Annotated in this window: 55 protein-coding genes, 1 tRNA gene and 1 pseudogene (1 of these 57 only partly in view); 37 read left to right on the top strand and 20 right to left on the bottom strand. The window is 59.9% G+C overall.

The features are described from left to right. From B8991_RS05740 to B8991_RS05710, 7 genes are all read left to right on the top strand, one after another. Window positions 1-1,709 carry the 3' portion of a type I secretion system permease/ATPase gene (locus tag B8991_RS05740; RefSeq protein WP_084351274.1) on the top strand. The gene continues 25 nt to the left of window position 1, outside the view, so the window shows 1,709 of its 1,734 coding nt (coding positions 26-1,734); its start codon lies off the left edge, out of view; the stop codon is at window positions 1,707-1,709. Between the two features lie 39 nt (window positions 1,710-1,748). Continuing rightward, on the top strand, window positions 1,749-3,017 hold the full coding sequence (locus tag B8991_RS05735; protein ID WP_328588471.1) for an HlyD family type I secretion periplasmic adaptor subunit: 1,269 nt from the start codon (window positions 1,749-1,751) through the stop codon (window positions 3,015-3,017). Between the two features lie 240 nt (window positions 3,018-3,257). After that, the gene (locus B8991_RS05730; protein ID WP_084352148.1) at window positions 3,258-3,722 is read left to right on the top strand and encodes a RidA family protein; all 465 of its coding nucleotides are present in this window, start codon (window positions 3,258-3,260) and stop codon (window positions 3,720-3,722) included. After that, window positions 3,719-4,480: a glycerophosphodiester phosphodiesterase family protein gene (locus tag B8991_RS05725; protein ID WP_179141443.1), complete on the top strand. Its 762-nt coding sequence runs from the start codon at window positions 3,719-3,721 to the stop codon at window positions 4,478-4,480. Before B8991_RS05730 ends, B8991_RS05725 begins: the two co-directional genes overlap by 4 nt. Before the next feature lie 45 nt (window positions 4,481-4,525). After that, the gene (locus tag B8991_RS05720; RefSeq protein ID WP_084351267.1) at window positions 4,526-5,710 is read left to right on the top strand and encodes a GNAT family N-acetyltransferase; all 1,185 of its coding nucleotides are present in this window, start codon (window positions 4,526-4,528) and stop codon (window positions 5,708-5,710) included. Then, window positions 5,707-6,003 carry a 4a-hydroxytetrahydrobiopterin dehydratase gene (locus tag B8991_RS05715; RefSeq protein ID WP_084351265.1) on the top strand — a complete coding sequence of 99 codons (297 nt, stop codon included), beginning with the start codon at window positions 5,707-5,709 and terminating at the stop codon, window positions 6,001-6,003. The genes B8991_RS05720 and B8991_RS05715 overlap by 4 nt, the downstream gene beginning before the upstream one ends. Before the next feature lie 3 nt (window positions 6,004-6,006). After that, window positions 6,007-6,861, top strand: a complete 855-nt coding sequence (locus B8991_RS05710; protein ID WP_084351262.1) for a mechanosensitive ion channel family protein — start codon at window positions 6,007-6,009, stop codon at window positions 6,859-6,861. A 140-nt stretch (window positions 6,862-7,001) separates the two neighbouring features. On the opposite strand, the gene B8991_RS05705 is transcribed toward B8991_RS05710, so the two are convergent. Further along, entirely contained in the window at window positions 7,002-7,490 is a 489-nt protein-coding gene (locus B8991_RS05705) for a peroxiredoxin (protein WP_084351260.1), read from the bottom strand. 89 nt (window positions 7,491-7,579) lie between these two features. Here B8991_RS05705 and B8991_RS05700 point away from each other — a divergent pair, with 89 nt between their 5' ends. From B8991_RS05700 to B8991_RS05685, 4 genes are all read left to right on the top strand, one after another. Further along, on the top strand, window positions 7,580-8,788 hold the full coding sequence (locus tag B8991_RS05700; RefSeq protein ID WP_084351258.1) for an NAD(P)/FAD-dependent oxidoreductase: 1,209 nt from the start codon (window positions 7,580-7,582) through the stop codon (window positions 8,786-8,788). After that, window positions 8,785-9,345, top strand: coding sequence for a 16S rRNA (guanine(966)-N(2))-methyltransferase RsmD (gene rsmD / locus B8991_RS05695; protein ID WP_084351256.1), 561 nt, complete (start codon window positions 8,785-8,787; stop codon window positions 9,343-9,345). Before B8991_RS05700 ends, rsmD begins: the two co-directional genes overlap by 4 nt. 180 nt (window positions 9,346-9,525) lie before the next feature. Further along, complete coding sequence (locus B8991_RS05690; RefSeq protein ID WP_084351254.1) at window positions 9,526-10,500, top strand: MBL fold metallo-hydrolase; 975 nt, start codon at window positions 9,526-9,528, stop codon at window positions 10,498-10,500. A 190-nt stretch (window positions 10,501-10,690) separates the two neighbouring features. Further along, complete coding sequence (locus B8991_RS05685; protein WP_084351252.1) at window positions 10,691-11,557, top strand: DUF2189 domain-containing protein; 867 nt, start codon at window positions 10,691-10,693, stop codon at window positions 11,555-11,557. Window positions 11,558-11,574: 17 nt separating this feature from the next. On the opposite strand, the gene map is transcribed toward B8991_RS05685, so the two are convergent. After that, window positions 11,575-12,387, bottom strand: a complete 813-nt coding sequence (gene map, locus B8991_RS05680) for a type I methionyl aminopeptidase (protein ID WP_084351250.1) — start codon at window positions 12,385-12,387, stop codon at window positions 11,575-11,577. Window positions 12,388-12,525: 138 nt separating this feature from the next. Beyond that, complete coding sequence (locus B8991_RS05675; protein ID WP_084351248.1) at window positions 12,526-13,209, bottom strand: GntR family transcriptional regulator; 684 nt, start codon at window positions 13,207-13,209, stop codon at window positions 12,526-12,528. 306 nt (window positions 13,210-13,515) lie between these two features. Between B8991_RS05675 and B8991_RS05670 the strand changes: the two genes are divergently transcribed. From B8991_RS05670 to B8991_RS05655, 4 genes are read left to right on the top strand one after another with little or no spacing between them, the layout of a single operon-like run. Continuing rightward, window positions 13,516-14,238 carry a competence/damage-inducible protein A gene (locus B8991_RS05670; RefSeq protein ID WP_084352146.1) on the top strand — a complete coding sequence of 241 codons (723 nt, stop codon included), beginning with the start codon at window positions 13,516-13,518 and terminating at the stop codon, window positions 14,236-14,238. Then, entirely contained in the window at window positions 14,235-14,969 is a 735-nt protein-coding gene (locus B8991_RS05665; protein ID WP_084351246.1) for a GNAT family N-acetyltransferase, read from the top strand. Before B8991_RS05670 ends, B8991_RS05665 begins: the two co-directional genes overlap by 4 nt. A 3-nt stretch (window positions 14,970-14,972) precedes the next feature. After that, window positions 14,973-15,545 carry a peroxidase-related enzyme gene (locus tag B8991_RS05660; RefSeq protein WP_084351244.1) on the top strand — a complete coding sequence of 191 codons (573 nt, stop codon included), beginning with the start codon at window positions 14,973-14,975 and terminating at the stop codon, window positions 15,543-15,545. Further along, window positions 15,517-16,497, top strand: a complete 981-nt coding sequence (locus B8991_RS05655; RefSeq protein WP_179141433.1) for an OmpA family protein — start codon at window positions 15,517-15,519, stop codon at window positions 16,495-16,497. Before B8991_RS05660 ends, B8991_RS05655 begins: the two co-directional genes overlap by 29 nt. 193 nt (window positions 16,498-16,690) lie before the next feature. On the opposite strand, the gene B8991_RS05650 is transcribed toward B8991_RS05655, so the two are convergent. After that, window positions 16,691-17,596, bottom strand: a complete 906-nt coding sequence (locus B8991_RS05650) for a LysR family transcriptional regulator (RefSeq protein ID WP_084351240.1) — start codon at window positions 17,594-17,596, stop codon at window positions 16,691-16,693. Window positions 17,597-17,787: 191 nt separating this feature from the next. Here B8991_RS05650 and B8991_RS05645 point away from each other — a divergent pair, with 191 nt between their 5' ends. The 3 genes from B8991_RS05645 to B8991_RS05640 all read left to right on the top strand — a co-directional run bounded on the left by B8991_RS05645 (window position 17,788) and on the right by B8991_RS05640 (window position 21,086). Beyond that, window positions 17,788-19,809, top strand: a complete 2,022-nt coding sequence (locus tag B8991_RS05645; RefSeq protein ID WP_084352144.1) for an NADPH-dependent 2,4-dienoyl-CoA reductase — start codon at window positions 17,788-17,790, stop codon at window positions 19,807-19,809. A 488-nt stretch (window positions 19,810-20,297) separates the two neighbouring features. Further along, complete coding sequence (locus B8991_RS21025) at window positions 20,298-20,561, top strand: hypothetical protein (protein ID WP_143514499.1); 264 nt, start codon at window positions 20,298-20,300, stop codon at window positions 20,559-20,561. Between the two features lie 108 nt (window positions 20,562-20,669). Next, entirely contained in the window at window positions 20,670-21,086 is a 417-nt protein-coding gene (locus tag B8991_RS05640; protein ID WP_084351238.1) for a hypothetical protein, read from the top strand. Window positions 21,087-21,122: 36 nt separating this feature from the next. Here the strand turns inward: B8991_RS05640 and msrA are convergent, their stop codons facing one another. From msrA to fzlA, 4 genes are all read right to left on the bottom strand, one after another. Next, entirely contained in the window at window positions 21,123-21,629 is a 507-nt protein-coding gene (msrA, locus tag B8991_RS05635) for a peptide-methionine (S)-S-oxide reductase MsrA (protein ID WP_084351236.1), read from the bottom strand. Further along, complete coding sequence (gene msrB / locus B8991_RS05630; RefSeq protein WP_084351234.1) at window positions 21,626-22,075, bottom strand: peptide-methionine (R)-S-oxide reductase MsrB; 450 nt, start codon at window positions 22,073-22,075, stop codon at window positions 21,626-21,628. The genes msrA and msrB overlap by 4 nt, the downstream gene beginning before the upstream one ends. Window positions 22,076-22,300: 225 nt before the next feature. After that, window positions 22,301-23,347, bottom strand: a complete 1,047-nt coding sequence (gene queG, locus B8991_RS05625) for a tRNA epoxyqueuosine(34) reductase QueG (RefSeq protein ID WP_084351232.1) — start codon at window positions 23,345-23,347, stop codon at window positions 22,301-22,303. Window positions 23,348-23,425: 78 nt separating this feature from the next. Continuing rightward, window positions 23,426-24,121: an FtsZ-binding protein FzlA gene (fzlA, locus tag B8991_RS05620; protein ID WP_084351231.1), complete on the bottom strand. Its 696-nt coding sequence runs from the start codon at window positions 24,119-24,121 to the stop codon at window positions 23,426-23,428. A gap of 321 nt (window positions 24,122-24,442) precedes the next feature. Between fzlA and B8991_RS05615 the strand changes: the two are divergent. After that, window positions 24,443-24,600 (top strand): annotated as a pseudogene (locus tag B8991_RS05615) (transposase); the annotation flags it as partial. Window positions 24,601-24,610: 10 nt separating this feature from the next. On the opposite strand, the gene B8991_RS05610 reads toward B8991_RS05615, so the two are convergent. Genes B8991_RS05610 through B8991_RS05595 form a run of 4 tightly spaced genes read right to left on the bottom strand, consistent with a single transcriptional unit; the run spans window position 24,611 to window position 27,366 of the window. Next, window positions 24,611-25,414, bottom strand: a complete 804-nt coding sequence (locus B8991_RS05610; protein WP_084351230.1) for a quinoprotein dehydrogenase-associated SoxYZ-like carrier — start codon at window positions 25,412-25,414, stop codon at window positions 24,611-24,613. Then, on the bottom strand, window positions 25,411-26,421 hold the full coding sequence (locus tag B8991_RS05605; protein WP_328588470.1) for a YncE family protein: 1,011 nt from the start codon (window positions 26,419-26,421) through the stop codon (window positions 25,411-25,413). Before B8991_RS05605 ends, B8991_RS05610 begins: the two co-directional genes overlap by 4 nt. Further along, window positions 26,333-26,878 (bottom strand): SRPBCC family protein, encoded by a 546-nt coding sequence (locus B8991_RS05600; RefSeq protein WP_084351226.1) that lies wholly within the window; start codon window positions 26,876-26,878, stop codon window positions 26,333-26,335. Before B8991_RS05600 ends, B8991_RS05605 begins: the two co-directional genes overlap by 89 nt. Beyond that, complete coding sequence (locus tag B8991_RS05595; protein ID WP_084351224.1) at window positions 26,875-27,366, bottom strand: DUF3280 domain-containing protein; 492 nt, start codon at window positions 27,364-27,366, stop codon at window positions 26,875-26,877. The genes B8991_RS05600 and B8991_RS05595 overlap by 4 nt, the downstream gene beginning before the upstream one ends. Before the next feature lie 156 nt (window positions 27,367-27,522). Between B8991_RS05595 and B8991_RS05590 the strand changes: the two genes are divergently transcribed. The 7 genes from B8991_RS05590 (at window position 27,523) to B8991_RS05560 (ending at window position 32,858) form a co-directional block, all read left to right on the top strand. Further along, on the top strand, window positions 27,523-28,710 hold the full coding sequence (locus B8991_RS05590) for an ABC transporter substrate-binding protein (RefSeq protein ID WP_235866557.1): 1,188 nt from the start codon (window positions 27,523-27,525) through the stop codon (window positions 28,708-28,710). Between the two features lie 13 nt (window positions 28,711-28,723). Then, complete coding sequence (locus tag B8991_RS05585; protein ID WP_084351220.1) at window positions 28,724-29,698, top strand: YVTN family beta-propeller repeat protein; 975 nt, start codon at window positions 28,724-28,726, stop codon at window positions 29,696-29,698. Between the two features lie 11 nt (window positions 29,699-29,709). Beyond that, window positions 29,710-30,147: a cupredoxin domain-containing protein gene (locus tag B8991_RS05580; RefSeq protein ID WP_084351218.1), complete on the top strand. Its 438-nt coding sequence runs from the start codon at window positions 29,710-29,712 to the stop codon at window positions 30,145-30,147. A gap of 20 nt (window positions 30,148-30,167) precedes the next feature. Next, window positions 30,168-30,422 carry a PepSY domain-containing protein gene (locus B8991_RS05575; protein ID WP_084351216.1) on the top strand — a complete coding sequence of 85 codons (255 nt, stop codon included), beginning with the start codon at window positions 30,168-30,170 and terminating at the stop codon, window positions 30,420-30,422. 98 nt (window positions 30,423-30,520) lie between these two features. Next, complete coding sequence (locus B8991_RS05570) at window positions 30,521-31,498, top strand: ABC transporter substrate-binding protein (RefSeq protein ID WP_084351214.1); 978 nt, start codon at window positions 30,521-30,523, stop codon at window positions 31,496-31,498. A gap of 14 nt (window positions 31,499-31,512) precedes the next feature. Continuing rightward, on the top strand, window positions 31,513-32,265 hold the full coding sequence (locus B8991_RS05565; RefSeq protein ID WP_084351212.1) for an ABC transporter permease: 753 nt from the start codon (window positions 31,513-31,515) through the stop codon (window positions 32,263-32,265). After that, window positions 32,262-32,858 (top strand): ABC transporter ATP-binding protein, encoded by a 597-nt coding sequence (locus B8991_RS05560; RefSeq protein ID WP_084352141.1) that lies wholly within the window; start codon window positions 32,262-32,264, stop codon window positions 32,856-32,858. Before B8991_RS05565 ends, B8991_RS05560 begins: the two co-directional genes overlap by 4 nt. Window positions 32,859-33,108: 250 nt before the next feature. On the opposite strand, the gene B8991_RS05555 is transcribed toward B8991_RS05560, so the two are convergent. Continuing rightward, window positions 33,109-34,266: an MFS transporter gene (locus B8991_RS05555; RefSeq protein ID WP_235866556.1), complete on the bottom strand. Its 1,158-nt coding sequence runs from the start codon at window positions 34,264-34,266 to the stop codon at window positions 33,109-33,111. Window positions 34,267-34,432: 166 nt separating this feature from the next. On the opposite strand from B8991_RS05555, the gene B8991_RS05550 reads away from it, so the two are divergent. Then, a complete protein-coding gene (locus B8991_RS05550) occupies window positions 34,433-35,371 on the top strand; it encodes a LysR substrate-binding domain-containing protein (RefSeq protein ID WP_084351208.1) in 939 nt (312 codons plus the stop codon). Between the two features lie 195 nt (window positions 35,372-35,566). On the opposite strand, the gene B8991_RS05545 is transcribed toward B8991_RS05550, so the two are convergent. The 6 genes from B8991_RS05545 to leuC all read right to left on the bottom strand — a co-directional run bounded on the left by B8991_RS05545 (window position 35,567) and on the right by leuC (window position 41,479). Then, window positions 35,567-35,643: transfer RNA gene (locus B8991_RS05545), tRNA-Pro, on the bottom strand. A 45-nt stretch (window positions 35,644-35,688) separates the two neighbouring features. Beyond that, window positions 35,689-36,636 carry a DMT family transporter gene (locus B8991_RS05540; protein ID WP_084351206.1) on the bottom strand — a complete coding sequence of 316 codons (948 nt, stop codon included), beginning with the start codon at window positions 36,634-36,636 and terminating at the stop codon, window positions 35,689-35,691. Window positions 36,637-36,730: 94 nt separating this feature from the next. Next, window positions 36,731-37,837: a 3-isopropylmalate dehydrogenase gene (gene leuB / locus B8991_RS05535; protein WP_084351204.1), complete on the bottom strand. Its 1,107-nt coding sequence runs from the start codon at window positions 37,835-37,837 to the stop codon at window positions 36,731-36,733. Between the two features lie 194 nt (window positions 37,838-38,031). Then, window positions 38,032-38,952, bottom strand: coding sequence for an endonuclease/exonuclease/phosphatase family protein (locus B8991_RS05530; protein WP_235866555.1), 921 nt, complete (start codon window positions 38,950-38,952; stop codon window positions 38,032-38,034). 490 nt (window positions 38,953-39,442) lie between these two features. Continuing rightward, on the bottom strand, window positions 39,443-40,048 hold the full coding sequence (leuD, locus tag B8991_RS05525; RefSeq protein WP_084351202.1) for a 3-isopropylmalate dehydratase small subunit: 606 nt from the start codon (window positions 40,046-40,048) through the stop codon (window positions 39,443-39,445). Window positions 40,049-40,060: 12 nt separating this feature from the next. Continuing rightward, window positions 40,061-41,479, bottom strand: a complete 1,419-nt coding sequence (gene leuC / locus B8991_RS05520) for a 3-isopropylmalate dehydratase large subunit (protein WP_084351200.1) — start codon at window positions 41,477-41,479, stop codon at window positions 40,061-40,063. 289 nt (window positions 41,480-41,768) lie between these two features. Here leuC and B8991_RS05515 point away from each other — a divergent pair, with 289 nt between their 5' ends. The 3 genes from B8991_RS05515 to rlmH all read left to right on the top strand — a co-directional run bounded on the left by B8991_RS05515 (window position 41,769) and on the right by rlmH (window position 44,276). Further along, window positions 41,769-43,130, top strand: a complete 1,362-nt coding sequence (locus tag B8991_RS05515) for a mechanosensitive ion channel family protein (protein ID WP_084351198.1) — start codon at window positions 41,769-41,771, stop codon at window positions 43,128-43,130. Window positions 43,131-43,454: 324 nt separating this feature from the next. After that, entirely contained in the window at window positions 43,455-43,802 is a 348-nt protein-coding gene (rsfS, locus tag B8991_RS05510; RefSeq protein ID WP_412780484.1) for a ribosome silencing factor, read from the top strand. Window positions 43,803-43,805: 3 nt separating this feature from the next. Next, window positions 43,806-44,276 carry a 23S rRNA (pseudouridine(1915)-N(3))-methyltransferase RlmH gene (gene rlmH, locus B8991_RS05505; RefSeq protein ID WP_084351194.1) on the top strand — a complete coding sequence of 157 codons (471 nt, stop codon included), beginning with the start codon at window positions 43,806-43,808 and terminating at the stop codon, window positions 44,274-44,276. Window positions 44,277-44,393: 117 nt separating this feature from the next. Here the strand turns inward: rlmH and B8991_RS05500 are convergent, their stop codons facing one another. Next, window positions 44,394-45,197 (bottom strand): undecaprenyl-diphosphate phosphatase, encoded by an 804-nt coding sequence (locus B8991_RS05500; protein WP_084351192.1) that lies wholly within the window; start codon window positions 45,195-45,197, stop codon window positions 44,394-44,396. 214 nt (window positions 45,198-45,411) lie between these two features. Between B8991_RS05500 and B8991_RS05495 the strand changes: the two genes are divergently transcribed. The 7 genes from B8991_RS05495 to B8991_RS21410 all read left to right on the top strand — a co-directional run bounded on the left by B8991_RS05495 (window position 45,412) and on the right by B8991_RS21410 (window position 56,191). Then, window positions 45,412-46,845, top strand: a complete 1,434-nt coding sequence (locus tag B8991_RS05495; RefSeq protein WP_084352137.1) for an NAD(P)-dependent oxidoreductase — start codon at window positions 45,412-45,414, stop codon at window positions 46,843-46,845. 140 nt (window positions 46,846-46,985) lie between these two features. Then, a complete protein-coding gene (locus B8991_RS05490) occupies window positions 46,986-47,426 on the top strand; it encodes a GFA family protein (protein WP_235866553.1) in 441 nt (146 codons plus the stop codon). A 151-nt stretch (window positions 47,427-47,577) separates the two neighbouring features. Next, window positions 47,578-52,116 (top strand): glutamate synthase large subunit, encoded by a 4,539-nt coding sequence (gltB, locus tag B8991_RS05485; RefSeq protein WP_084351188.1) that lies wholly within the window; start codon window positions 47,578-47,580, stop codon window positions 52,114-52,116. A gap of 147 nt (window positions 52,117-52,263) precedes the next feature. Further along, on the top strand, window positions 52,264-53,001 hold the full coding sequence (gene mtgA / locus B8991_RS05480; protein ID WP_084352135.1) for a monofunctional biosynthetic peptidoglycan transglycosylase: 738 nt from the start codon (window positions 52,264-52,266) through the stop codon (window positions 52,999-53,001). Window positions 53,002-53,349: 348 nt separating this feature from the next. Next, complete coding sequence (locus B8991_RS05475; protein WP_084351186.1) at window positions 53,350-54,183, top strand: DUF481 domain-containing protein; 834 nt, start codon at window positions 53,350-53,352, stop codon at window positions 54,181-54,183. A 417-nt stretch (window positions 54,184-54,600) separates the two neighbouring features. Beyond that, complete coding sequence (locus tag B8991_RS21850; protein ID WP_235866552.1) at window positions 54,601-55,941, top strand: Hint domain-containing protein; 1,341 nt, start codon at window positions 54,601-54,603, stop codon at window positions 55,939-55,941. 73 nt (window positions 55,942-56,014) lie between these two features. Beyond that, window positions 56,015-56,191, top strand: coding sequence for a hypothetical protein (locus tag B8991_RS21410; RefSeq protein WP_179141432.1), 177 nt, complete (start codon window positions 56,015-56,017; stop codon window positions 56,189-56,191). Window positions 56,192-56,370: the final 179 nt, after the last annotated feature.

Below are 56,370 nucleotides of genomic sequence, written 5' to 3'. Positions count from 1 at the left end.
GGCTGGAAGAGCTCAAGGCCGCCCGACGCGAGAGCCGCATCTACTATTGGTTCGTGGCGATTTTCAGCTTTTTTGTGAACCTTTTGATGCTGACCGGGCCGATTTACATGCTCCAGACCTATGACCGGGTACTGGGCAGCCGGTCCGTTGCGACGCTGATCGCCCTGTCGGTGCTGGTCGCGTTTCTCTACGGCATGATGGGGATTCTCGATTACACCCGGGGTCGGATCATGGGCCGGGTCGCCGCGCGGTTCCAGTCGCGGCTTGATCTGCGCGTGTTCGACGCCGTGGTGCGGCGCTCTGCCGTGATGCCGGACGAGCTGGCCGCAACCGGGCTGCGCGATCTGGAATCGGTGCAGCGCCTGATGGCCTCTCCGGTTCTGATGGCCGTTTTCGATATTCCCTGGACGCCGTTCTTTCTGGTGGGGATCATGATTTTCCACCCGTGGCTTGGCTATCTCGCCATCGGCGGCGGACTGGTTCTGATCCTTGTCACGGTGGTCAACCAGATGACCACCCGCAATCCGACGATGAAATCGAACATCGCCGTGCATCAGGCCGAGACGATCTCTGACCAGATCCGCAACGAATCCGAGATGGTCCAATCCATGGGCATGCGCGGTGCGGCGTTCCGGCGCTGGCAGGTGGCGCGGGATGCCTCGCTCAAGGGTCAGATCAAATCCGCCGACCTGTTGGGCACGTTCAGCTCGATGACCAAGACATTCCGTCTGTTCTTGCAGTCGGCGATGCTGGGGCTTGGTGCCTATCTGGTGCTGAAAGGCGAATTGACGCCGGGCGCGATGATCGCGGGGTCAATCCTGATGGGTCGGGCGCTGGCACCCATCGAAATGGCCATCGGGCAATGGCAACTTGTGCAGCGCGCCCGCAAGGGCTGGGACAACCTCGCCCAACTGCTGACAGAAGTCCCGGCCGAAGCGCCGCGCACACAATTGCCGCAGCCGCGTGCGAAACTGGACATCCAGCAGATCACCGTCGTGCCGCCGGGTGAACAACAGGCGTCACTGCGTCTGATCAGCTTCAACGTCAATCCTGGACAGGCCGTGGGCGTCATCGGCCCCTCTGGTGCCGGCAAATCCACGCTGGCACGCGCGCTGACGGGCGTGTGGCGGCCAGCGGGCGGGAAGATCCGGCTCGACGGTGCGACGCTGGATCAATACGGTGCCGACACTCTTGGGCAGCATATTGGCTATCTGCCACAACGCGTGACGTTATTTGATGGCACCATCGCAGAGAATATCGCGCGGCTGTCGATGCAGCCTGACAGTGAAAAGGTCGTCGAGGCCGCCAAGAAAGCCGCCGCACATGAGATGATCCTGAAACTGCCCGATGGCTATGACACCCGTGTTTCCGCGAATGGCGGTCGCCTGTCAGGCGGTCAGATCCAGCGCATCGGTCTGGCGCGTGCGATGTATGGCAACCCGGTGCTTCTGGTGTTGGACGAACCCAACTCCAACCTCGACAATGAAGGCTCTGAAGCGCTGAATTCCGCCATCCGCCAGATGAAGGAACAGGGCAAGGCGGTGCTGATCATGGCGCACCGGCCAGCCGCCATCAAGGAATGCGATATGCTGTTGATGCTGGAGGGCGGCAGCCGCGCGGCCTTTGGACCCAAGGAGGAGGTCTTGAAGGCCATGGTGCAGAACCACCAACAGATCCAGAAGGCCGGGACCGCCGGAGGGGTGCGCTAAATGGAAAAACCTTCGAATGAGTTTCCTCTGAAAGGCCCCATGCTCCTTGGCATCCTTGCACTTGTGGTGTTGGTGGGTGGCTTCGGCTATTGGGCCGCCACGACAGAAATTTCCGGCGCGATCATCGCACCGGGACAAATCGAGGTCGATCAGAACCGTCAGATCGTCCAGCATCCCGATGGTGGTGTGGTCGAGGAAATTCTGGTCGACGAGGGCGACACGGTCGCGGCGGGCGACATTCTGATTCGCCTTGACCCGACCCTGCGTAGATCGGAACTCTCGATTATCGAGGGTCAGCTTTTCGAACTCATGGCACGGCGCGCACGCTTGGACGCCGAGCGGGATGAAAGCGACACATTGGACTTTCCCGAAGAGTTACTGGCACGCGCCGCCGAGGACGAAGAAATCAACGAGTTGGTTCAGGGACAGCAAAGACTGTTCGACGCCCGGCGAGACTCTATCGCCCGAGAGGTTGAACAGCTTGGCAAACGCCGCGATCAGATCAGCGACCAGATCATCGGCATTGACGCGCAGCAGGACGCGCTGACCGAACAGGTCTCTCTGATCGAAAAGGAACTGGCAGATCAGCAGTCCCTGCTGGACCGCGGTCTGGCGCAGGCAACCCGCGTCCTGTCGCTTCAACGTGAACGCGCGCGACTATCCGGCACTGTCGGAGAACTGACCGCTCAGAAAGCTCAGGCTGCCGGACGAATTACCGAGACAGAGATCGAGATTCTGAAACTTACCACGCGCCGCCGCGAAGAGGCTATCACCACTCTACGGGATCTTGGGTACCGCGAACGCGAGTTGGCCGAGCAGCGACGCGCGCTGGTCGAACAACTGGCACGGATGGAAATCCGGGCACCCGTGTCCGGCGTGATCTACGGCTTGCAAGTCTTCACACCACGTTCGGTGATCCGTGCCGCAGACCCGGTTCTGTATATTGTGCCTCAGGATCGGCCATTGGTGATCGCGGCGCAGGTTGAAACGATCCATATCGACAAGCTGTTCGTCGAGCAGAACGTGTCCCTGCGCTTTTCGGCGCTGGATCAGCGCGAAACACCTGAATTGTTCGGCCGCGTCACGCAGATTTCCGCCGACGCGTTCACCGATGAAAATTCGCGGGCCAGCTATTACCGTGCGGAAATCGTGCTGAGCGAAGGCGAAATCAACCGCCTGCCAAAAGGGACCGTTTTGATCCCGGGCATGCCGGTTGAGGCGTTCATCCGCACAGATGACCGGACCCCGCTGGCCTATCTGGTGAAACCGTTTGCCGATTATTTTGCGAAAGCCTTCCGCGAAAGCTGACCAGCGGCCCAAGCTTGACCTGAATGTGCGCCCTTGCCGGGCGCGCCGTTCATTTTTGCGTTGGCACGCGACAAATGGCGCTGACGCCCCATTCAATTGCCGTGGCAATTGCGGCGCGGAAGGAAAGCTTCGGAACTGGACCGCAACCGTGAGGCCGGATCACAAAACCGACGGTAAAGGCTTTTCAATCCGCGGGATCAGGCCTAGCGTGCGGCCAGAAACCCAATGCAGGAGCACGTCATGTCCAATGCTATCGAAGACCGTTTGAATGAACTGGGGATCACGCTGCCCGATGCGGCTGCTCCGGCGGCGAACTATGTGCCTTTCGTGAAGCAGGGCAACACATTGTATGTTTCCGGGCAGATTTCCAACGGACCGGACGGCTTGATCAAGGGCAAGCTGGGGGATGGCATGACAGCAGAGGACGGCGCGCGCGCCGCGCGGCACTGTGCCTTGTCGCTGTTGGCGCAAGTCCGCGCCGCCTGTGATGGCGACCTTACGCGGCTGAAGCAGGTGGTCAAACTGACCGGCTTCGTCAACTCGACCGTTGATTTCACCGACCAGCCCAAGGTGATCAACGGCTGCTCTGATTTTATGGTCGAGTTGTTGGGGGATACCGGGCGTCACGCCCGTTCGGCGGTGTCAGCGGCCTCTTTGCCCTTGGGCGTTGCCGTTGAGATCGAAGGCATTTTCGAGATCGCCTGATGCGACCGCTGCCATCCGCCTTCCTTGATCGCCCCATCGCGCATCGGGGGTTGCACGGGCTGTCTGCTGGACAGCCCGAAAACTCGCTGAGTGCGTTCGAAGCGGCGATCAGCGCGGGCTACGGGATCGAACTTGACCTGCAACTGTCGGCCGATGGTGTGGCCATGGTGTTTCACGACTATGCGCTGGGTCGGTTGACCGGGGCGCAAGGCGCGTTGGCCACCCGCACGGCCGCAGAACTGGGGCGCATCCCGTTGAAGGATGGCGAAGGTGCCTGCATTCCGACGCTGGCCGAAGTTCTGGCACAGGTAGCGGGCCGGGTTCCCCTGCTGATCGAGTTGAAGGATCAGGACGGCGCGCTTGGCCCGAAGATCGGCGCGCTTGAGGCTGCGGTCGCGCAGGATTTGCACGCGTATCAAGGTGCCGCTGCGTTGATGTCTTTCAACCCGCATTCGATCATAGCACTTGCCAAATTGGCCCCCCAGCGGCCACGCGGGCTGACGACCTGCGCCTTTGATGCCGAGGATTGGAAACTGGTCCCCGCCGCCCGGCGCACCGAATTGCGTTTGATTGTCGATTATGACCGGGCCGATTGCTGCTTTGTCAGCCACGACCGCAATGATCTGACCGCCCCACGCGTCGCCGCACTGGCTGAAGATGGTGCCGCGATTCTGTGCTGGACCGTCCGCTCTGCCCAGCAAGAGTCCGCCGCCCGCGAAATAGCGCATAACATCACCTTCGAGGGCTATCTGGCTTGACAGCCGGACACCCGAACCCATCTAAGCGGTTGAAACGGGGACGATATGACCGGGCAGACCATAGAGATCAACGTTGTCGAATCGCTGGCGCAGATCGGCGAAGACGCATGGGACGCCTGCGCCTGCCCCGAGGCCAGCACTGGGCGTCCGCGCGACCCGTTTACCACCTATCGCTTTCTCAAGGCGCTGGAAGACAGCGGCTCTGTCGGGCCGCGCACAGGGTGGGAGCCGCGCTACCTTGCGGCAAATATCGACGGTACCGTGATCGCCACCGCCCCGCTTTATGTGAAATCGCACAGCCAGGGCGAATATATTTTCGATCACAATTGGGCCCATGCCTATGAGCGTGCAGGCGGGCATTACTACCCCAAACTCCAGATCGCAGTGCCCTTCACACCCGCAACGGGACGGCGGTTGCTGACGCGTCCCGGCCATGCCGAGACCGGGATGGCAGCGCTTGTGCAAGGTGCTGTGCAACTGGCGGCGGATAACGACCTGTCGTCGTTGCACATCACCTTTTGCACCGAAGAAGAAGCCGAGGCCGGGCAGCAAATGGGTTTGATGTCCCGGACGTCGCAGCAGTTTCACTGGCTGAACGCAGATTACACGGATTTCGACGGATTTCTCGCCAGTCTCAGCAGCCGCAAACGCAAGGCAATCCGCAAGGAGCGCAAACAGGCGCAGGGGTTTGGTGGCGAGATCCGCACATTGACCGGCGATGACATCCAGCCGCATCATTGGGATGCGTTCTGGACGTTTTATCAGGACACCGGCGCGCGCAAATGGGGCACCCCCTACCTGACCCGCGAATTTTTTGAGATCGTGCATGCAACCATGCGGGACGATATTGCGTTGGTCTTCGCCACCCGTGACGGCGTAGACGTCGCGGGGGCGTTGAATTTCATCGGTAGGGATACGCTTTACGGACGATACTGGGGCTGCACGGAACATCATCCCTGCCTGCATTTCGAATTGTGCTACTATCAGGCCATCGACCTTGCCATCACCATGGGCCTGAGCCGGGTCGAGGCCGGAGCACAGGGCGAACACAAACTGGCGCGTGGCTATCTGCCCGTCGAAACCCATTCTCTGCATTGGGTGGGCGACCGTGGATTTGCCGATGCAATCGCGCGTTACCTGGACGCCGAAAGGGCTGCCGTCAGCGAAGATATCGAGATCCTGACCAGCTATGGCCCCTTCAGAAAAGCCAAAATCGAGGAACAGCAATGACAGAGAAACTCAGCGATACCGGGCGCAAGACCATGCTGCCCGCACTCACCGAAGCGGGCTGGACCCTGGACGAGGACCGCGACGCGATCTCCAAGACCTACAAATTTGACAGTTTTGTCAGCGCGTTCGGCTGGATGACGCAAGCCGCGATTTGGGCGGAAAAATGGAACCATCACCCAGAATGGCAAAATACCTACAACACGGTCAAGGTTACGCTTACAACACATGACGTGGACGGGCTGTCGTCGCTGGATGCCAAGCTCGCCCGCAAGATGGATCAACTGGCCGGATAAGACATGAACTCGCTCAATTCGTTATTGAACACCGAAATCTACGGTGGCAAATCGCTGTCGGACCTGCTGACACTGGAATTTCTTGCAAGCGTCGTCGGCAACGTCCTTGCCGCCTTTCTGATCCTGTTTGTCGGGCTTTTGATCGGCAGCTGGGTCAAACGGCGCATCGTGAAAGTGTCAGAACGGCATGCGCGCCTGGACCAAACCCTGTTTCACTTCCTTGGCAACATTGCGCGTTACATCATTCTGGGGTTCGCCGCACTGTTCGTGCTGAACACGTTCGGCGTGCAGACAACCTCGATCGTGGCGGCAATCGGTGCGGCCGGTCTGGCCGTGGGTCTGGCCTTGCAGGGCACGCTGTCCAACGTCGCGGCGGGGGTGATGATCATCATCTTTCGCCCCATCAAACTGGGCGATTTTGTCGAAGTGGCGGGCGTCATGGGCACCGTCAAGGACATCACACTGAACACGATCGAACTGGCCGGCCTGTCCAACACCCAGATCATCGTTCCCAATTCCGAGGTTTGGGGAAACATCATCACCAACTATTCGATCTACCATACCCGGCGCTCGGAATGGGTCTTCGGGGTCAGCTACGGGTCTGACCTGAAAACGGCAGAGACGGTCATACGCGAAACGATCATGGCCGACCCGCGGTCCATGACCGACCCGGAACCCTTCATTCAGGTCAACAATCTGGGCGATTTCTCGGTCGATTTTCTGGTGCGGGTCTGGGTCACGTCCGCCGATTATTTTCAGTATCAGGCGGACATGAAGCGCAAGGTCAAAGAGGCGCTGGACGAAGCCGGAGTCTCTATCCCCTTCCCGACGCGGACCATGATACAGGCCGCCGAATAGGGCCGAAATAACAGGCTCGGCGTTGCTGTGGACATATGCGTCTTGACCCGCCGCGCAAGGATCAAAAGCGCGGCCCGGCACCCGGAGGGAAAGCGGCCCGGCAGGAGATGCCGGGCCGTCCCACTATTCGTTGATCCGGGTCAGAGCGCCGCCAGCATTGCCTCGCCGCCCGAGACCTCACAAACGCCCGGCGATTCCTCAAGATGCAGCACCTTGACCACCCCATCCTCAACCAGCATCGCGTAGCGCTGGCTGCGCCCCAACAAGCCTGCGGGTGGCGCGTCAAAATCCATGCCGATGGCCTTGGTAAAACTGCCCTCGGAATCCGCCAGCAAAGTCAGACCCGCCGCCTCGGCACCCGTCGCCTCGCCCCAGGCCTTCATCACGAACGGGTCATTGACGCTGACGCAGATGATCTCGTCCACGCCCTTGGCCTTCAACGCATCTGCATTGCGGGTGAAGCTGGGCACATGCGCGGAATGGCAGGTCGGCGTATAGGCACCCGGCACCGCGAATAGCACAACTTTGCGGCCTTTTGTCAGCTCTGCCAACGCGACCTGCTCTGGGCCTTCTGCGCCGATCCGCAGCAAACTCGCATCGGGAAGGTTTTCGCCTTGAGAAATTGCCATCTTGAGTGGTCTCCGTGAATTGCGTTATCGGTCCCTGCCGTTATAGGCTGCTCCCTTGAGGCAGCAAACACATTCTGAAAGGGCGGATCATGTCGCATGTGGTAGTCATCGGGGCGGGCCAGGCCGGATCATCCCTGGTCGCACGGCTGCGCACCAAGGGGTTCGACGGTAAAATCACCCTGCTGGGCGCAGAGCCTTTGCCCCCCTATCAGCGGCCGCCGCTCTCCAAGGCCTATCTGATGGGCGAGATGGACGCCGACCGCCTGCTGCTGCGCCCCGAGGCGTATTATGCCGAAAACGCAATTGACCTACGCACCGGCACCACCATCACCGGCATCGACGCGGCCAGCCGCACGGTACAGCTTGAAGATGGCGCGCTGACCTATGATCATCTTGTCCTGTGCACCGGGTCGGAACCGCGTCGGCTGCCTGCCAGCATAGGTGGCGACCTGGACGGTGTCTGCGTGGTCCGCACCAAGGCCGATGTCGACGCGATGGAACCACGCTTTCGCCAGAATGCCCGCGTACTGATCGTAGGCGGCGGCTATATCGGGCTGGAGGCCGCCTCTGTGGCTGCCAAACTGGGTCTGACCGTCACGTTGGTCGAAATGGCCGACCGCATCCTGCAACGCGTCGCTGCCCCCGAAACCTCCGACTTTTTTCGCAACCTGCACCGCAGCCACGGTGTCGACATTCGCGAAGGCATCGGCCTGACCCGCCTGACGGGCGAAGGCAAAGTCACCGGCGCAGAGCTGACAGATGGCAGCCATCCCGACGTGGATTTCGTGATCGTCGGCGTCGGCATCACCCCCGCGACCGGACTGGCCAAGGCTGCCGGACTGACCATCGACAACGGCATCCACACCGACGCACTGGGCCGCACCTCCGATCCCGCGATCTGGGCCGCCGGCGATTGCGCGTCCTTCCCTCATAATGGCGGCCGCGTACGGCTGGAAAGCGTTGGCAATGCCATTGATCAGGCCGAATGCGTGGCCGATAACATCATGGGGGCGGATAGCCCCTATCAGGCGAAACCCTGGTTCTGGTCCGATCAGTACGATTGCAAACTGCAAATCGCCGGATTGAACAGCGGCTACGACCGCATCGTGACCCGTAAAGGGACCGGCGATGGCATGTCATTCTGGTACTACGCAGGCGACAGGCTTCTGGCCATTGACGCGATGAATGACGCCCGCGCCTACATGGTCGGCAAACGCCTGATAGAGATGGGGAAATCGCCGGGTGCCGCTACGGTCGCAGATCCTGCATCCGACCTCAAGGCCCTGCTGAAAGCGTGAGGATCGTCGCGGGCATCCACCGCGGCCGCGCCCTGGCCAGCGTTGGCAAGGGTGACACTGGCGCGCATCTGCGCCCCACAACCGACCGCGTCCGCGAAAGCTTGTTCGGCATGCTGACCGGCGGCCGCTTTGGCGATCCGATCACAGACGCGCATGTGCTCGACCTCTTTGCCGGCACGGGCGCTCTGGGGCTGGAGGCGCTGTCGCGCGGCGCGTCCCATGTCAGCTTTGCCGATAGTGGCCGCAAGGCGCAGACGCTGATCCGCCAGAACATCACCCTTCTCAAGGCAGAGCCGCAAACCAAGCTCATTGCCCGCGACGCCCGCCGCCTGCCGCCTGCGCCTTATCCCGCAGCGCTTGTCTTTCTCGACCCGCCCTACGGCAAAGCGATGGGCGAAGCCGCCCTTGCATCTGCGCAGGCGCAGGGCTGGCTCGCCCCCGGCGCGCTGATCGTATGGGAGGAAAACACGCCACAAAGCCCCCCTGCGGATTTCGCCCTGCTCGAATCCCGGCCCTACGGCGACAGCCACATCACCCTGCTGACCGCCCCCACCTGACGGTACCCGATAAAGATTCTTCCCATTCTCATTGGCGAAAATACTCCGGGGAGTGTGAGGGGCCGGCCCCTCACTCCCAAACCCAGCCAAAAGGCCTCCGCCCTGACAGGGCATCGACACACTTGGCCCTGCGCGCCTCCCATGCCAAGATGCATTCAATGATATGAATGGGAGGATACCATGACGCTTCACCGCCCCACCCGCCGGGACATGCTGCGACTCGCCGCGGCGATGCCCGCCTTCGCCCTGCCTGCCGCGATGGCGCGGGCACAACTCGGCGCGCCGGAAACAACCAATCCCGGTCATTTCAGTTTTACTCTGGGCGAGGCACGCATCACCGTGCTGTCAGACGGGTTCTTCACCACCCCCGCAACCGGGCTGGGCGTGAATGCCGACCCGGCGGAGGTACAGACCTTTCTGGAACAGCACTTCCTTTCCCAAGAAGAAAACTATTCCCACACCAACCATCTTTATGTGGAACTGGGCGAGGCCCGCGTGCTTGTGGATACAGGCTCTGGGTCCCGGTTCATGGACACCGCAGGCAGGCTCCTGACCAATATGGAGGCTGCCGGCATCGACCCCGGCACCATCACCCATGTCGTCATCACCCATGCCCATCCCGATCATATCTGGGGAATCCGAGACGATTTTGACGAACCGATCCTGCCGGATGCGGAATACATCATTGGCGAAACAGAACACGCCTACTGGATGCAGGACGAACTGGTAAATCAGGTTCCGGCGGAGATGCAGCAATTTGTTCTCGGCGCGGTGAATTCGATCACGGCAGACGGGCTGGAATGGACGCTCGCCTCGAACGATCAACAGATCGCCCCCGGCCTCCGCGTCATCGACACGCCCGGCCACACGCCGGGGCATATGAGCGTGGTGGTCGAGAGCGGCGGCAGACAACTCATGGCACTCGGTGACAGCATGACCCATGCCTATATGAATTTCGCGCATCCCGACTGGTATAACGCCTTTGACATGGACGGCGAGACGACCGTGGCCACCCGCAGGCGGCTGACCGACATGGCCGCCGCCGACCGTATCGCCGTTCTGGGCTATCACTTCCCCTTTCCCGGTGTCGGACACATCATGCGCGACGGCGGAACGCACCGTTTCGTTCCCGCCCTCTGGCAGTTTACCCCCTGAGGCCCGCCAAGCGGTGCCTGACGGCATCGCCACGGCATGGCCTGAGCTGCGTCCTCCCCGGAAAGTGACTGCTTTGACAGCGTTTTTCTGTTATCGTGACTTCAAGGTCAGGGCCAACGCGGCCACGCCCGCTTGAAACCAAGCGGACCGGACCGCGCCAAAGGCTCTTTCCCGCAAGAAGGAGGACATCATGGCGCAAACAATCGGCAATCCCCTTAGCTGGGCCGCAAATGTTCTGCGTGGCACGGGCCAAAGCCTTGGCCACGCGGCGGAATCCGTCGGCGGCGAAAGCAAATCCCTCCCGGTGGTCAACGACATCACCATGGGTGATGTCCGCGCGGCGTTGCGATCCGGCATGGATGATTTCACCCATTTCCGCAGCGATGTGGTTTTTCTGGTCGTGCTGTATCCGCTGATCGGCATCGCGCTGGCCTATATGGCCTTCAATCGGGGTCTGATGACGATGATCTTTCCGATGGCCGCCGGCTTTGCGCTGCTTGGTCCCGTCGCCGGTATCGGGCTCTACGAACTGAGCCGCCGCCGCGAGGCCGGGCAGGATGCAGGCTGGAACAACGTCCTATCTCTGTTCCGCTCGGACATCATGGGGCGCGTCCTGACGCTGGGCGCGTATCTGCTGGGCCTGTTCATTCTGTGGATGTACGCCGCCGTCGTCATCTATGACGCAACGCTTGGCCCGGCCGCCCCGGTCTCTGCCAGTGCTTTTCTGACAGACGTGCTGCGCACGGGGCCGGGCTGGACGATGATCATTCTCGGCTTTGCTGTGGGCTTTGTCTTCGCGCTGGCTGTTCTGGTCGTCAGCCTGACCACATTTCCGATGATCGTTGACCGAAAGATCGGCTTGCCCGTCGCCGTGATGACCTCGGTGGCTGTCTGCCGCCGCAATCCGGTTGCGGTTGCAGGCTGGGGGCTGACAGTCGCGGTCCTGCTGGCACTTGGCAGCATCCCGTTTTTTCTGGGTCTGATCGTCGTATTGCCGGTGCTGGGCCACGCAACGTGGCACCTGTACCGGCGCGCCGTAAGCTACGAAGCCGAGTGATCCGCCTATAGGGCTGTTCAGCTGGCCGCGTAGGTCGGATGGAACAGCCCGCCGGGTGACAAGGTAAACACCTCGACCCCGTCAGAGGTCACACCCACGGAATGTTCGAACTGCGCCGTAAGCGATTTGTCCCGTGTCACGGCTGTCCATTCGTCTGACAGAACCTTGGTTTCCGGACGGCCCAGATTCACCATCGGCTCGATCGTGAAGATCATGCCTTCTTCCAGCTGCTCACGCGTGCCAGGACGGCCGTAATGCAGCACGTTCGGCGGCGCATGGAACACCCGGCCCAGCCCGTGCCCGCAGAAATCGCGCACGACGCTCATCCGGTGCGCCTCGACATAGGCCTGAATCGCGTGGCCTATGTCGCCGAACGTATTGCCGGGTTTGACCGCCTCGATGCCCTTCATCAGGGCATCATGGGTGACTTGGATCAACCGCTCTGACTTGCGGCTCAGCTTGCCCGCGACATACATCCGGCTCGTATCGCCAAACCAACCGTCAACAATCACCGTGACGTCGATGTTCAGAATATCGCCATCCTTCAGCAGCTTTTCACCGGGGATGCCATGACACACAACATGGTTCACGCTGATGCAGCTGGCGTGTTTGTACCCCTTGTAGCCGATGGTGGCGGAAATCGCCCCGGCGGCATTCACCTGCTCTTCGATAAATGCATCCAACGCCCCTGTGGACACGCCGGGCTGCACCAGATCGGCAACCTCGTCCAGAATACGCGCAGCCAAGGCACCGGCCTTGTGCATCCCGGCGAAATCGCCGTGATCATAAATGCGAATCCCGTCCCGCGTCAGCCGACCGCGTGTGTCCATTTTCAAGCCATTGCTCCGTCATTTCTAAATTGCCGTCGCAATATAGCATAATATATCGGCAATGCCAGAGGCACGCCCTGCTTGCACAGTCTGCAATTACTGCCTTTCGGAACTTTGATCAGCTTGCAAGCGCTTGTGCTACAGATCGAAATACCGTGCACGCGTCTCGCAGACCGAATTGATCGTCTCGTCCAGCCGCGTCAGATGTATCATTCCGGCTTCGACCGCGGCATCGGCATCGCCCTGTTCCACTGCAAGCGCGATGGTTTTGTGGTCGTTCAGCAGTTCCGGCATCCGGTCGCCCGTGGTCAGGCCAAGCAGGCACAGCCGGTCAACCTTGGCCTTTTCTTCCGCGATAACCTCAAAAGCGAAATCCGTCTTCGCGATACCGCACAGGACTTCGTGGAATCCGTAATCAAGCACACCGAAGGCGGCAATATCGGACGTCTCAACCGCCTTGACCTGCTTTTCAATATGCGTTTTCAAAAGCTTGGAACCTTCGCTGTCACAATTCAATGCAGCCAGCCGCAGCACCTTGGCCTCAACCGCGGCCCGGACAAAACGCGATTTGGCAATCTCGCGCAGTGAGATCCGCTTTACTTCTGTCGCGCGCTGCGGGCGTGACACCAGAAGATCGAGGCTGACAAGCCGGTTGAACGCATCCCTGACCGGCTGACGCGACACGCCGAACTTCGATGCAATCTCGGCTTCGGAAATCTTGTCACCCGGCAAAAGCTCCAGCGTCAGGATCTGTTCGTAAAGGTGATTGAAAACCAGATCGACGCTGGTTTCGCGGGCGCGGGCCTGTCGTATTGATGCCATCTACAGATCCCCCGACTGGACGTTTGAAAAGCTGATATTGCCTGAAGCCAGCGACATCAACACCTCTCGTGGGGGTGCCGGCCCCTTGCCGTCAAAGCCGGACGCGATCTGGCACCTGGACCGTGTTTATCGACAAAACCGGAGTTCACCCAGCCTGCCATCACGGCACCCGGCCGCTCTCCAGGCCCAAAGACACCACAGCGCCCTGCTTCGACAGCATGCTTTTGACGCATTCACACTTGCGGGGTTTGAAAGCCAACTGGCGCGGCCTATACCTGCATGAACACCAGCCAAGGAGTCCTGCGCATGGCAAACCCAACCGCCGCAATGCTTGTCATCGGGGACGAGATCCTCTCGGGGCGGACCCGCGACAGCAACATGCACTATCTGGCCGGCGAACTGACCAAACACGGCATTGACTTGAAAGAGGCGCGCATGGTCTCGGACGATCACGCGGCCATCGTGGCGGCCGTCAAGCACCTGTCGGCTGCGTATGACCACATTTTCACCTCGGGCGGCATCGGCCCCACGCATGATGACATTACCGCCGATTGCATTGCCGCCGCGTTCGACCGCAGCATTGATGTCCGCGACGACGCCCGCGCCCTTCTGGCCGCGCATTACGAGCGCACCGGCTCAGAGTTGAATCAGGCGCGCCTGCGCATGGCCCGCATCCCCGACGGTGCCACGCTGATCGAAAATCCTGTCTCTGTCGCGCCCGGCTTCACGCTGGAAAACGTACATGTCATGGCAGGCGTCCCGTCGATTTTCGAGTCGATGGTGGCCAGCATACTGCCCACGCTGACCGGGGGTGCGCCGCTGCTCAGCCAGACCTTGCGGATCAATCAGGGGGAAGGCGAGATTGCCGGGCCGCTCTTTGAACTGGCGAAGGAGTATCCCGACCTGATGATCGGCTCTTATCCGTTCCAGAAGGACGGTGCTCACGGATCGAACATCGTGATCCGGGGCACGGATGGCACCCAGATCGATGCCGCCATGACGAAGCTGTCTGATCTGTTCCCCGAATGACCGACGCGGCGCAGCGGATCCATGCGGTGACAGAGGCAACCTGGCCCGCTGCGCGTCACTGGTGCCGTGGCCCCTGGACGATCCGCGATGGCGCAGGTGGCGGCAAGCGCGTCTGCGCCACCACGGCCGAGGCCGCATTCAGCGGTGCCGATTTTCAAACCGCCGAGGCCGACATGCGGGCGCTGAACCAGCCGCGCCTGTTCATGGTCCGGCAGGGTGAGACCGCGCTGGATGACGCGCTTGACGCGCGCGGCTATCGGATCATCGACCCGGTGAACCTCTATGTGGCCCCGGTCGGCCTGATTGACGACCGGCCGATCCCGCCTGTCACTACCTTCAACATCTGGGAACCCCTCGCCATCATGCGCGAGATATGGGCCGAGGGCGACGTTTTCGCCGACCGGATTGCGGTGATGCAGCGTTGCAAATGCCCAAAGACGGGCCTGTTCGGTCGCGCCAATGATCACCCCTCCGGCGTCGGCTATGTCGCGGTGCATGACGGCATGGCCATGGTCCACGCGCTGCATGTGCGTCCCGCCCAGCGCCGCCATGGCTCTGCCCGCTGGCTGATGCGCCACGCTGCACGATGGGCACGCGCGCAGCGTGCCGAGCAGATTTCGGCCCTGTGCGTACGAACCAACGATGCCGCCAACCAATTATATATTTCCATGGGCTTCGCGCTTGTGGGACAGTACCATTACCGCATTCACCCTGACGACCGGACGCCCTGACACATGACCAACCCAGACAGCCCCACTGCCCTCGACCTGCCCATGATCGACCCGCTGCCACCCGCAACGCAGAAATACTTCGACATTTGCCAGGAGAAGCTGGGGATGGTGCCGAATGTGCTGCGCGCCCACGCGTTCGACATCGACAAGCTGAACGCCTTTACCACGCATTATAACGACCTGATGCTGGCGGATAGTGGCCTGACCAAGCTGGAGCGCGAGATGATCGCCGTGGTCGTCTCCTCCATCAACCGCTGCTATTATTGCCTGACGGCGCATGGGCAAGCCGTCCGCGATCTGTCGGGCGATCCGAAGCTGGGCGAGATGCTGGTAATGAACTACCGCGTGGCCCCGCTGGATGCGCGCACCCGCGCCATGCTGGATTTTGCCGCCAAGGCAACAACCGCCAGCGCCGAGATCGAGGAGCCCGACCGGCAAACCCTGCGCGATGTCGGCTTTTCTGATCGTGACATCTGGGACATCGCCAATGTGACCGGGTTCTTCAACATGACCAACCGCGTGGCCAGCGCCACAGATATGCGACCAAATGACGACTATCACGCGCAATCGCGCTAGGCCGCTTTGGCCATTCCTGATCCTCGCAGCAGCCAGCGTGCTTGCCATGCCCGGCAAAGCCGCGATTGTCCTCGACCTGCCCACGGGCAGCCGGAACACCGCAGAAACGGTCGTCACGCTGGACAGTTACCGCCTGCCGATCGCCCCGTGGGACGGAACCACCGTGCCTGCGCAACGGCTCGAAGGACAAATCTCGCGGCAGGCATTCCGGGTAGGCGGCGTGGGCGTTACCACCTTGCAAATCCTTGCCCCGTTGCGGCAGCAAATCGCGGATCAGGGCTATGATGTGCTCTTTGAATGCGCCGCGGCCGCCTGTGGCGGGTTCGACTTCCGCTTCGGGACAGAGGTGCTGCCCGGCCCGGCCATGTATGTCGACCTTACCGATTATCGTTTTCTTGCCGCCGCCGCACCCGATCAGACCGAACATCTCAGCCTGCTGGTCAGCCGCAGCGCCGCCGCCGGTTTCGTGCAGGTCATTCGCGTCACGGCACCGGGGGCGGACGCCGCGCCGCAGATCGGCACGTCTGCCGCGCAACCGACCACGACAGGTGCAGTCACCGCGCCCCCGGACGCCCCCGGAGACATCGCGAACTCGCTGGACAGCAATGGTCACGTCATCCTGACCGATCTGATCTTTGACACCGGCGCTGCCGCGCTTGGCACTGGCAATTTCGCCTCTCTCGAAGCTCTGGCCGCATATCTTCGCGCCAATCCAGACCGCCGGATCGTGCTGGTGGGTCACACAGATGCCACCGGGTCACTGGAGATCAATGTTGCGCTGTCCCGCAGGCGGGCGGCATCGGTCAAGGACCGGCTGGTCAGCGCGTATGAGATTTCCGCAAGCAGGCTGGATGCCGCAGGCATGGGATACCTCGCGCCGATCGCCAGCAACCTGACCGATAGCGGGCGCGAAGCAAACCGCCGCGTCGAGGCCGTGCTTCTGCCGAAATAATATTACGCGCGCATCTTCAGAGACGGCCTGAAATCCGGCATTCGCGCGAGAAAGTGCCCCGGCAGAACCGGGGCACCTCAACCTTGCAAACAGGTCACTCGTCACCATTCCACTCATCACTCAATTCACTCTTCACCACTCCTGCTATTAAACATACCACTCGTTAAAACTTCGCTCCTCGCGGATGGTTTTGTCACCAATCCGTCGGACCTTTCTGTCCGAACTCATGCACGAGGAAATCCATGAAGGCGCGGACCTTGGGCTGGGTAAACCGACCCGGCGGATAGACCGCGTATATGTCCAGCGTTTCGGCGGGCAGGTCTGGGATCGCATCCTCGACCAGCCCCCGCGCCATCGCATCTGCGTAAAGGAAGGCAGGCAAATAAGCGATGCCCAGCCCGGAAATCGCTGCGTTCAGCAGTGACTGTCCGTCATTGACGCTTAACCACCCGGCGGTGCGTATCTGACGCTTTTCGCCCGAGGGTGCGGTCACCTTCCAGACATTCCCCCCGGACTGGTTCGAATAGTGCAGCAATTTGTGTTCGGTCAGATCGTCGATCTTTTGCGGCCGACCGTATTTTCGGAAATAGTCCGGACTGGCGATCATGCTTTGCGCAGTCGTCGTCAGCTTGCGGGCGCGCAGGGTGCTGTCCTCTAGGTCGCCGATCCGCACCGCCATGTCGAACCCTTCCGAGATCAGCTCTACATATCGGTTGTTCAGCACCATATTGACGGTGATGTCGGGAAATTCCGACAGGAACGCGCCCAGCACGGGCGACAGGCGATTGACCCCGAAATCCGTGGCCACACTGATCCGCAACAGACCCGAGGGTGCCGACTGCATCGACGTGACCAGGGCATCGGCCTCGCCCGCGTCATTCAGCACGCGGCGGGCGCGGTCGTAGTAGGCAAGGCCGATCTCTGTCGGGCTGACGCGCCGCGTGGTCCGGTTCAGCAAGCGCGCACCCAGCCGAGCCTCCAACGAAGACACATGTTTCGATACCGCGGATTTTGACACGCCCAGCTTGCGCGCCGCATCGGTGAACCCGCCCTGATCCACGACCGTGGCGAAAGCCTCCATTTCCGACAATCGGTCCATGCGATGTTCCCTTATGTGTTTGACAGGAACGGTCTTGCAGAACAAATCAGGCGCAAATGCGCCAATGCCATGTTGATTGCATGTATTGTTCGCGACATGGAAACGCCGAAGCCCCAGACGGTGACGCAGCGTTTGACGGTGACAACGCGGCCTCGATCGGGTGTGATGCGCCGCAACAAGGGAGCCCCACCATGACCGATTATCCGCACCTGATGTCACCGCTCGATCTTGGCTTTACCACGCTGAAGAACCGCGTGCTGATGGGGTCCATGCATACCGGGCTGGAGGAAACCAAGGACTGGAACCGGGTCGCGGAATTCTACGCCGCCCGCGCCCGTGGCGGTGTGGCGCTGATGGTCACCGGCGGCATGGCCCCCAACCCCGAAGGCGGCGTTTTCCCCGGAGCCGCCGGGCTTTACACGCCCGAGGACATCACCAACCACCGCATCGTCACCGACCGGGTCCATGATGCGGGCGGCAAGATCGCCATGCAGATCCTGCATGCGGGCCGCTATGCCTACAGCCCCGACTGCGTGGCCCCCAGCGCGGTGAAATCGCCAATCTCTCCCTTCCCGCCCAAGGAGTTGGACGAGGACGGCATCGAAAAGCAGATCGCAGACATCGTGACCTCTGCCACCCGCGCTCAGGAAGCAGGCTATGACGGGGTCGAGGTCATGGGGTCCGAGGGGTATTTCCTCAACCAGTTCCTTGTCACCCACACCAACAAGCGGACGGACCGCTGGGGCGGCTCCTACGAGAACCGCATGCGCCTGCCGGTCGAGGTTGTCCGCCGCGTGCGGCAGGCTGTCGGCCCGGATTTCATCCTGATCTACCGGCTGTCGATGATCGACCTCGTGCCCAACGGCTCCACCCATGCCGAGGTCGTGCAGCTGGCCAAGGCCATCGAGGCTGCGGGTGCCACGATCCTCAACACCGGCATAGGCTGGCACGAGGCGCGCATTCCCACCATCGCCACCTCTGTCCCCCGCGCCGCCTTTGCCTGGGTCACGAAAAAGCTGATGGGCAAGGTCGGCATTCCCGTCATCACCTCCAACCGGATCAACATGCCCGATGTGGCGGAATCCGTTCTGGCCGAGGGCTGCGCCGATATGGTCTCCATGGCGCGGCCGTTCCTCGCTGACCCGGATTTCGTGCGCAAGGCCGCCGAGGGCCGCGCCGATACAATCGCGCCCTGCATCGCCTGCAATCAGGCCTGTCTGGATCACACATTCAACGGCAAGATCTCGACCTGTCTGGTCAACCCGCGCGCCTGCTATGAAACCGAACTGACGATTACACCCACCCAACGCCCGCGCAGCGTGGCCGTCGTCGGTGCCGGCCCCGCGGGCCTGTCCGCAGCGATCACGGCAGCGACGCGCGGCCACGATGTTACCCTGATCGACCGCGCCTTGGAAATCGGCGGCCAGCTCAACATGGCCAAACAGGTGCCGGGCAAAGAGGAATTCTGGGGTCTTGTCGATTGGTATCGCACCATGCTGACAGAGGCGGGCGTCACCACCCGGCTGGAAACCGAGGCCGACACCGCCACGCTGGCCGGTTTTGACGAGATCATCATCGCCTCCGGCGTCATCCCGCGCGATCCGCAAATCCCCGGTCAGGACGGCCCCAATGTGCTGACCTATATCGACGTCCTGAACGGCGCCCCTGTCGGCAAGCGTGTCGCCGTGATCGGCGCGGGCGGCATCGGCTTTGACGTGGCCGAGTTCCTCGTGACAACGGACAGCCCCACCACAGACCTGCCCGAATGGATGCGCGAATGGGGCGTCACCGACCCTGAAAAAGCCCGTGCCGGCCTTGCCCCCGAAGGACCGCAGCCCGACCCCGCCGCGCGTCAGGTCACGCTGCTGCAGCGCAAATCCGAACGCCCGGGCAAGCGGCTGGGCAAGACCACCGGCTGGATCCACCGCGCCGGGCTGCAAATGAAATCGGTCGATATGAAGGCGGGCGTGAATTACGAGCGTATCGACGCGGACGGCCTGCACATCTCGTACGGCGAAGCGCGCGAGCGGCCCGAACTGATCGCCTGCGACACCATCGTTCTTTGCGCAGGCCAGCTATCCGACCGCAGTCTTGCCGACGCGCTGGAGGCCGAAGGCATCCCCTGCCATGTGATCGGCGGTGCCGACGTCGCCGCCGAACTCGACGCCAAACGCGCCATCAACCAAGGCACAAGGGTCGCCGCTGCGCTTTGAACCCACGACGGCGCAGGATTGGTTCAATCCAAGTTATGTGGTTTCTGGCCAAATCTGGTCTAGCGAGAGAGCGCGGAATTCCTCTACAGTTCTATCACCAACGATGGTCCGTTCGCTGTCCTTCCGGGATGAATGGGGCATCCACACGCGCGTATCGCTATCGAAAACCCTCGTGATGCCGCGCGACGCACGTTAACAGCCTGGACCACAACCGTAGTTTGCTCATTTTTTCTTACAGTTGAGCCCTCAAGTTCAGTATGATATACACTTCTATTTGCGTCACAAAAATTGTCTTTCGTCGGCTTAGGTGGGAACCCCATGACCGGTTGTGGAACAACACAAGATGTTCACGCGTTGTTAATCTGTGGTAAAGGTGTAATTTCTATTGTAGTGACTAAATGTACTTCTCGGCGCAATGGATCTTGAGTAAGTGAGAATAGAAATTTCGTCCCGTTAGATGCAAGTGTGGAAGAAAGATGGAGCGATCAATGTCTGTACTGGAAAAATATGTCGGCACGACGTCGCGAGATTGTAAGAAATTTGACCGCGTGCGTGTACCCCACACGTCAGATGACCGAGGATTTAGCAGTCAACGTTTCTTTGCGCATTGCGTGACACTAGATCCGGAGTTGGCGGAAAACAACTGGGAACGACTCAGTGTGTATACTCCTGCCGTTGAATTTCAGGAACTTCCGATACGACTGCATCGTTCGCTTGTAAAGGCGTTGCGCGCAATGCAAGTGAAAGCTTGACTTTTGACTGATAATTCTGACGACGGGGCCTCTACGTCAGGCGAGCAATCTGCCGCGAATGGAGAACTCCTTGGACCCGAGCGATCTAGTGACGGTCACGAAAGCGAGATGGGTAACTTTTATCTCGCCCAAATCAGCAACTACACGGATCGCCCTGATCTTCTGATCGCCGAAATCGAGAAGCACGATCCCGGTTTCGTCAAGCGCATGAACGAGGCGAGCGAGCATGACGCAACAGAAATGCGTGCTGAGAGGTTTAAGTTCGGCAAAGTCCAAGCTTATTCTTCAATGTTTCTTTCCACGGGCGCGGCGATCGCGATTCTTTGCGTTCTCACACTGGCGGTAGCCCTTGGACACATCGGTTTCGGCACCATCATTGCGCTGGGGATATTCTACGCAATAACCCAAGGCGGAAGTTCAGGCTTTGCAAAGCTGATAACAAGCATTTCTCGAGCGGTAGAGCGACTACGTTTTGGGACGAACGACAGTTCCAGTCAAACGACTAAAGATCACGCAGAGCACTGAGACGTCGCCCTCCCGCACCTAAGGCTGAAACTCTCCCTACTCCGCCGCGGATCGTTTCGGCAGCACCCAGTCGGGGCGGGGGAAGTGGCAGGTATAGCCGTTGGGGATGCGTTCCAGATAGTCCTGATGCTCTGGCTCGGCTTCCCAGAAGTCGCCGACCGGCTCCACTTCGGTCACCACGCGGCCCGGCCACAGGCCCGACGCCTCGACATCGGCGATGGTACGCAGCGCCTCGGCGCGCTGGTCTTCGGAGCAATAGTAGATCGCCGAGCGGTAGCTTAGCCCCCTGTCATTGCCCTGTTGATTCAGCGTGGTCGGGTCGTGGATCTGGAAAAACACCTCCAGCAATTGCCGGTAGCTGGTTTTCGCCGGATCGAACGTGATCTCGATCCCTTCGGCATGGGTGCCGTGGTTGCGATAGGTCGCATTGGGCACATCCCCACCGGTATAGCCGACGCGGGTGGACACCACCCCCGGCAGCTTGCGGATCAGATCCTGCATGCCCCAGAAGCAGCCCCCCGCCAGTACAGCGCGTTCAGTCATGCCACATCCTCCACCTGATCCAGATATTCGCCGTAGCCTTCGGCCTCCATGTCGTTGCGGTGGACAAAGCGCAGCGAGGCCGAGTTGATGCAATAGCGCAGCCCGCCTCGGTCTTGCGGCCCGTCCGGAAACACATGTCCCAGATGGCTGTCGCCATGGGCCGAGCGGACCTCGGTCCGGACCATCCCCGTCGAGACATCCCGAAACTCACCGATATGCGCAGGTTCGATCGGCTTGGTGAAGCTGGGCCAGCCGCAGCCGCTTTCATACTTGTCGGAACTGGCAAACAGCGGCTCTCCGCTGACGATATCGACATATATCCCCGGTTCCTTGTTGGACAGATAGGCCCCGGTGCCGGGCCGTTCCGTGCCATCCTGCTGGGTCACGCGGTACTGCTCGGGGTCGAGCGTTGCGATCACGTCGGGGTTCTTTTCATACTTCGCCATGATTTTCCTCCTAGCCTGTCCATTGTGGATTGCTCCTCACAGGTAAATGGGGCATCCGCGGAAAATTCAAACTCTGCTGCAACCTCGATCACGAAATCGCGTGGCAGGTTGATTATCAGCCGTTTACGCCCATACTTGTTGTAACAGATTTTCCCTCTGTTACCCAAGACACGACCTTGTGGGCGTCGGCCGGATCACTCCGGTCGGCGCTTTCAAGCCAGCGTCCTAATCCAGTCTTGAGACAGCCCAACGCGCCGCATCGGCAACCGTGGCATCCGCGTCGTCGCAAAGCCCCTGCGCCACGCCGCGCAATTCCGCATCGCCGGAATTGCCAATCGCATAAAGCACATTGCGTACGAACCGCCCGCGCCCGATACGCTTGACCGGGCTGCCGCTGAACAGCGCGCGGAATGCCGCATCATCCAGCGCCGCCAACTCTGCCAGCCTTGGTGCCAGAAGCTCTGCCCGTGGGTGATATTTCACTTCTGCGGCGGTCTGCGCGAACTTGTTCCACGGACAGACCGCCAGACAATCGTCACAGCCATAGATCCGGTTGCCCAGAAGCGGGCGCAACGCCTCATCCACCGGGCCGTGATGTTCGATTGTCAGGTAGGAAATGCAGCGCCGCGCATCCAGCCGGTAGGACGCGGGAAAGGCATTGGTGGGGCAGACATCCAGACAGGCCCGGCAGGATCCGCAGTGATCACGCTCTGCCGCGTCGGCAGGCAGATTCAGCGTCGTGAAGATCGACCCCAGAAAGAACCAGCTTCCCAAGTCGCGGCTGACCAGATTGGTGTGCTTGCCCTGCCAGCCCAGCCCCGCCGCCGCGCCCAACGGCTTTTCCGGCACCGGCGCGGTATCGACAAAGACCTTGATTTCCGGTGCCTCTGAAGACGACTTTGCCGCCGCGTCAATCAGCCAGCGCCCGACCCGCTTGAGCCGCTTCTTGACCACATCGTGGTAGTCACGATTCTGCGCATAGACCGAAATCGCCGCGCGGTCGCGCTGGTCCAGCACCTCAAGCGGATCATGCGAGGGGCCGTAATTTTCCGCCAGCATGATGACCGACCGCGCCTCGGGCCACAAAGCCGCCGGATCGCCCCGCCAATGCGACCGCTCGGCCAGCCAGCCCATCTGGCCATGCGCGCCCGATTCCAGAAACGCGGCCAGACGCCCGGCCACCTGCGGCACATCCCACGGCCTGCAAATCCGGCAGGCGTCAAACCCGTCGGCCAGTGCCTGCGCGATCAGCCTGTCCTTGAGATCCTGCATCGCAACGCGGCCCCCTTATGGGTGTTTCGGGCTGTCTGAACGGCCAAGCCAAGGACGCGCCCGGCCCCCAACAGACCTTTAGAAATCAAGGTTGGAATAATGCGCAGGCGGTGGGAAACCCGACACCTGATCGGCCAGAATGGAGCGGAAGGCCGGGCGCGACTTGATCTTCGCATACCAGTCCTTGACCACGTCCGACCGGTTCCAATCCACATCCGAGATATAATCCAGCGACGACAAATGCGCGGCGGCGGCAAAATCGGCCAGCGTCATCGTCTCACCGGCCAGCCAGCGTCGGTGTTCCAGCAGCCAGGCCAGATAATCCAGATGGTACTTGATCGCCTTGGCCCCGTCCTTGACGTTACGGCTGTCTGGAAAGCCCAGCTTCATCACCTTCTTGTTCACCCGCTCATACAGCAACTTCGAGGTGACCTCGTTGTGGAACTTGTCGTCGAACCAATTGACCAGACGGCGCACCTCATAGCGATTCTCGGCAGAGCGCGGCATCAGCGGCGGTTCGGGGCTGACCTCTTCGATATATTCGCAAATGGCAGAGCTTTCCGCCATCATCCGCCCGTCGAATTTCAGCACCGGCACCTTGGCAGCCGGGTTACGGCGCAGGAAATCGGGGGCTTTTTCCCAGTAGCGTTCTTCGACCAGTTCAACCTCGATCTTCTTTTCGGCGAGGCTCAGCCGCACTTTTCTGCAAAATGGCGACAGCGGAACATGATAAAGGCGAGCGGTCACGTTGGGACAATCCTGTTGAGGGTGCATAGCCCCTGTTTGCCGCGAAGCGCGCCGCGTTTCAACTGGATAAGCCGCACGCGGGCACTTCCTTGCCGGGCCGCGTGGCGCTCCATTGACCCGAACGAAGCATATCTGCCCCGAACGCCCCTTCCCCGCGATCGGCGCCAAGCTCGGCAGAGACGCAAAACTTGACCTTCTCGCGCCTCCCTTAACTTAAAACCTCGTGATGAGCGTTCAACAAAGGGTCCTTTGTGAACGCCATAGAAGTTATGATACTCGCTTAGGGTCAGGACCTATTGGTTTCCGTCGTGCGGCATGATTCACCGGTCGAAAGCGGCACAAGACGCCGTCAAACACGACAAACGCAGGTACAAGAAGGCAACCGCATCGAGATCATGTTCGGTAGGTTCAAGGACGCGCGACGGGTGGCGACACGCTACGATAGATGCTCAAAGGTATTCCTCTCGGCCATCCCTCTTACCGCAACAGTCATCTATTGGCTATGAGACTAGCCCCCTAGGATCCACTGCCGGACAGATCTTTATGTGCGCTGGTGACCGTGGCCTTGGTGTCTGTCATCGTCACGTCCACTGATCGGGTGTTGCTGGGCACCGACAGGCCGACCCGTGGGTTCTCTGAAAGTGAGATCGACCCGGTCATGTTCACATAGTCCGCGCCATCCAGCGCGATTGCCACATTCTCGACATAGCGCATCGGGATATAAAGCAGCGAAATCTGATCCATCTGCATGCCCGAATGCGAGGGGTGCGAGATATCCACATCCAGCTTGCTGAGCTGTGTCGTCCGGCCAAGATCGAAGGTGCTGGCCCTCATTTGCGTGACCTCCAGCCCCATTTCGCCCAGCGCTGCCAAGGCAAGGTCGGGATCGGTGCCGGGAGGGGCCGCGCAGGCACCTGAACCAGAGGTCTTGATGAACCCGTCCTTGACCCAAAGCTGTCCATCGGTCGTCTCGACAATGACATGCAGCGGCGTGGGTCCGTTGACGCGCATCGTCAGGTCAAAGAAAAAGCTGGGTTGCGGCACAGCCAAATCGAACACGGCCGAGACCGGCATGGGGTTTTCGTCCAGGACCAGCGTGACCTTGCCCAGAAGCATCTTCTGCGGCGCGTGGACCATTGCCGCAATTTGTGTGCGGGCGTCGTCCGGCGTGCGGTAGGGCGCATCGATGGAGATCATCTGATTGCCTTCGTTCAGTATCCGGCCCTCGTAAAGTTGGTGCTTCACGGCCTCCCAGCCTTCGCCCGCAAGAACGGGCAGCGCGGCGCAGATCAGGGCAACACTCAATACAAAACGTTTCATTCTTCTCCTCCCAGAAGAAACACACCAAAGGCGCGGGGGCCGTCGCAGGTGTGCAATACCTGTAGCACGGAAAGCGTTTGTGCGTCGATCAACGTGGCGGTGTTATCGAACCAGTTCGCCACCACGATCCGCGTCCCGTCCGCCGTGGCATCAATCCCTTCGGGATATTCGCCAACCTCGATACGGGTCTCTTCCTGCAAGCTTTGCATGTCGATCACGCTGACCGTGTTTTCGTATTGGTTTGTGACAAAGGCGCGTCCGGCGGCAAAGGCCACACCATAAGGCCGTTCCCCCACCGGCACCGTGGCCAGAATGAACCCGGTGGCAGGATCAAGAATGCTGAGGTCATTCGACCCGACATTGCCGACAAACAACCGCCCATCCGGTGCAAAGCGTAGCCCGAAGGGCCGTGTGCCGACCTTGATCCGTTGCAGAAGCGTCAACGTCTCTGCATCGAAGACCGAAACCTGATCCGCATCGCGTTCGGCCGAGGCCAGAAAGCGCCCGTCCTCAGACAGGCTCAGGCCCGCCGGGGCCGCGCCGGTTGTCAGTTCTGCTATGGGGGCAAGTCTGTCGTCCGACAGCACCCAGATGCGCGCATTGTACCAGTCGGACACAAATACCCGGCCGCGCGCCATATCATGCGCGATCCCGATAGGGCCGCCATCCAACGCAGCTTCGGCCTGAACGGTGCCTGCCCTGTCGTATCGACGGACCGTTTTGCTGTCGGGCGATACGGTAAACACTCTACCGTCCTTTGAAACGGCAACGCCTGCGGGCTTGCCGGGGACCGACCAGCGCGCGGTCTCGGCACCGCTTGTCAGATCGAACACGCTGAGCGCATCGCCATTCTGGCAGGTTACAAAAGCGGTGTCCGCCGCCGCAGGCAGGCCCGCGACGACGAGCGCCGCGAATGCCTTAGCTACCCGGCGCGCCAAACCGCTCGACCAGCGCATCCAGCCCAGCCTGATAGACGCCGGAAACCGCCGCAATCGCGGCTTCGTCATTCAGGTTTTCGGGCGGATCGTTGTTGGGATAACCGCGATAGAAGGCACCGCGCCATTCAACCTCCGACCCGCCGCCATCCAGCGGTTTCACGGTCAGGTGCGACGAATAATTGGTGACCGGAAGAACCTCTACCGCGACATCCGTGATCCGGTAGGAATAGCTCATCTTCTCGTCGCTGTATTTATACAGGATCTCCGAAATGGTCGGCCCGCCTTCTTCGCCCAGCGTCAGAACGCGGGTGGCATCAATCTGGTTGTCGCCTTCGCCCGTGGTCGAAAACACGGCCGGGTGCCAGCTCATGTCCTGAAAGTTGCCAATGGCCTGCCATACTTCTGCCGGATCGGCGGCAACTTCGGTGGTCAGTGTCACTTTTTGACGGGTTGGCCCATGGGCCGCAGCCAGCCCCGGTAGCATCAGCGCCACCGCAGTCATCGCCATGAATTCGCGTCGTTTCATTTTTCCTCCGAGTTGAAAAAAGCCGTCTTGAGGATGTACCGCATCCCCCGCAGCCAGGATTCGTCCGTGTTGGAACGGATGTCGACAACCCGCCCCTTGACCGTCTGGCCCGTTTTCGGATCGCGCAGTTGCAGGTTCATCGTAAGGATCAGGTTGGAGATTTTCTGAACCTCGCCCACCAACGCAAAATCAGCGCCCAGCTTTATCGCCATCCGCGCATCGCAACCGTAACATTTGGCCGGGTTCACAATGCGGTCCAGCTCTTCCTGCACGGGGGCAAGATCAAGAAACCGGTAGCCTTCTTCGGTAAAGCGCTCTGTGATCAGCGTCTCGACCTTGTTCAGACGGACCAGCTCTGCGGGGTCTTGGCCCTGCGCCTCTGTCTGCAAGGAATTGTCCAGCAGCGTGATGCCAAAAAACGCCACGCTATCCTCCGCGAAAGCGGGGAAACCGAAGGCGATCAATAACAATGCAAATGTGCGGCGCATGTGGCCTTTCTTAGAAAATAAGAGTCGCCGAACATGGTGCAGTCGTTACCGTCTTCACTGCAACCTGACAAAAGGTATCGGTTGCAGTTCGCGTCTGTTTTGCTTGGATTAACGGCAAGAAACCCGACAATTCAGAACGGGCGCAGGGAGGTTATCGTGAGACAGATCATCGCTCCGCTTTTGGCGGTGTTGCTGTATGTCGGACTGGCTGGTCACGCGTCGGCATTGGACGTGAAAGCGGCCGTTCTGCGCATAGATTATCCACGTTTGCTGCCTATTTCGCGCTATGACCTGCGGCCAGAGGATCTGGGCTTCGCCGGGGCGATGCTGGCAGATGAGGACAACGGCACAACCGGCACTTTTCTTGGTCATACCTACGAGACGGAGCAGATCGCCGTCCCACCGGAAGAGGCCGACGCGGCGCTGGAGCAAATCCTTGCAGACGGCATTCGCCTCATCGTCGTAATGGCCGAGGGCCGTGATCTGCTGCGCCTGACCGACCGCGCCGCGCAGGATGACGCGCTGGTTCTGAATGCGACTGCCCCCGAGGCATCGCTGCGGTCCGAAGAGTGCCGGGCGTCGCTTTTGCATATCGCGCCGTCCAACTTGATGCTGGCCGATGCAATCGCGCAATTTTCGGTTTGGAAAAAGTGGGACGAATGGTTTCTGGTCTCCGGCTCCAACTACGCTGACACCTCCTTGGCGGATGCCTACCGGCGCGCGGCGCGCAAATTCGGGTTGAACATCGTCGAAGAACGGGTTTTTGCCGATACTGGCGGCTCGCGGCGTACTGACAGTGGCCATGTGCTTGTTCAGCGCCAACTGCCGACCTTCACGCAGGGTGCCAAGCGGCATGACGTGTTGATTGCCGCCGATGGCACGGATTATTTTGCACGGTATCTGCCGTATCATCTGTCTTCGCCGCGCCCGGTCATGGGGTCCGCCGGATTGCGCCCGGTGACCTTTCATGCCGCGCATGAGGCATGGGGCACGACCCAATATCAAACCCGTTTCGAGGCGCTGTCCGGCCGCTATGCCCATGCCGAGGACTACAACGTCTGGCTGGCCCTGCGCGTCATCGGCGAGGCTGTGACGCGCGCCAGCACCGTGGATGCGCAAGCGATCCGGGACTACGCCCTGTCCGACGCGTTCGAACTGGCGGCCTTCAAGGGGCAAAAGGTGACGTTCCGCGACTGGAATGGCCAGATGCGCCAGCCGATCCTTCTTTACGACGGCATGATCACCGTCAGCGTCAGCCCGCAGGAAGGGTTCCTGCATCAGGTTTCACCGCTGGATACGCTGGGCCTTGATCGTCCCGAAACCGAGTGCACTTCGTTCAACTGACCAGGAGTTCCGCATGAAAACCTTGATCGCGACCTCACTGCTTGCCCTTTTGGCAGCGTCTCCGTCACTGGCGAACAAGGCGTTTGTGTCGAACGAGCGCGGCAACACCATCACCGTCGTCGATACGGATACATGGGAAGTCATTCAGGAATTTGACGGCGGCAACCGGCCCCGCGGCATCACGCTTAGCCCGGATGGCAGGAAGCTGTATGTCTGTGCGTCAGATGATAACCTCGTGCGGGTGTTCGACACCGAAACCTACAGAGAACTGGAAAGCCTGCCCTCTGGTCCGGACCCGGAACTGTTCGTCATCGATCCGACCGGGCGGCATCTCTATATCGCCAACGAAGATGACAACCTTGTTACCGTGACCGATACCGAAACGCGCACAGTCCTGGCCGAAGTACCTGTGGGCGTGGAGCCCGAAGGCATGGCGATCAGTCCCGATGCAAAATGGGTCGTGAACACGTCAGAGACGACGAATATGGCGCATTTCATCTCGACCGAGGATTACAAGATCCGGCATAATGTGCTGGTCGACCAACGCCCGCGCTATGCCCAATACACCGATGATGGCACAAGGCTGTTCGTTTCGGCAGAGATCGGCGGTACGGTTTCCGTAATGGATATTGCACCGGACGGCACCCCGACACTGGTCGATAAGATCAGCTTTGAGGTGCCGGGGGTGCTGCCTGAATGGCTTCAACCCGTGGGGATCAAGGTCACCAGCGATGGCAGTCGGATCTTCGTGGCACTCGGGCCGGCCAACCGTGTGGCCGTGATCGACGGCGAAACGCTGGAGGTTCTGGACTACATCATCGTTGGCCAGCGGGTCTGGCAACTGGCCTTCACCCCGGACCAGGCTTACCTGCTGACAACAAACGGCAATTCCAATGACATTACCATCATCGACGTCGCTGCCGAAAAGGCGATCAAGTCGGTGCAGGTTGGCCAGCAGCCCTGGGGCGTGGTCGTGACCCCTAACTGAAGGAGATCTAAATGAAACTTCTGCCTGCCGCCGCCTTAGCCTGCTGCCTTTCGGCACCGGCCATTGCCGCACCGCTTTGTGACGATCTGGGTTTTGCTGGCTTGCTGGCCTCTTGCAACCGTGGCGAGCCGATCGAGCTGACGCTCGCATCCGGGCAACCCTTGGGCGAAGACGTGACCCTGCAATCCGGCGCGTATTACAAGATGAACATCACCGCCGACGGCTCTGCCGAGCTGGCATTGACGGGATCAGAGTTTTTCCGCGCGATCTGGATGAACGAGATCGTCATCAACAAGATCGAGATCCGCCCGATGGCGATCGATTCCATCGAGTTTGACGACGAAGGAACTGCCGAGCTGTCCTTTATCGCCATCAAGCCCGGCACCCATATCCTGCGCATCCCCGGATCGACCGGCGAGTCGCAACAAATCCGCATCAGCATCCAGTAATTTAACGAAAGGAACGACCAATGACGCGTATCATCGCACTTGCACTTGCCACAATTATCGGCACATCGGCCCTTGCCGAAAGCCACGAGATCCCGCAGGAAACCGTGGATAAGATCACCGCCATGCTGACCGAGATGAACTGTCAGATGGACCCCGATGACATTGAAATGGAAGATGACGGATATGAACTGGACGATGTCATCTGCGAAGGCGGAAATCAGTTCGACATCGAACTGGATGCAGATCTGAACGAAGTCGGACGCCGCGCCGAATAAATGCCGTTTCCGCGACCACGGCCCAATGGTCTTGGTCGCGGAAACAATTAAGATAGGCTAAACGGTCTGATAACCGAAATGCCATCTGGGAGAATGTCATGATCCGATCCATCATCCGCAGGGGCGCATGTGCTTTGCTTGCACTCAGCCTGACGGCCCCTGCCTTCGCACAAGACCTTCCCAAGGTGCGCGCTGCGGTCCTGAAGATCGGAACGGTCAACTGGGAACTGGCGACCATCACCGAAAACGGCTTTGACAAGGCCCATGGCTTTGAGCTGGAGGTCGCCCCCTATGCCGATAACGGTGCCACCCGCGTCGCTGTCGAAGGCGGAGAGGCCGATGTCGCGGTGGCGGATTGGATCTGGGTCGCCCGCCAGCGGGCCGCCGGGAAGGACTACGTCTTCGTGCCGTATTCCAAGGCGGTCGGTGGGCTGGTCGCGCCAAAGGACAGCGATGTGACCTCCCTGAAGGATCTGGCTGGCAAGAAGGTCGGCATCGCGGGTGGCCCGCTTGATAAATCCTGGCTGATCCTGCGCGCCTATGCGCAGCAGGAATATGGCATGGACCTGAAGGCTGAAACCGAGCAGGTGTTCGGCGCGCCGCCGCTGATCTTCAAGGCCGGTCTGGGCGGGGAAGTCTCGGGCGCAATCAATTTCTGGCATTTCCTGGCAAAGATGAAAGCCGCCGGAATGGAAGAGGTGACCTCGGTCGAAGAGGCCGGCAAGGCGCTGGGTCTGAACACTGACACGCCGCTGCTTGGCTACTACATGAAAGAAAGCTATCTGGCGGATAATCCGGGGATCGCGCAGGCGCTGTACGATGCCAGCCGCGATGCCAAGGACCTGCTCGCCAGTGACGATGCCGCGTGGGAGGCCCTGCGCCCCAGCATGAACGCCCAGACCGACGCCCAGTTCGACCTGTTGAAGAAAGACTGGCTGGCAGGCACGCCGGCGCGCGGTCCGGTTGACCTTGATGGGGCAAACAAGCTGCTGGCGCTGATGAACGATCTTGGCGGTGCCGATCTGGTGGGTGAGGCCACGACCGTTCCCGCTGGCCTGTTCGCAGACCTCGAATAAAAACAGATTGCCCGATGAACGACTCGTCTGCGGCCACGTCAATCCTGTCGATCCTCGGGCTTTTCCTGCTTTGGATTGTTTGCGCGGCCCTCACCGCGGATGCGACGATCCTGCCGCAACCATGGACCCTGATCGGCCCGGCGGCGCAGCAGATCAGATCCGGAGAGTTGCTCTATCATCTCGGGGCCACCCTGCTGCGGGTGATCTGGGCATTTGCCTTGGCGATGGGCATCGGTATCGCGCTGGGTTTGGCAATGGGCCGGTCGAACCAGTTGAACCGCTGGCTTGATCCGTGGCTGGTGATCTTTCTGAACCTGCCTGCCCTTGTTCTGATCGTGCTGTGCTATCTCTGGATCGGGTTGAACGAAACGGCCGCGATCATTGCAGTCACACTCAACAAAATTCCCAACGTCGCGACTGTGATCCGTGAAGGCGCACGCGCGCTCAACCCGGATCTGGAGGCGATGGCCCGTGTCTACCGGATGAGTTGGACCGCACGCATGCGACATGTCACCTTGCCGCAACTGGCTCCATTCATCACAGCGGCCGCGAGATCCGGCATCGCGGTCATCTGGAAGATCGTGCTGGTGGTCGAATTCCTGGGCCGCTCCAACGGGGTCGGGTTTCAGATACACCTCTACTTTCAATTGTTTGATGTGACGATGGTGCTGATCTACGCCCTGTCCTTCATCGCCGTCATGCTTGCGGTCGAGTGGCTTCTGCTTCAACCGTGGGAGCGCCGAATCCGCCGATGGAGAACCGCGTGATCCGGGCTGACATCATATCGAAATTCTTTGGCAAACAGCAGGTTCTGGGTTCAATTGAATTCGCGATCTCTCCGGGTGAAACCGTTGCGCTGGTCGGCCCTTCCGGCATCGGAAAGTCTACGATCCTTCGGATCATGGCGGGTATCGACACACAGTTCGAAGGCACCGTCACACGCCCCGACAACATGGCGATCGTGTTTCAAGAGCCGACCTTGCTGCCCTGGCGCAGCGCATTGGATAACCTGCTGATCCCCCGCCCGTCACTGGGGCGCGAGGCCGCGCGCGCCGCGATGGACCGCGTTGCCCTTTCGGGGCGCGAGGATGCCTTCCCCGGTCAGCTCTCGCTTGGTCAGCAGCGGCGGTTGGCATTGGCCCGCGCCTTTGCCGGATCGCCGGAATTCCTGCTGATGGACGAACCTTTCGTGTCTCTGGACGCTGAAACGGCGGAACAGATGCTCAGCCTGACCGAAGCGCTGATCGCCGAAGCAAAGCCGGCGACCCTTTTTGTCACCCACGCCCGCTCTGAAGCCGACCGTCTGGCAACCCGGATCCTTGAGCTAAGCGGAACGCCAGCGAGGCTGCTCCGTCATTAAGCTCTGGGCCAGCCGATTAAAAGACAGCGCCAAAAAGACGCCATTTCCTGCAAAGTTGAGAACGCGAAGATCAACACACCGCTGGCTGTGCGAGTGGCGGATGTGTCCAAGCGGCGCGCGGATACCGCGCTGCGTGGTTGTTTGAAAGGCCGTCATCCGGGCGGCAGGGCGGCAACACTTTGGATAGCGTCGGTGACATATTCTGCTTAAGCGAAAAAGCTGACGGATATATGGCTGACGGGCGACGACGTTAGTCAATGTCAGGAAGATAGAACGTCAGCAATCCCAGGAACAAGAGTACCGAGAGATAGCTGAACACCTGCTGCATGCCGATCTGGTCCGCGAGCGCCCCGAGTGCGGCAGCGCCAAGCGCGCCGATTCCGAACGCGAAACCGAAGACGAATCCTGAAACCATTCCGACTTTCTGCGGCAGCAGTTCCTGCGCAAAGACGACAATTGCCGAAAAGGCAGAGGCCAGAACCAGCCCGACAATAATGCTTAGCACGACTGTTCCCAGCAGGTTCGCGTGCGGCAGCATCAGCGCGAAAGGCAGCGCCCCCAATATCGAACCCCAGATTACCTTTCTGCGTCCGATGCGATCACCGACAGGACCGCCAACGAAGGTGCCCACCGCGACCGCCCCGAGAAAGACAAACAGAAGGGTCTGTGCGTATTTGATCTCAAGTCCGAACTTTTCGATGAGGAAGAAAGTATAGTAGCTCTTGTATGTTTCGACGTAGACGAACTTGCTCAGCAGCAGGGCACCGATGATCGCGAAGGAAATAATCAGACGCATTCGGGGGAGTTGTGGAAGCGAGATCTCGGGTGTGCCAGCAGTTTTGACAATCCGCTGATGGTTCGTGAACCACTGGGCGACCCAGATCAGGATGATGACTCCGATTACAGCGAAAAGTCCAAACCAGACGGTACTGACCTGCCCCAAAGGGAGAACGAACAAGGCAGCGGCAAGAGGTCCAAGAGCTGTTCCAGTATTGCCCCCGACCTGAAAGCTGGACTGTGCAAATCCGCGTTTGCCACCGGATGCCATACGACACACGCGTGATGCTTCGGGGTGGAACAGAGCCGACCCAACTCCCAGAACAGTTGCCGCAACCAGCAATAGCATGAACGAGTCGGCCGTCGCGAGCATCACCACACCGAGGGCCACGATCATCATGGACACTGCCAGCGTGTAAGGTTTGGGTTTCAGATCCCCGTAGAGACCCATGACAGGTTGCAATATGCAGGCTGTGATCTGCTGTGCCAGCGTCAGAAGACCCAACTGAAAATAGTTGAGCGAATACTCGGATTTCAGAACCGGATAGAGCGCGGGCAAGAGAAACTGGATCAGGTCATTGATCAGATGGGATCCGCTCACCGCCAGAATGACCGAATACGATGTCGGCATCAAAGTTGTTTTTTGTATGGTCATTCGAACGCTCGGCTTTGTTTTGAGGGCGCGGTCCATGCTGTAGGCTGCGGCCATTGGGTTTGATCAGCATAATGGTGTATCCGACGCAGGCTTTCGCGCCAGAACCAACTCTAGTACACTGTAGAAAATCTACAGGATTGATATGTCGACATCGCGCCGCAACTTGCCTCCTCTCAACGCATTACGTGCGTTTGAAGCCGCCGGACGGCAGCTGAATTTCCGTGCGGCGTCGGATGAGTTAGGTGTCACGCAAGGCGCTGTGGCCCAGCAGATACGGTTGCTGGAAGAGCATCTGGGCATGTCGCTATTCCAGAGAATGCCGCGCGGCGTAGCGCTGACACCGCAGGGGGCGAGCTACCTTTCGGAGATGACCCGTGCCTTTGACACGCTTTGCAAGGCAACAGCTAGGCTTCACAATCGGGCCGATGCGGTGACGATCAGCGTGACCCCGACATTCGCGACGAAAGTCTTGATCCCACAGCTTTCGTTGCTGAAATCTGCCTTGCCGGGAGTAGAGCTGCGCACCATCGCGACCGAGGCGGTGTCGGATTTTGATCGAGATCAGGTCGATATTGCCGTGCGCCAGACCCGCCCGCCTTTTGGCGCTTCACAAGAGGCTCACCTGCTTTTTCGCCACGATCTTGTTTTGGTGGGCAGCCCACATTTGTTGGGCCAACATCAGCATCCGCTGACGCGAGAACAGATCGGCGGCCTGCCACTGTTGCACGACTCGTACAATCATTGGCCACGTTTTTTTGGCATCGTCGAGACGCTACCCGGTGCGGTATTCAACCAGACAACACTCGCCCTGGATGCGGCTTTGGCAGGTCAGGGCGTGGCAATATCTTGCCGTGCTTTCGTTCAGGCAGATCTTGATGCGGGACGCCTGATCGAAATTTGTCCCGCAGGCTTCTCAGTCGGCTCCGATTTCTATCTTGTTCGAAAGCGATCATCACACCTGCGCGAAACCGTTGATGCCGTTTGGGCATGGGCTGTAGAAAATTGGACGGTTTCTGACTCGTTGTCGCTATCCCGGCAGGCCCTGCCATCCCAGCGCGAAGGCTCATCGAAGAAAACGTGAAGACCAGCGGTGCGGCGGAAACTGTAATGAATGTCAGTAAAAATCGGGCCCCCGCCGTAGACGTCCCGTCATACCGACTGTCGTTCTTTACCAGAGTCCCTACCCTGATTCTTCGGCAAGCCGCATAATCCGTATCAAATCCGGACCGACCTCGAAAAAGGGCCCGCGAGAAACGGGATAAGTGACTGAGAATATTGGTCGGAGTGAGAGGATTCGAACCTCCGGCCCCTGCCTCCCGAAGACAGTGCTCTACCAGGCTGAGCTACACTCCGTCCGTAGGGCGCGGATTAAAGAAACGCCACGCGTTTGGCAAGGGTTTACCCACGTTGTTTCGCGCGGCGCAGCATATGGGTAATCCGGAACGTCGCGGCTGTGGCACCGCGCGAACGTGTGCGAAGCACGGGGGTGTTCTCGGATTTGCCGCCGCGGCTTTCCCTGAATACGATGTAAAGCCCCGAGATGATAATGACCGACGTGCCGATGATCGTGGCGCGGTCTACCGACTCGCCGAACAGCAGGTATCCAAACAGGGTTGCCCAGATGATCTGCGAGTATTGCATGGGCGCGACGATCGCCGCCTCTGCATTTTTGTAGGCGGCGATCAGGCACAGACCGGCAACAAAGCCGAACAGAGAAATTACCCCGATGCCCCCAAGATGCAGCAACGGCATGGGCTGATAGACGAAGGCCAGCAGGACCGCCATCACGATGAAGTTCGCAGCCATCGGATACAGCATCAGCACGACCGAGCGTTCCTCGCGTCCAATCTTGCGCACAATGATAGAGGCCAGAGCACTGAACATAGCGGCCGACAAGCCCGCCAAATGGCCCAGCGTCAGTTCCGTCGTGCCGGGCCGCAAAACGATGAAAACACCCGCAAGCCCGACGATCACGGCAGCGCCACGATGCAGTCCGACCTTTTCACCCAATAGCGGTATGGACATCAGCGTGATCAGCAATGGCGACGCAAACAGGATCGCATAGGTCTGCGCCAGCGGTAGCACCGAAAACGCATAAAAGGCCGACATGCCGGTGATGACCGTGCAGACCGTGCGCAGGGCGATCCACCAAGGATGCACCGGACGCAGATTGCCGTGGGTTTGATCCCCGATCAGCATGAAGCTGACCAAAGGAAAGGACATCAGCGTCGAGAAAAAGATGATCTGGAACGGGGAATAGGTCGCACCCAGGTATTTGATGACGACGTCATGGGTGGCATAGACCGCAAAGGCAAACAGCGCGTAGAGCAGACCTTTCAAGTTCATCGGACCGGCTTTCCTGCAACTGTTTGCCACCTGGGCAGTTTGGCGGCACCCGTCCGTGAAATCGGGCACCACCTATCTATTTTTCGATCAACGCCTAGAGGCTGGCATCCAATGCAGCCAGAATAGCATCGCCCATTTCACTTGTCGTGACCGGTGTCGCGCCGTCTTCGCCCAAAAGATCGGCAGTCCGAAGGCCATCGGCCAGAACCTTTTCGACGGCTTTCTCCAGCCGGTCGGCTTCGTTACCCTTATCAAAGCTGTAGCGCAGGGCCATCGCGAAGCTGAGGATACATGCGATCGGGTTGGCCTTGCCTTGGCCGGTGATGTCAGGCGCGGACCCGTGCACGGGTTCGTACAGGGCCTTTGGGCGACCGTTCTCCATCGGCGCGCCAAGCGAGGCAGACGGCAGCATACCAAGACTGCCGGTCAGCATCGCGGCGGCATCTGACAGCAGGTCGCCGAACAGGTTGTCGGTGACGATCACGTCGAACTGCTTGGGCCAGCGGCAAAGCTGCATGGCACCGGCATCGGCATACATGTGGCTAAGCTCCACATCCGGATACTCGGTATCGCCGATCTTCTGGACGACCTCGCGCCACAACACGCCGGATTCCATGACGTTGGCCTTCTCCATCGAGCAGACCTTGTTTCCGCGCCGCCGGGCCAGCTCGAAGGCGGAGCGCGCGACACGCTCAATCTCGGATTCGGTGTAGCGTTGGGTGTTGATCCCGACACGCTCGTTGCCTTCCTGGATGATACCGCGAGGTTCGCCGAAATAGATGCCGCTGGTCAATTCGCGCACGATCATGATGTCGAGGCCCGCCACCACGTCCCGCTTGAGTGATGAGAAGTCGGCAAGCGCGTCGAAACACTGAGCCGGTCGCAGGTTGGCGTAAAGATCCATTTCCTTGCGCAGGCGCAACAGACCACGTTCGGGCTTCACGCTGAAATCGAGGTTGTCATAGGCGGGGCCGCCGACAGCACCCAGCAGGACAGCGTCCACTTCCTGCGCGCGGGCCATGGTTTCATCCGTCAACGGGGTGCCATGCGCGTCATAGGAACATCCGCCAACCAGTCCTTCGCTGACGTCGAAAGGCAGGTCGCGCTTTGCGCCGTACCAGTCGATGATGCGGCGAACCTCGGCCATGACTTCGGGGCCGATGCCGTCGCCGGCGAGGATAAGAAGCGAAGGGGTGCTCATGAGCGTTGTCCTTTGGTCTGTGCTTTGCCCATCGCCCTACCCATTGCCGTGAGAAGGGTCAAGAAATGAAGGCGTATTGCGACGCCGGATCTGGCAATTGCCGGTTCTGCATGACGACCGGGCGCACGGAACAGGTGCCACTTGTGCAGGCCCGGTGTACAACGTGCATTTTGACCCTGTGGGCCAGGACCGTTTCACCGGGAAGGATCAACATCGACCCAGACCAGCTTGTGCGGGATCGGTGCTGCCTTTGAACCCTGCGGCGGCCAAACAACGCCGGAGCCGATAATCTGCATATCAGAGGGCGGCAACACATAGCTGACCCGCATGTCGCCGGGGTCCGGCTCGGGCCAATCGACCGTGTCTGCCGCAGCGTCGCCCTGACGCGATTGGTTCGCCGGGCGCGGGTCCTGAAAGCGCGGGTCGGCCAGAAGGCGGCGCAATGCATCCTTGCGGCCTGCGCCCTTTGTAGGGTCGGTATTGGCATCGCCGATCACGGCAAATCTTCCCTTTGGTGGCGGGATGGAAAGCAATCCGTCAAGCCACGCGAGCCAAAGCGCGGTTTCATCATGGTTGCGCCGACCGTTGCGATCCTCTGGACCGTCGAAAACCGGTGTCGTGGCATGATACATGAGAATCCATAAGGGGCCATCGACAACATCCAGCGGAACGGCCCAGTGACCGACGGAGCTGAGGCGCTGAATGGCGGCGGCCTCTTGCGCTAACTCTGCACCGACGATCTGCGCGTGCGGGACGTCACGCCACAGAAGCGCGCTCAGGTCCAGAGCGCCGTCCAGTATCGGCACACGCGACAGCAGCGCCATACCGCCCTGACCAGCGAACTCACCGTAACCTTGCGCATCTCGGGGGCCACCGAGCCGCCGGTCGCCGTCCAGATCCAATCCCGTAGCCGTGCCGGAATTGGGGCGCAGGGCAAAGCGATGAGGCATGGCGTGGCCCGCGACGGCCAGCTTTGACTGAAATGCAGCCAGTGCAGCGTGTCCGGCATCATAGTCGAAATCCGTCAGCGCCAGAATGTCGGGTCTGGCGGCAACGATGCCGTCCAGCACGGCGGCGATCTGTGCATCCTGTCCTTTCAGTATGTCGCGAAGCAACAGACCAGGGCCTTTTCGGGACAGCGGCGCGTGCCAGGTGGCCAGTCGCAGCGGCTCGGCAGAGGCATGAACGCCCCCACAGAAGCCAAGGGCAAGGCATATGCACAGTATGAGGTGCGGCGCAGGCAGAAACGCTTTTGACGCTCGGCGTTGATCGCTCTGCCGATGCGTCAAACAACGACGCCTTAAAGCACCAGGTTTCGAGACGGCAAAAGCCATGTGATGTGCGTTCGTCAAGATGTGCAGACGGGCAGAGCCGTCCAACGTGAAAGCTATGAGGGTCGATTTACAAAACGACCAAAATCAGGAATGGCAGAAGGAAAGCTAAGAACAGGTTAATTTCCGTAATCTGGCGTACGCTTCGACGGTGTTCCGAAAAATGCTGTCGTCAATGACAATGAAAATCGGTGGCGGACAGAAAAAGGCACCGCTTACAAATAGCGGTGCCAGAATTGTCAGGGCGATTGCAGGCCGTGGACCTGCGTGAGGGTCAGACCCAAGGGCGCGCTTGAGATGCGGCTGCTTCAAACGTGTCGATGGCGGCCGCTTTTTCCATGGTCAGCCCAATATCGTCCAACCCTTCGATCAGGCAGTGCTTCTTGAAACTGTCCACTTCAAACGAGAAGCTCTCGCCATCCGAGGTGGTGACGGTCTGGTTTTCCAGATCGACTGTCATCCGCGCGTTAGACCCCTTCTCGGCATCTTTCAACAGCACGTCGACCGCCTCTTGCGGCAATACGATCGGCAAGATGCCATTCTTGAAGCAGTTGTTGTAGAAGATGTCGGCAAAAGACGTCGCGATGATCGACTTGATGCCGAAATCCTTCAACGCCCATGGGGCATGCTCGCGCGATGACCCGCACCCGAAATTGTCGCCGGTTACAAGGATTTCTGCGTCGCGATATTGCGGCTTGTTCAGCACGAAATCGGGGATTTCATTGCCTTGCCGGTCAAAGCGCATCTCGTCGAACAGGTTCACGCCCAGACCTGACCGCTTGATCGTCTTCAGGAACACCTTCGGGATGATCATGTCGGTGTCGATATTGACCAGCGGCATGGGTGCCGCGATGCCGGTTACTTTAAGAAACTTTTCCATTTTCAGCGTCCCTTATGCTTCGTCGGTCATCATTTCGCGCACATCGGTCAGATGACCGGTGATCGCGGCGGCGGCGGCCATGGCGGGCGAGACAAGATGCGTGCGGCCCTTATAGCCCTGACGCCCCTCGAAGTTGCGGTTCGACGTCGAGGCACAGCGCTCGCCCTCGGACAGCTGGTCGGGGTTCATCGCAAGACACATCGAACAGCCTGCAAGACGCCATTCGAAGCCGGCCTCTTTGAAGATGTCGGCAAGACCTTCTTCTTCTGCCTGCGCCCGCACAAGACCAGAGCCGGGTACGATCATGGCGCGCATGCCATCCTTGATCTTCTTGCCCTTCAGGATGGCGGCGGCGGCACGCAAATCCTCGATCCGGCCGTTTGTGCAGGAGCCGATGAACACCGTGTCGATCTGGATGTCGGTCAATTTCTGGCCAGGCGTCAGGCCCATATATTCCAGTGCGCGTTTTGCCGCTTCGACCTTGCCGCCTTTGAAGTCCTCGGCAGAGGGTACGGTGGCGGAAATCGGCAGCACGTCCTCGGGCGAGGTGCCCCAGGTCACGACCGGCTCGATATCTTCACCCCTGAGGGTCACGACCTTGTCCCAATGCGCATCATCGTCGGAATAGAGCGTCTTCCACCAGGTCATGGCTGCCTCGAACTGCGCGCCTTTGGGGGCGTGGGGGCGGCCCTTGACATAGGCATAGGTGGTCTCGTCCGGGGCGATCAGGCCGGCGCGCGCACCGCCTTCGATGGCCATGTTGCAGACGGTCATGCGGCCTTCCATCGACAGGTTGCGGATCGCTTCGCCGCAATATTCGATCACGTAGCCGGTGCCCCCGGCCGTTCCGGTCTCGCCGATCACGGCAAGGGTGATGTCCTTGGCGGTCACGCCCGGATTCAGCTTGCCGGTGATCTCGACCTTCATGTTCTTGCCCTTACGCTGGATCAGCGTCTGGGTGGCCAGGACATGTTCAACCTCGGATGTGCCGATGCCGTGGGCCAGCGCACCAAAGGCGCCGTGCGTCGCGGTATGGCTGTCGCCGCAAACCACCGTCATGCCAGGCAGGGTCCAGCCCTGTTCGGGGCCGACGATATGCACGATGCCCTGGCGCACGTCCGACACAGGGTAATAGTGAATACCGAAATCCCGCGCGTTCTTGTCGAGCGCAGCCACCTGGATGGCGCTGTCTTCGGTCATGTTGGCAGGGTCTTCGCGGCCCGCAGTCGTGGGCACGTTATGATCCGGTACGGCGATGGTCTTGTCCGGTGCGCGGACCTTGCGGTTGGCCATGCGCAGCCCTTCAAAGGCCTGCGGGCTGGTCACCTCGTGTACAAGGTGGCGGTCGATATACAAAAGGCAGGTGCCGTCCTCGGCCTCGTGGGCGAGATGGGCATCCCAGATCTTGTCATAGAGGGTCTTGGGGGACATTGGTCCTCTCCGTATTGTCAGGCGGAATGTCGGGTCGAATTCGGGTGCCGTGGCAATGGCCACGGACTCATCGGTCATACAGACCTATAGCCGGGCCAGCACCGTATGTGTGGCACCGAAGAACCGTTCGCGCAGGCGGGCACGGTCGCAGATGTCAAATACCAGTTTCATATGCCGGGAGATACAGGCGCAAACCGAGTCTATCAAGAGGACATTGCCGGGAAAACCTTGCGTGCCTGCGCCCGGAGTGGCAGGCTGACCTACTCTTTACATGTATTCAAGGAACGTGATGGAGCCAGAAATCCCGACCAGCACGTCTGACCTGGTGGCACTGGGGCAGACATTGCTGTCCCGTACCGAAGCGCTTTTATACAAACTTCTGCTGCCCTGGAATGTCTACCAGTTGGCGATTGCGGTGGGGCTGTTTCTTCTGGCGACCCTGGCTGCGCGGATCGCGCGGCCCCGGCTTCACGATTGGATGCGGGCGCGAGAAGGCTGGCCGAAATGGCGCATGCGGCTGCTGGTCATCGCCCATCGACGATTGCGCATGATAATCTTCGTCGCCGCAATCTCGCTTGTGGTTGTCGTGATGAGCGAGGTCACATGGCCATCGCGATCTTATCTTCTGAGCATCATTGCCAACCTGTCAGCCGCGTGGCTGTTTATTGTTTTCGCGACGCGGCTTATCGGCAACCCGCTTTTGCGCTCGGTGGTGAGGTATGGTGCCTGGACATGGGTGACGCTAAGCATTCTCGGCCTGACCGACGAGGCACAGCAGGTAATGGAAGGCGCATCTGTGAACGTCGGAGAGACGCGCCTGTCGCTTTGGCTGCTGGTGCAGGCCGTGGTCATGCTTGGCGTGCTGATCACGTTGGCGCGGTTTGCCGCGGCTACCATTACCGCGCGCATCAGGGCGAACGAGGAAATTTCGCCGTCCATGCAGGTGCTGGCGGTCAAATTCCTTCAGGTCGTGCTGTTCGGGGCCGCATTCTTCATAGGGTTGCGGCTGGTCGGGGTCGATCTGACCGGCCTTGCGGTTCTGTCCGGCGCGATCGGCGTGGGTCTTGGCTTTGGTCTGCAAAAGGTCGTGTCGAACCTTGTATCGGGAATAATCATCCTGCTCGACAAGTCTATCAAGCCAGGTGACGTGATCAGCCTTGGCGAGACGTTCGGATGGATCAATTCACTGGGTGCGCGCTATGTCAGCGTGGTGACGCGGGACGGAAAGGAATACCTGATCCCGAACGAGGACCTGATCACCGGACAGGTGGTCAACTGGTCCCACACCAATGACTTCGTGCGTCTGGACATATTTTTCGGCACTGCCTATGGCGACGATCCACACAAAGTTCGAAAACTGGCGATTGCTGCGGCGATTTCGGTTCAACGCGTATTGAGCAGCAAGCAGCCGGTTTGCCACATCGTGGGGTTCGGCGACAGTTCGGTCGATTACATTCTACGATTTTGGATTCGTGATCCAAGGATGGGTCTGACCAACATTCGCGGTGACGTCTACTTGGCATTGTGGGACGCGTTTAATGAAAACGGTGTGTCGATACCCTTTCCACAGCGCGAAGTCAGAATGCTGGAGGATGACAAAGCCAACGATGAGTTGGACGCGGGCGGTGGTGCGTTGTCGGAAAAGCATTGACGTTTGCGCGCCGGGTGGTTCGCCTCGTCAGTGGCCTGAAGGCCGCTTCCTAGGCGTTGCCCGCTTGTCCGGAGGCAACGCCGCACTGCTGGCAGGGATTGGTTTCGCGATGCGTTGCGTCTGTTCTCAGAAAACTTTCGCTGAGGGAGATTCATCAAGGGCCGTGTCATTGAGATTTTGCATGTGCGGTGCTATCTATGAAGAGAACCCGGCACCGGGGTAAGGCGGTGTACAGACAGCAAGGAGGACGATGTCCTGTCTCTTGGTACTGACGCGGCACATGCCGCCGATCACGCGGCACCCATTGCGGGCGGCCATTCGGCAGTGACGAGTGAAGAACTCCTCACCGCCATTCTGGAGTCGCTTGAAAACAGCAAGGCCGAAGAGATCGCGCAGATTGATTTGCGCGGCAAGACGGCCATTGGCGACTACATGATTATCTGCTCAGGCCGCTCTTCTCGGCAGGTCGCCGCGATTGCGGAGCGGTTGATAGACACGCTGAAACAGGACCTTGGTCGGTCGTCCCGTACCGAAGGCAAGGAAGCTGGCGACTGGGTGCTGATTGATACCGGCGACGTGATCGTTCACGTTTTTCGTCCAGAAGTGCGTGAATTCTATCAATTGGAGAAGATGTGGCAAAGCCCTGAGGGCAGTCACACCGCGCGTAGCTGAACCATGCGCGTCCAATTATGCGTAGTGGGTCGGCTAAGAGCCGGTCCCGAACGCGACCTTATCGACGACTATCTGAAACGGTTTGATCGGACAGGGCGAGGACTTGGGCTTGGTCCGGCCACCGTTTGCGAAGTCGAAGATCGCAAGGCTGGCGGCATGGCGGCCGAGGCAGCTCTGCTGAAGCGTGCAGTGCCCTCGGGCGCGCGGTTGTGCGTGTTGGACGAGCGCGGCAAGATGGTCAGCTCTCCGACATTTTCCGATACGCTGTGCAACTGGCGTGATCAGGGCGCGCAGGACGTGGCCTTCGTCATCGGTGGCGCGGATGGCGTTGATCCTACATTGCGCGGATCAGCGGATGCGGTTCTGTCATTGGGAAAAATGGTATGGCCGCATATGTTGGCAAGAGTGATGCTGGCTGAGCAGATCTATCGGGCGGCGGCAATTGCTGCCGGAACACCATATCACAGAGTCTGAGGTCTTGCGCGCGGTAACCCGCGCACAAAGGTTCCCTTTGTCAGGGACCTAAAGGCCCCTTCCGCAGAGAAGGCCGTTGGCCTGTGCGTCGAATCCATGGATGGTCTTCGAGTTTGCTCAGCTATAGGCGTAGACCAGCAGAAGCACGCCAAGGATGATCCGGTAAATCACATAAGGCGTGAAGCTGACGGATCGCAGGAGGCGCATCATCAGCCAGAGTGCTGCCAGCGCGGCGACAAAGGCCATTGCGGCAGCGATTACGCCGTCACGGGCAGCGGCAATGTCAGCGGTGACGGCAACCTCAAGTCCCAGAAGCGTTCCCGACGCGAGGATCGTGGGAATTGACATCAGCATGGCGATCTTTGCAGCATCGAGACGGGCATAGCCCATCCGTCTGGCACCTGTGATGGTTATCCCGGAGCGGGAGGTGCCTGGGATCAGCGCAACGGCCTGCCACAGACCCAGTTTAACGGCTTCCATTGGGGTCCAGTCGCCAGTGGATTTGCGTTCCGCGCCGGTCTTGTCAGCCCACCAAAGAACCAACCCGAAAATCAGCATCGTCCAGGCGATCACCTTTACCGAGCGCAGGAGATCGTCCAGCCCGGTCAGTTTCATCACCAGCCCGGCAAAGATGACTGGCAGTGTCGCAAGCGCAAGGCAGAATGCCAACCGCGCACCCGACGTATCAATGCGCCCGCGCAGTAAACGTCTGGTTCCGTAAAGTGCGTCGCGCACATCCGGCCAGAAATACAGAACAACGGCAAAAAGCGTGCCGACATGAACCGCCACGTCGATAACCTGCCCCTGATCCTGCATGCCGGTTAGGCTGGGCAGCAGAATCAGGTGTCCGGAACTTGAGACCGGCAGAAATTCAGTGACGCCCTGGATCAGCGCCACGAGCATGAGGTGAAAGAGGGGCATATAGGTGTCTCGTACAAGTTATAACACGACTCGTATAAGGGTTTGCTTTCCCTTGAAAAGTGCGAATTTAGGTCCGGATTGCGACCCACTTATCGAAAAAAATCTTAAAAAAAACAAACCAGACAGAATTTTTTTGCATATAGGTCAGCAATTATGCCTTTTCTTGCAGGAAAAGCTTGCGTAGAAGGGCGGGGAGGTGAACTGGGGGCGTGATATGGCTGAGCAGCCGATGCTGAAATTCGTGAAGATAGACCGGGTCATGCCGGAGAAGCGGGACGCGGAGGCGCGCAACCATGACTTCGACGAGATCTATGCCGAATATGCCGATGCCAAGGCGAAGGAGCAGTCGAGCCGGTGCAGCCAATGCGGCGTGCCTTATTGTCAAAGCCATTGCCCGTTGCACAACAATATCCCGGACTGGCTGCGCCTGACGGCGATGGGCCGTCTGGAGGAGGCCTATGAGGTCAGCCAAGCCACCAATACCTTCCCCGAGATCTGCGGACGGATCTGCCCGCAGGACCGCTTGTGCGAAGGCAATTGCGTGATCGAACAGTCGGGCCACGGCACTGTTACCATTGGCGCTGTCGAGAAATATATCACTGATACCGCTTGGGAAAAGGGCTGGGTCAAGCCGATCGCGCCGGTTGCCGAGCGCGAGGAAAGCGTCGGCATCATCGGTGCGGGCCCCGGCGGGCTGGCAGCGGCGGATGTGCTGCGCCGCGCCGGTGTGCAGGTCACGATATATGACCGCTATGACCGCTCCGGCGGGTTGCTGACCTACGGTATCCCCGGCTTCAAGCTGGAAAAAGACATCGTCATGCGCCGCAACAAGCAGCTTGAGGATGGCGGCGTGACCTTCGTGCTGAACTGCAATGTCGGCGAAGATATTTCCTTCGACGCGATCCGCGGCAAGCATGACGCGGTGATCATCGCCACCGGTGTTTACAAGACACGCGACCTGCAAGGACCCGGGTCGGGTGCCGAGGGGATCGTGCGCGCGATCGACTATCTGACGGCCTCCAATCGCAAGAGCTTTGGCGATGACGTGCCGGAATTCGACTCGGGCGAGTTGAACGCCCAAGGCAAGAAGGTCGTCGTTATCGGTGGGGGCGACACCGCGATGGACTGTGTGCGCACCGCGATCCGTCAGGGCGCGGAAAGCGTCAAGTGCCTGTATCGGCGCGATAAACTCAATATGCCGGGATCGCAGCGCGAAGTGCAGAACGCCGAAGAAGAAGGCGTTGAATTTGTCTGGCTGACCGCGCCCAAGGGCTTTAGCGGCGATGCCGTCGAGGGCGTCATGGTGCAGAAGATGCGCCTTGGTGTGCCCGATGCCACCGGCCGTCAGGCCCCCGAGGTGATCGAGGGTGCCGACTATGTCGAGGATGCCGATCTGGTCATCAAGGCACTGGGCTTTGAACCGGAAGACCTGCCGCAGCTTTGGGGCACCGAAGGTCTGGAAGTGACACGTTGGGGCACCGTCAAGGCAGAGTTCACCTCTGGCGCGACCAGCCTGCCCGGCGTCTTTGCCGTGGGTGATATTGTGCGCGGCGCAAGCCTTGTGGTCTGGGCCATCCGCGACGGGCGCGATTGCGCCGGCGCGGTGCTGGAACAGCTTGCAGGCGGCGTGGCCGTCGCCGCCGAGTGACGCCACGGTTTGGGGTCTTTGGGGGCATTTGTACCTGTTATTTGTACAAATGCCCCTGACCACCGCAGTGAGCTTAAAAAAGCCGCAAAGGTCAGCTTTGGTGACCTATTCGATCTGGATCGTTAAGAAAGGGTAAAGACATGGAAAAGCGTAAAGGCCAGTGCATGTGCGGTGCGGTCCGATTTTCCGCGCGTGTTAACCCAACCAAAGTACATGTCTGCCACTGCGAGCAATGCCGTCGCTGGACAGGCTCTGCCCTTTTCGCGATCAGCGCCGCCAAGGATGATGTAGAGATCGAGGATACGGGCGCTGTCCGCAGCTTTCGGTCGTCAGACTGGGCCAGCCGCAGCGTGTGCGGCACTTGCGGATCGGCCCTGTGGTATCGTTTTGACGAAGGCAAAGACGGCGCGGGCGATTTCGAGATCGCCATTGGCTTGCTGGAGGATGCAAGCGGTCTGGCGCTGGAACAGGAAATTTTCGCCGATCAATGCCCGGATTTCTGGGCGATACGCGGCGATCACGGGCGTTTGACCCGGCAGGAAACACTGGCGCTGTTTGGCGCGGACGCGGCTGGCACCTGATTGCAGTGCCGCGTGAAGATTGAATCAGGCGGAAACGGGGGCAGCCCCCGCACCGCCTTGGGTATTTGGGAACCGGAACCGGCCGCACGCCGGACTTTAGGTTTTCGCACATTCGCTGGCGCTGGCCGGCCTTTCATGGAGGATCAATACCATGACCAAGTATGACGCAGACTGGGTTGCCGCCGAAGAAGCCAAGCGCAAGTGGATGGCCGAGAATGGCCTGTATTCCGAAACGGAAGAGCATTCCTCTTGCGGGGTTGGCCTTGTGGTGTCGCTGGATGGCAAGCCGTCGCGGCGGGTGGTCGATGCGGGTATCAACGCGCTGAAGGCGATCTGGCATCGTGGCGCGGTGGATGCCGATGGCATGACCGGCGACGGGGCGGGCATTCATGTGCAGATCCCGGTGCCGTTTTTCTACGATCAGATCCGCCGCACCGGCCACGAGCCGCGCCAGGACGAGCTGATTGCCGTGGGTCAGGTGTTTCTGCCCCGCACCAATTTCGGCGCGCAGGAAACCTGCCGGACCATCGTGGAAACCGAAGTTCTGCGGATGGGCTATTATATCTATGGCTGGCGGCATGTGCCGGTGGATGTGTCGGTACTGGGCGAAAAGGCCAACGCCACCCGCCCCGAGATTGAGCAGATCCTGATTTCCAACGCCAAGGGTGTGGATCAGGAAACATTCGAGCGTGAATTGTATGTCATCCGCCGCCGGATCGAAAAGGCGGCTGCGGCGGCGGGCATTGGCCAGTTGTATCTGGCGTCGCTGTCCTGCCGGTCGATCATCTACAAGGGCATGATGCTGGCCGAGCAGGTGGCCGAGTTCTATCCCGATCTCAAGGATGCGCGGTTCGAGAGCGCCTTTGCGATCTATCACCAGCGTTATTCGACCAACACCTTCCCGCAATGGTGGTTGGCGCAGCCGTTCCGCATGTTGGCCCATAACGGCGAGATCAACACGCTGAAGGGCAACGTCAACTGGATGAAAAGCCACGAGATCCGCATGGCCTCGGCGACATTCGGAGAGATGGCCGAGGACATCAAGCCGATCATCGCCAATGGCGCGTCGGATTCGGCCGCGCTGGATGCGGTGTTCGAGGTGCTGGTGCGTGCGGGTCGCAATGCGCCAATGGCCAAGACGATGCTGGTGCCGGAATCCTGGTCCAAGCAGGCGGTGGAATTGCCCGATGCCTGGCGCGACATGTATTCCTACTGCAACTCGGTCATGGAGCCGTGGGACGGCCCGGCCGCTTTGGCGATGACCGATGGGCGCTGGGTCTGCGCCGGTCTGGACCGCAACGGCTTGCGCCCGATGCGCTATGTCGTGACCGGCGACGGTTTGCTGATCGCCGGGTCCGAGGCGGGCATGGTCGTGGTGGACGAAGGCACGGTGCGCGAGAAAGGTGCGCTGGGACCGGGGCAGTTGCTGGCCGTCGACATGAAAGAGGCGCGCCTGTATCACGACACGGAGATCAAGGATCAACTGGCGGCCAGTCAGCCGTTTGGCGAATGGGCCGACAAGATCAACGATCTGGATGCCGAACTGACCGGGGAAACGGAATACCCGCTGGTGGGTGGCGCGGATCTGCGGCGGCGTCAGATCGCGGCGGGCTATACGGTCGAAGAGATCGAGCAGATCCTGGCCCCGATGGCCGAGGATGGCAAGGAAACGCTGGCCAGCATGGGCGATGACACGCCCGCGGCGGTGCTGTCGCGCAAGTACCGTCCGCTCAGCCACTTCTTCCGGCAGAACTTCAGCCAGGTGACGAACCCGCCGATCGACAGTTTGCGCGAATTCCGGGTGATGAGCCTGAAGACGCGGTTCGGGAACCTCAAGAACGTGCTGGACGAATCCAGCGCGCAGACAGAGATCCTGGTGCTGGACAGCCCGTTTGTCGCGGATGCGGAATTTGATGCGCTGTCGCGGCATTTCAACGCAGCGCAGGTCGAGATCGACTGCACTTTCCCGGCGGATGGGGGGCGTGACGCCCTGGCCCACGGGTTGGCGCGGGTCCGGGCTGAGGCCGAGGATGCCGTGCGGTCCGGGGCGGGCCATCTGACGCTGACCGATCAGCATGCGGATGCCGACAAGGTTGCGATGCCGATGATCCTGGCCACCAGCGCGGTGCACAGCCACCTGACGCGCAAGGGGCTGCGGACCTTCTGTTCGCTGAACGTGCGCAGCGCCGAATGCATCGACCCGCATTACTTTGCGGTGCTGATTGGCGCGGGGGCCACCGTGGTCAACCCGTGGCTGGCGCAATCCACCCTGGCCGACCGGATCGAGCGGGGCCTGATCGAAGGCACGCTGACCGAGGCGATGGAGCGGTACCGTGCGGCCATCGACGCCGGGCTGCTGAAGATCATGGCGAAGATGGGCATCAGCGTCATCTCGTCCTATCGCGGCGGTCTGAACTTCGAGGCGGTGGGCCTGTCCCGCGCCATGTGTGCGGAATATTTCCCCGGTATGCTGAGCCGGATTTCCGGCATCGGCGTCAGTGGCATCCAGACCAAGGCCGAGGAAATCCACGCGCTGGGGTTCCGGGGCGGTCAGGACGTTCTGCCCATTGGCGGTTTCTACAAGGCGCGCAAATCCGGCGAGACCCACGCCTGGGGCGCGCAGAACATGCACCTGCTGCAAGCGGCCTGCAACAAGGCGAGCTTTGCGCTGTGGAAGCAATACACCAACGCGATGCAGGCCAATCCGCCGATCCATCTGCGCGACCTTCTGGCGATCAAGCCGATTGGCGACGCGATCCCGCTGGAGCAGGTCGAAAGCATCACCTCGATCCGCAAGCGGTTCGTGACGCCGGGCATGTCGCTGGGCGCGCTGTCGCCCGAGGCGCATAAAACGCTGAACGTCGCGATGAACCGCATCGGTGCGAAATCTGACAGCGGCGAAGGCGGCGAGGATCCGGCGCATTTCGTGCCCGAACCCAATGGCGACAACCCGTCTGCGAAGATCAAGCAGGTGGCGTCTGGCCGGTTCGGCGTGACGGCGGAATACCTCAACCAGTGCGAAGAGCTGGAGATCAAGGTCGCGCAGGGTGCCAAGCCCGGCGAGGGCGGGCAATTGCCCGGCATGAAAGTCACGAAACTGATCGCGCGTCTGCGCCATTCGACCGAGGGCGTGACACTTATCAGCCCGCCGCCGCATCACGATATCTACTCGATCGAGGATCTGGCGCAGCTTATCTATGACCTCAAGCAGATCAACCCGCGCGCCAAGGTGACGGTCAAGCTGGTTGCCTCCAGCGGGGTTGGCACGATTGCCGCCGGTGTGGCCAAGGCCAAGGCCGATGTGATCCTGATTTCGGGCCACAATGGCGGCACCGGCGCGTCGCCCGCGACCTCGATCAAATATGCGGGTCTGCCATGGGAAATGGGGCTGACCGAAGCGCATCAGGTGTTGTCGATGAACAACCTGCGCACGCGGGTCACGCTGCGCACCGATGGCGGTTTGCGGTCCGGGCGCGATATTGTCATGGCCGCGATGCTGGGGGCCGAGGAATACGGCATCGGCACCGCCGCGCTGATCGCGATGGGCTGTATCATGGTGCGCCAGTGCCAGTCCAACACCTGCCCCGTGGGCGTGTGTACACAGGACGAAGAGCTGCGCGCCAAGTTCACCGGCAATGCCGACAAGGTTGTGAACCTGATCACCTTCTACGCGCAGGAAGTGCGCGAGATTTTGGCCAGCATCGGGGCGAAATCGCTGGAAGAGGTGATCGGGCGGGCGGATCTGCTGAGCCAGGTCAGCCGTGGTGCGGATCATCTGGACGATCTGGACCTCAACCCGCTGCTGATCCGGGTCGATGGGTCGGATGACAATGTCTATGACCGCGACAAGCCGCGCAACGCGGTGCTGGACACGCTGGATGCAGAAATCGTGCGCGATGCGGCGCGGTTCCTGAAGGATGGCGAAAAGATGCAGCTGTCCTATGCGGTGCAGAACACCGACCGGACCGTGGGCACGCGCACATCCAGCCATATCGTGCAGAATTTCGGGATGCGCAATGCGCTTCAGCCGGATCATCTGACCGTGAAGCTGAGCGGGTCTGCCGGGCAATCGCTGGGCGCGTTTGCCGCTCCGGGGCTGAAGCTGGAAGTGTCGGGCGATGCCAACGACTATGTCGGCAAGGGGCTGTCGGGGGGCACCATCGTGGTGCGTCCGCCGATGCAATCGCCGCTGGTGGCCGCCGAGAACACGATCATCGGCAACACGGTGCTGTATGGCGCGACGGATGGCTATCTGTTTGCTGCCGGGCGCGCGGGCGAACGCTTTGCCGTGCGCAACTCTGGTGCGACGGTGGTGGTCGAAGGCTGCGGGTCCAACGGGTGCGAATACATGACCGGCGGGGTCGCTGTGATCTTGGGGCCGATCGGTGCCAATTTCGGTGCGGGCATGACCGGGGGCATGGCGTATCTGTACGATCCGGATGGCGATGCCGAACGCCTGATGAACCGCGAAACGCTGGTCACCTGCCCCGTGACGGTCGATCACTGGGTCGATGAGCTGAAACTGCTGGTGCAGCGCCACGCGGACGAGACGCAAAGCCGCCGGGCGCTGGATATTCTGCAACATTGGGATGTCGAGTTGGCGAATTTCGTGCAGATCTGCCCGAAAGAGATGCTGAACAAGATCGCCCATCCGCTAAGCGTGCAAAGCACGGCCGTCCCGGCAGAGTAAACCTGTCCCTCACAGATCTGAATGTGTCGGCTGACCGGCCCGAAGGCGCTGCTTTCGGGCCGATTTCCGTTGGAAAATGGCACCATGCGCGGGCCGGGTGCATGTGCTGGCTTTTCGCAGCGCCGATCCCGGCCTATAGCTGACGACATGGCAGGCAAGAGCAGTAGAAAAGCGCGCAAGACCGCGACGCGTGGCAAGACGCGGCCCCAGCCCCTGCGCTGGGTGGTGCGGCGACTTTTATGGGCAGTGGTGGCGATGGTTGGATTGGCGGTTCTGGCGGTGGTGGGCTACGCGGCGCTGAACCCGCCCACGACCCCTTATATGGTGTCCGAGGGGCGACGACTGGGTCAGTCGGTGGACCGGCAATGGGTCAGCGCCGACCGGATGGCCCCGGTGATGCTGCGCGCCGCCGTGGCGGCAGAGGATGCCAATTTCTGCACCCATTGGGGGTTCGACATGAAAGCCATCCGCGCGGCGTTGGAAAACGGCGGCAGGCGGGGGGCTTCGACGATCAGCCAGCAGGTGGTGAAGAACGTCTATCTCTGGCACGGTCGAAGCTGGCTGCGCAAGGCGCTGGAGGCCTTGCTGACCCCGGCGGTCGAAGCCGTCTGGTCCAAGCGCCGTATCCTGGAGGTCTATCTGAACGTCGCGGAATTCGATGAGGGTGTCTTCGGGGTCGAGGCCGCGTCGCGTCACTATTTTGGTGTGGGTGCCGATGCGCTGAGCGCCACGCAGGCGGCGCGGTTGGCGGCGGTGCTGCCCGCGCCCCGGGACCGCTCTGCCGCGAAGCCCACGGCCGCGGTCAGCCGCCGTGCCAATTCCATCCGCGACGGGGCGGCGACAATCGCGCGGGACGGCCGAGCGGCCTGTTTCGAGGCGGATTGAAGCGCGATCAGGCACCGAATCGCCGCTCTGATTCGCCGCCGCGGGGGCGGCATCCGGTCAGAAACTTGATCACGAAAGCGAGAGGTTAGCGCAGTTTTCGCACATGTCGATCCGGCATCAAGTCAAGATAATCGCCAAATTATTCTTTAGCCGCGACGGTTGCCTGTCCGACAGGTCTGTTTTTGTTCATTTTTTGCCAAGCAGTTTTTTGCTTATGTGTTTGATTTGCAAAATCCAAGGGCCTCGACAGGTCGTTTCACCTGCTGTTGCTGCGCCATTGCAGCAGGATGTTAGAATTCCCCCATATGCAGCGGGGTTCTGCAGCACAGCTTATTAAGGATATAAACCATGAACACCTCCCTCCGCGCCCTTCTCGGCGCAACAGCCATTGTAACCGCCTTCGCATCGGTCGCGTCTGCGCAAGGCGCATTCTCACGTACCACTGTCGCTCAGGACATGAACGAAGACCTGATTGATGACATCGAAGATGATGCCGAGCGCGACGTGCGCCGGTTCGGCAACGAAGGCCGCCCACAGGGCTTCTCCGGCAGCTTCGCACTGCGCGGCGTTGCAAACTCGGGTAACACCGACAGCGTTGACGTCGGCATCGGCGCGGATCTGAACTACGTTCAGGGCCCGAACGGCTATGAACTGCAGCTGAGCTACACCTACGGCGAAGAAGACGGCACATCCACCGACGAGAGCCTGTTCTACGGCTTTGAATACACCCGTGACTTCAGCCCGGTTGTCTTTGGCTTCGCCAAGGTCCAAGGCTCGGTTGACGAGTTCTCTTCGTTTGACAACGACACATTTGTCAGCTTCGGTGCCGGTTACCGGATCTTCAACGATGCAAACCGTCAGTGGTCCGTTCAGGCTGGTCCTGGCTACCGCTATGCTGATCTGAGCGACGCATCCCTGTCGGATATCGATGAAGGTGCCTTTGGCGTGTCGTCCGACTATGCTCACAAGCTGACAGACACCGTGTACCTGACCAACGACACCGATGTGGTGTGGTCGGATTCCGACACGGTTGTCTTCAACGACCTCGCGGTGAGCGTTGCAATGACCAACCAGCTGGCGCTGCGCACAAGTCTGCTGACAGAGTACCACTCTGATCCGGCAGACGGCTTTGACGAAACCGACAACACCTTTGGTGTGTCGCTGGTTTACTCCTTCAACTAAGGCTTTCGGCCTCGGCCGGAACACTAGCAGAGGTCCTCATCCCTCGTGTGACATCTGAGAGTTGACTTGGGGCGGCAACGAAAGTTGCCGCCCCAACGCGTTTTGCAGGCCTTTGCGAAACGTGAGATGGGTTTGACCTCTGCGACACCGACAGACGCAGAATTGGGGAAAAGCCGTCAGGCGATTTTTCACGCAGATCGCAGCCTTCGCCGGCTCGGCAAAAACCCTCAACAACCGCTCAGGTTTTGAGCGGGGTTTGTGGCAGGAGAATCGGGCACCCTCCAGCAGGAACAATGAGGAGTATGTAAAGACGCCCGTGAACATCCACTCACATAGATTGATTTTCTGTCTGGCCAAACAACCATTGAGTGTATAGTTGATACGTGCAATGAGACGGTGAAGTCGGGTGTCACGAAAATGCCGCTGATTGATATTGCATTGGCTGCCGCGAATGTCGTGTATGTTGATACATCTGTCGCACAAGACGAGGCAAGTTTGCTGGCTCTGGGTGTTCTGGATGCCGATACTGTGGTTTACTATGGTGGTGGGAATGTCGACATTACCGACATTCTTGGCGTGAATGCCCTGAATAGCGCCAACATCGTCGCAACGGGTGGCAGCACCGTTACTATTGATGCCGGTCTTCTGGATCTCAATGTGCTAACCCAAACAAATCTATTGATTGATGGCGATAGCAATATTTCTTTGTCAGCTGGGGATGTTGGCTTACCGGGCCTTTTAACGAACCTTCTCAGCAACGTAACGGTCGCTTTTTCAGGATCCGAGGATGGTACGTTTACCTACGTTCCTCCTACATTAGGAATCTTGGCAAGCACAAGTATCACAATAGACGAAATGGACCCCGGGGATGCAATCGTCGTCCCCTTTCCGGGCAGTGGTCTGCTTGGTGTGAATGAACTTAGAGAAAACGATACATCTGGGATATTTAGTCCCGACAACTCTTATCGAGATGGTTATCTACACCTTAAAAATGGAGGGGCTCTTAACCAAGTCGACTTTCGAATTAAGATGTCGCCAGAAGAATACGCCATATATTCAGCAGATAAAGACGCGTATCTTTTAGCAAGCCAAGACAAATTTATTTTTCCCGGAGACGACAGTGATGAGCCACCTTATGTGGCTTGCTTTACCATCGGGACCATGATCGCAACTCCAGGTGGATTGCGTGCGATCGAGGGCTTGGTGCCCGGAGATCTGGTGTTGACACGAGACAATGGTGCCCAGCCATTGCGTTGGATCGGCGCAAGTAAACTCGACATGATTGATCTGCGCCTGCATGAAAACTTGCGTCCCATTAGAATTAGGGCAAACGCGCTGGGTGACAACATACCAATAGAAGCTCTGGTCGTTTCCCCTCAGCATAGAGTTCTGGTTCGCTCTATTATTGCTGAAAGGATGTTCGGGATCCCCGAAGTTTTAGTGGCCGCAAAACAGCTATTACATCTTGATGGGGTGGACATTGAGGAAAGTCTGACCGACGTGACTTATGTGCATATCCTATTGGACAGGCACGAGGTGGTGTTGGCGAATGGGGCCTTCGCGGAAACACTGTATTTAGGACCGATGGCGCTTCAAGCAGTAGGGCCAGCTGCGTTAGCCGAAATGAAGATGTTATTTCCAAAACTTCTGGAAGATGAATTCAGACCGGTGAGAGCGCGTTATTTTCCATCCGGACGAGAAGGGCGGCGACTGGCTATGCGGCACTCAAAAAACCGCAAGCCGCTATATATGCAATAGCCTGATCTTTTGCCGGACGATTCACAGGTCCGTTATTCAGGCCCTCGCGCGAACACGGGTTTCTGACACCGCGATGCTGAAAAAGATGATCGTCATTACGGTTGCGATTATTTTGGGCTGGGTGGCCGGTTCATTATTTCCGCTTGGTATATGGGGCCATTCGGATTGTCATCGACTTGGAGGATCTTTGCGGGCGACAGATGGACCGGGAAAAGCCATGGAATGCACCATTCCATGGGACACCCACTGACAGACGGCATACGCCGCCCATGCAGGCCTTGTTTCCATTCAATTGACGCGGTGACTGGCTGGCCGAAACGAAATCTTGAGCATAGGAACGTCTGATCAACGGGTTCGGCTGCGCCGAGATTGTGGCTTGATGCTCTCGGAAGGTGTGAGACAGGTTGTTTGCGGCCGATCAAGCGGCTT

It is taken from the genome of Primorskyibacter flagellatus, assembly GCF_900176485.1.
Taxonomy (GTDB): Bacteria; Pseudomonadota; Alphaproteobacteria; order Rhodobacterales; family Rhodobacteraceae; genus Primorskyibacter; species Primorskyibacter flagellatus.
This window is presented reverse-complemented; position numbering and strand designations above follow the sequence as displayed.

What these genes read in the sequence shown, in the direction of transcription:
- fzlA (WP_084351231.1), bottom strand. Translation starts at nt 24,121, where the DNA reads ATGCACCCTCAACAGGATTGTCCCAACGTGACCGCTCGCCTTTATCAT.
- B8991_RS21410 (WP_179141432.1), top strand. Translation starts at nt 56,015, where the DNA reads ATGCTGAAAAAGATGATCGTCATTACGGTTGCGATTATTTTGGGCTGG.
- msrB (WP_084351234.1), bottom strand. Translation starts at nt 22,075, where the DNA reads ATGGCGAAGTATGAAAAGAACCCCGACGTGATCGCAACGCTCGACCCC.
- leuC (WP_084351200.1), bottom strand. Translation starts at nt 41,479, where the DNA reads ATGTCCCCCAAGACCCTCTATGACAAGATCTGGGATGCCCATCTCGCC.
- B8991_RS05565 (WP_084351212.1), top strand. Translation starts at nt 31,513, where the DNA reads ATGAACGACTCGTCTGCGGCCACGTCAATCCTGTCGATCCTCGGGCTT.
- B8991_RS05555 (WP_235866556.1), bottom strand. Translation starts at nt 34,266, where the DNA reads ATGCCGACATCGTATTCGGTCATTCTGGCGGTGAGCGGATCCCATCTG.
- B8991_RS05595 (WP_084351224.1), bottom strand. Translation starts at nt 27,366, where the DNA reads ATGCGCCGCACATTTGCATTGTTATTGATCGCCTTCGGTTTCCCCGCT.
- B8991_RS05540 (WP_084351206.1), bottom strand. Translation starts at nt 36,636, where the DNA reads ATGAACTTGAAAGGTCTGCTCTACGCGCTGTTTGCCTTTGCGGTCTAT.
- B8991_RS05720 (WP_084351267.1), top strand. Translation starts at nt 4,526, where the DNA reads ATGACCGGGCAGACCATAGAGATCAACGTTGTCGAATCGCTGGCGCAG.
- B8991_RS05685 (WP_084351252.1), top strand. Translation starts at nt 10,691, where the DNA reads ATGGCGCAAACAATCGGCAATCCCCTTAGCTGGGCCGCAAATGTTCTG.
- msrA (WP_084351236.1), bottom strand. Translation starts at nt 21,629, where the DNA reads ATGACTGAACGCGCTGTACTGGCGGGGGGCTGCTTCTGGGGCATGCAG.
- B8991_RS05475 (WP_084351186.1), top strand. Translation starts at nt 53,350, where the DNA reads ATGAACACCTCCCTCCGCGCCCTTCTCGGCGCAACAGCCATTGTAACC.
- B8991_RS05515 (WP_084351198.1), top strand. Translation starts at nt 41,769, where the DNA reads ATGGAGCCAGAAATCCCGACCAGCACGTCTGACCTGGTGGCACTGGGG.
- B8991_RS05700 (WP_084351258.1), top strand. Translation starts at nt 7,580, where the DNA reads ATGTCGCATGTGGTAGTCATCGGGGCGGGCCAGGCCGGATCATCCCTG.
- B8991_RS05600 (WP_084351226.1), bottom strand. Translation starts at nt 26,878, where the DNA reads ATGAAACGACGCGAATTCATGGCGATGACTGCGGTGGCGCTGATGCTA.
- B8991_RS05550 (WP_084351208.1), top strand. Translation starts at nt 34,433, where the DNA reads ATGTCGACATCGCGCCGCAACTTGCCTCCTCTCAACGCATTACGTGCG.
- B8991_RS05715 (WP_084351265.1), top strand. Translation starts at nt 5,707, where the DNA reads ATGACAGAGAAACTCAGCGATACCGGGCGCAAGACCATGCTGCCCGCA.
- B8991_RS05735 (WP_328588471.1), top strand. Translation starts at nt 1,749, where the DNA reads ATGCTCCTTGGCATCCTTGCACTTGTGGTGTTGGTGGGTGGCTTCGGC.
- leuD (WP_084351202.1), bottom strand. Translation starts at nt 40,048, where the DNA reads ATGGAAAAGTTTCTTAAAGTAACCGGCATCGCGGCACCCATGCCGCTG.
- B8991_RS05570 (WP_084351214.1), top strand. Translation starts at nt 30,521, where the DNA reads ATGATCCGATCCATCATCCGCAGGGGCGCATGTGCTTTGCTTGCACTC.
- B8991_RS05490 (WP_235866553.1), top strand. Translation starts at nt 46,986, where the DNA reads ATGGAAAAGCGTAAAGGCCAGTGCATGTGCGGTGCGGTCCGATTTTCC.
- B8991_RS05675 (WP_084351248.1), bottom strand. Translation starts at nt 13,209, where the DNA reads ATGGCATCAATACGACAGGCCCGCGCCCGCGAAACCAGCGTCGATCTG.
- mtgA (WP_084352135.1), top strand. Translation starts at nt 52,264, where the DNA reads ATGGCAGGCAAGAGCAGTAGAAAAGCGCGCAAGACCGCGACGCGTGGC.
- B8991_RS05660 (WP_084351244.1), top strand. Translation starts at nt 14,973, where the DNA reads ATGACCAACCCAGACAGCCCCACTGCCCTCGACCTGCCCATGATCGAC.
- B8991_RS05610 (WP_084351230.1), bottom strand. Translation starts at nt 25,414, where the DNA reads ATGAAACGTTTTGTATTGAGTGTTGCCCTGATCTGCGCCGCGCTGCCC.
- B8991_RS05640 (WP_084351238.1), top strand. Translation starts at nt 20,670, where the DNA reads ATGGGTAACTTTTATCTCGCCCAAATCAGCAACTACACGGATCGCCCT.
- B8991_RS05655 (WP_179141433.1), top strand. Translation starts at nt 15,517, where the DNA reads ATGACGACTATCACGCGCAATCGCGCTAGGCCGCTTTGGCCATTCCTG.
- leuB (WP_084351204.1), bottom strand. Translation starts at nt 37,837, where the DNA reads ATGAGCACCCCTTCGCTTCTTATCCTCGCCGGCGACGGCATCGGCCCC.
- map (WP_084351250.1), bottom strand. Translation starts at nt 12,387, where the DNA reads ATGGACACACGCGGTCGGCTGACGCGGGACGGGATTCGCATTTATGAT.
- B8991_RS05670 (WP_084352146.1), top strand. Translation starts at nt 13,516, where the DNA reads ATGGCAAACCCAACCGCCGCAATGCTTGTCATCGGGGACGAGATCCTC.
- queG (WP_084351232.1), bottom strand. Translation starts at nt 23,347, where the DNA reads ATGCAGGATCTCAAGGACAGGCTGATCGCGCAGGCACTGGCCGACGGG.
- B8991_RS05665 (WP_084351246.1), top strand. Translation starts at nt 14,235, where the DNA reads ATGACCGACGCGGCGCAGCGGATCCATGCGGTGACAGAGGCAACCTGG.
- B8991_RS05705 (WP_084351260.1), bottom strand. Translation starts at nt 7,490, where the DNA reads ATGGCAATTTCTCAAGGCGAAAACCTTCCCGATGCGAGTTTGCTGCGG.
- B8991_RS05575 (WP_084351216.1), top strand. Translation starts at nt 30,168, where the DNA reads ATGACGCGTATCATCGCACTTGCACTTGCCACAATTATCGGCACATCG.
- B8991_RS05650 (WP_084351240.1), bottom strand. Translation starts at nt 17,596, where the DNA reads ATGGACCGATTGTCGGAAATGGAGGCTTTCGCCACGGTCGTGGATCAG.
- B8991_RS05495 (WP_084352137.1), top strand. Translation starts at nt 45,412, where the DNA reads ATGGCTGAGCAGCCGATGCTGAAATTCGTGAAGATAGACCGGGTCATG.
- B8991_RS05690 (WP_084351254.1), top strand. Translation starts at nt 9,526, where the DNA reads ATGACGCTTCACCGCCCCACCCGCCGGGACATGCTGCGACTCGCCGCG.
- B8991_RS05645 (WP_084352144.1), top strand. Translation starts at nt 17,788, where the DNA reads ATGACCGATTATCCGCACCTGATGTCACCGCTCGATCTTGGCTTTACC.
- B8991_RS21850 (WP_235866552.1), top strand. Translation starts at nt 54,601, where the DNA reads ATGCCGCTGATTGATATTGCATTGGCTGCCGCGAATGTCGTGTATGTT.
- B8991_RS05605 (WP_328588470.1), bottom strand. Translation starts at nt 26,421, where the DNA reads ATGACGAAGCCGCGATTGCGGCGGTTTCCGGCGTCTATCAGGCTGGGC.
- B8991_RS05500 (WP_084351192.1), bottom strand. Translation starts at nt 45,197, where the DNA reads ATGCCCCTCTTTCACCTCATGCTCGTGGCGCTGATCCAGGGCGTCACT.
- B8991_RS05730 (WP_084352148.1), top strand. Translation starts at nt 3,258, where the DNA reads ATGTCCAATGCTATCGAAGACCGTTTGAATGAACTGGGGATCACGCTG.
- B8991_RS05710 (WP_084351262.1), top strand. Translation starts at nt 6,007, where the DNA reads ATGAACTCGCTCAATTCGTTATTGAACACCGAAATCTACGGTGGCAAA.
- B8991_RS05580 (WP_084351218.1), top strand. Translation starts at nt 29,710, where the DNA reads ATGAAACTTCTGCCTGCCGCCGCCTTAGCCTGCTGCCTTTCGGCACCG.
- gltB (WP_084351188.1), top strand. Translation starts at nt 47,578, where the DNA reads ATGACCAAGTATGACGCAGACTGGGTTGCCGCCGAAGAAGCCAAGCGC.
- rlmH (WP_084351194.1), top strand. Translation starts at nt 43,806, where the DNA reads ATGCGCGTCCAATTATGCGTAGTGGGTCGGCTAAGAGCCGGTCCCGAA.
- B8991_RS05585 (WP_084351220.1), top strand. Translation starts at nt 28,724, where the DNA reads ATGAAAACCTTGATCGCGACCTCACTGCTTGCCCTTTTGGCAGCGTCT.
- B8991_RS21025 (WP_143514499.1), top strand. Translation starts at nt 20,298, where the DNA reads ATGTCTGTACTGGAAAAATATGTCGGCACGACGTCGCGAGATTGTAAG.